The 57,671-nt window shown below is 49.8% G+C and carries 47 protein-coding genes and 1 tRNA gene (2 of these 48 running past the window's edge); 14 read left to right on the forward strand and 34 right to left on the reverse strand.

Going from position 1 to position 57,671, the window contains the following annotated elements; translation table 11 throughout:
- The 3 genes from NZM05_05785 to NZM05_05795 all read left to right on the forward strand — a co-directional run.
- Nucleotides 1-337, forward strand: partial view of a carbohydrate binding family 9 domain-containing protein gene (locus NZM05_05785; GenBank protein MCS7013126.1) — the final stretch only. It extends 1,892 nt beyond the left edge of the window; the window shows 337 of its 2,229 coding nt (coding positions 1,893-2,229); its start codon lies off the left edge, out of view; the stop codon is at nt 335-337.
- A complete protein-coding gene (locus NZM05_05790) occupies nt 330-1,328 on the forward strand; it encodes a Uma2 family endonuclease (protein MCS7013127.1) in 999 nt (332 codons plus the stop codon). Before NZM05_05785 ends, NZM05_05790 begins: the two co-directional genes overlap by 8 nt.
- Before the next feature lie 84 nt (nt 1,329-1,412).
- Nucleotides 1,413-1,544, forward strand: coding sequence for a hypothetical protein (locus NZM05_05795; protein MCS7013128.1), 132 nt, complete (start codon nt 1,413-1,415; stop codon nt 1,542-1,544).
- A 33-nt stretch (nt 1,545-1,577) separates the two neighbouring features.
- Here NZM05_05795 and NZM05_05800 read toward each other — a convergent pair whose 3' ends face one another.
- The 7 genes from NZM05_05800 to mfd all read right to left on the reverse strand — a co-directional run bounded on the left by NZM05_05800 (nt 1,578) and on the right by mfd (nt 15,140).
- On the reverse strand, nt 1,578-1,970 hold the full coding sequence (locus tag NZM05_05800; protein ID MCS7013129.1) for an arsenate reductase ArsC: 393 nt from the start codon (nt 1,968-1,970) through the stop codon (nt 1,578-1,580).
- A gap of 108 nt (nt 1,971-2,078) precedes the next feature.
- Nucleotides 2,079-2,942: an ABC transporter permease gene (locus tag NZM05_05805; protein ID MCS7013130.1), complete on the reverse strand. Its 864-nt coding sequence runs from the start codon at nt 2,940-2,942 to the stop codon at nt 2,079-2,081.
- 38 nt (nt 2,943-2,980) lie between these two features.
- Nucleotides 2,981-4,255 carry a hypothetical protein gene (locus tag NZM05_05810; GenBank protein ID MCS7013131.1) on the reverse strand — a complete coding sequence of 425 codons (1,275 nt, stop codon included), beginning with the start codon at nt 4,253-4,255 and terminating at the stop codon, nt 2,981-2,983.
- Nucleotides 4,256-4,270: 15 nt separating this feature from the next.
- The gene (gene lepB, locus NZM05_05815; protein MCS7013132.1) at nt 4,271-5,188 is read right to left on the reverse strand and encodes a signal peptidase I; all 918 of its coding nucleotides are present in this window, start codon (nt 5,186-5,188) and stop codon (nt 4,271-4,273) included.
- Between the two features lie 27 nt (nt 5,189-5,215).
- Nucleotides 5,216-7,060, reverse strand: coding sequence for a translation elongation factor 4 (lepA, locus tag NZM05_05820; GenBank protein ID MCS7013133.1), 1,845 nt, complete (start codon nt 7,058-7,060; stop codon nt 5,216-5,218).
- Nucleotides 7,061-7,148: 88 nt separating this feature from the next.
- Nucleotides 7,149-11,549, reverse strand: coding sequence for a S8 family serine peptidase (locus tag NZM05_05825; GenBank protein MCS7013134.1), 4,401 nt, complete (start codon nt 11,547-11,549; stop codon nt 7,149-7,151).
- A gap of 288 nt (nt 11,550-11,837) precedes the next feature.
- Complete coding sequence (gene mfd, locus NZM05_05830) at nt 11,838-15,140, reverse strand: transcription-repair coupling factor (GenBank protein ID MCS7013135.1); 3,303 nt, start codon at nt 15,138-15,140, stop codon at nt 11,838-11,840.
- Between the two features lie 78 nt (nt 15,141-15,218).
- Between mfd and NZM05_05835 the strand changes: the two genes are divergently transcribed.
- From NZM05_05835 to NZM05_05850, 4 genes are all read left to right on the forward strand, one after another.
- Complete coding sequence (locus NZM05_05835) at nt 15,219-15,470, forward strand: hypothetical protein (protein MCS7013136.1); 252 nt, start codon at nt 15,219-15,221, stop codon at nt 15,468-15,470.
- Between the two features lie 65 nt (nt 15,471-15,535).
- On the forward strand, nt 15,536-16,093 hold the full coding sequence (locus NZM05_05840) for an NADH-quinone oxidoreductase subunit I (protein ID MCS7013137.1): 558 nt from the start codon (nt 15,536-15,538) through the stop codon (nt 16,091-16,093).
- Between the two features lie 98 nt (nt 16,094-16,191).
- Complete coding sequence (gene sucC / locus NZM05_05845; GenBank protein ID MCS7013138.1) at nt 16,192-17,373, forward strand: ADP-forming succinate--CoA ligase subunit beta; 1,182 nt, start codon at nt 16,192-16,194, stop codon at nt 17,371-17,373.
- A gap of 236 nt (nt 17,374-17,609) precedes the next feature.
- Entirely contained in the window at nt 17,610-17,924 is a 315-nt protein-coding gene (locus NZM05_05850; GenBank protein MCS7013139.1) for a DUF3098 domain-containing protein, read from the forward strand.
- A gap of 68 nt (nt 17,925-17,992) precedes the next feature.
- Here the strand turns inward: NZM05_05850 and ppdK are convergent, their stop codons facing one another.
- Together ppdK and NZM05_05860 are read right to left on the reverse strand one after the other, a co-directional pair.
- Complete coding sequence (gene ppdK, locus NZM05_05855; protein MCS7013140.1) at nt 17,993-20,860, reverse strand: pyruvate, phosphate dikinase; 2,868 nt, start codon at nt 20,858-20,860, stop codon at nt 17,993-17,995.
- A 183-nt stretch (nt 20,861-21,043) separates the two neighbouring features.
- On the reverse strand, nt 21,044-22,567 hold the full coding sequence (locus tag NZM05_05860) for a 6-phosphofructokinase (GenBank protein ID MCS7013141.1): 1,524 nt from the start codon (nt 22,565-22,567) through the stop codon (nt 21,044-21,046).
- 330 nt (nt 22,568-22,897) lie between these two features.
- Here NZM05_05860 and NZM05_05865 point away from each other — a divergent pair, with 330 nt between their 5' ends.
- Together NZM05_05865 and NZM05_05870 are read left to right on the forward strand one after the other, a co-directional pair.
- A complete protein-coding gene (locus tag NZM05_05865) occupies nt 22,898-23,779 on the forward strand; it encodes an OmpA family protein (GenBank protein ID MCS7013142.1) in 882 nt (293 codons plus the stop codon).
- Nucleotides 23,780-23,918: 139 nt separating this feature from the next.
- The gene (locus tag NZM05_05870; GenBank protein MCS7013143.1) at nt 23,919-24,836 is read left to right on the forward strand and encodes an EamA family transporter; all 918 of its coding nucleotides are present in this window, start codon (nt 23,919-23,921) and stop codon (nt 24,834-24,836) included.
- An 86-nt stretch (nt 24,837-24,922) separates the two neighbouring features.
- Here the strand turns inward: NZM05_05870 and folK are convergent, their stop codons facing one another.
- From folK to alaS, 3 genes are all read right to left on the reverse strand, one after another.
- Nucleotides 24,923-25,426, reverse strand: a complete 504-nt coding sequence (folK, locus tag NZM05_05875; protein MCS7013144.1) for a 2-amino-4-hydroxy-6-hydroxymethyldihydropteridine diphosphokinase — start codon at nt 25,424-25,426, stop codon at nt 24,923-24,925.
- Nucleotides 25,426-26,754 carry an AAA family ATPase gene (locus NZM05_05880; protein ID MCS7013145.1) on the reverse strand — a complete coding sequence of 443 codons (1,329 nt, stop codon included), beginning with the start codon at nt 26,752-26,754 and terminating at the stop codon, nt 25,426-25,428. Before NZM05_05880 ends, folK begins: the two co-directional genes overlap by 1 nt.
- Nucleotides 26,755-26,847: 93 nt before the next feature.
- Nucleotides 26,848-29,508 (reverse strand): alanine--tRNA ligase, encoded by a 2,661-nt coding sequence (gene alaS / locus NZM05_05885; GenBank protein MCS7013146.1) that lies wholly within the window; start codon nt 29,506-29,508, stop codon nt 26,848-26,850.
- Between the two features lie 194 nt (nt 29,509-29,702).
- Here alaS and recO point away from each other — a divergent pair, with 194 nt between their 5' ends.
- From recO to NZM05_05905, 4 genes are all read left to right on the forward strand, one after another.
- Nucleotides 29,703-30,491, forward strand: coding sequence for a DNA repair protein RecO (gene recO / locus NZM05_05890; protein ID MCS7013147.1), 789 nt, complete (start codon nt 29,703-29,705; stop codon nt 30,489-30,491).
- A 93-nt stretch (nt 30,492-30,584) separates the two neighbouring features.
- Complete coding sequence (locus NZM05_05895) at nt 30,585-32,102, forward strand: DegQ family serine endoprotease (GenBank protein ID MCS7013148.1); 1,518 nt, start codon at nt 30,585-30,587, stop codon at nt 32,100-32,102.
- Nucleotides 32,103-32,204: 102 nt separating this feature from the next.
- Complete coding sequence (locus NZM05_05900) at nt 32,205-33,716, forward strand: FAD-dependent oxidoreductase (protein MCS7013149.1); 1,512 nt, start codon at nt 32,205-32,207, stop codon at nt 33,714-33,716.
- Nucleotides 33,717-33,741: 25 nt separating this feature from the next.
- Nucleotides 33,742-34,638, forward strand: a complete 897-nt coding sequence (locus NZM05_05905) for a hypothetical protein (GenBank protein ID MCS7013150.1) — start codon at nt 33,742-33,744, stop codon at nt 34,636-34,638.
- A gap of 40 nt (nt 34,639-34,678) precedes the next feature.
- Here NZM05_05905 and NZM05_05910 read toward each other — a convergent pair whose 3' ends face one another.
- From NZM05_05910 to NZM05_05965, 12 genes are all read right to left on the reverse strand, one after another.
- A complete protein-coding gene (locus NZM05_05910; GenBank protein MCS7013151.1) occupies nt 34,679-35,590 on the reverse strand; it encodes an ABC transporter permease in 912 nt (303 codons plus the stop codon).
- A 44-nt stretch (nt 35,591-35,634) separates the two neighbouring features.
- Nucleotides 35,635-36,627: an L-histidine N(alpha)-methyltransferase gene (gene egtD, locus NZM05_05915; protein MCS7013152.1), complete on the reverse strand. Its 993-nt coding sequence runs from the start codon at nt 36,625-36,627 to the stop codon at nt 35,635-35,637.
- A 10-nt stretch (nt 36,628-36,637) separates the two neighbouring features.
- Nucleotides 36,638-37,906, reverse strand: a complete 1,269-nt coding sequence (egtB, locus tag NZM05_05920; protein MCS7013153.1) for an ergothioneine biosynthesis protein EgtB — start codon at nt 37,904-37,906, stop codon at nt 36,638-36,640.
- A 227-nt stretch (nt 37,907-38,133) separates the two neighbouring features.
- Nucleotides 38,134-38,826, reverse strand: coding sequence for a hypothetical protein (locus tag NZM05_05925; GenBank protein ID MCS7013154.1), 693 nt, complete (start codon nt 38,824-38,826; stop codon nt 38,134-38,136).
- 90 nt (nt 38,827-38,916) lie between these two features.
- Nucleotides 38,917-39,444 (reverse strand): hypothetical protein, encoded by a 528-nt coding sequence (locus tag NZM05_05930; GenBank protein MCS7013155.1) that lies wholly within the window; start codon nt 39,442-39,444, stop codon nt 38,917-38,919.
- Nucleotides 39,445-39,592: 148 nt separating this feature from the next.
- Complete coding sequence (locus NZM05_05935) at nt 39,593-39,943, reverse strand: TMEM14 family protein (protein MCS7013156.1); 351 nt, start codon at nt 39,941-39,943, stop codon at nt 39,593-39,595.
- A 59-nt stretch (nt 39,944-40,002) separates the two neighbouring features.
- Nucleotides 40,003-40,629: a helix-turn-helix domain-containing protein gene (locus tag NZM05_05940; protein MCS7013157.1), complete on the reverse strand. Its 627-nt coding sequence runs from the start codon at nt 40,627-40,629 to the stop codon at nt 40,003-40,005.
- Between the two features lie 99 nt (nt 40,630-40,728).
- Nucleotides 40,729-40,801: transfer RNA gene (locus NZM05_05945), tRNA-Phe, on the reverse strand.
- Between the two features lie 75 nt (nt 40,802-40,876).
- Entirely contained in the window at nt 40,877-41,677 is an 801-nt protein-coding gene (locus NZM05_05950) for a glycosyltransferase family protein (protein MCS7013158.1), read from the reverse strand.
- 5 nt (nt 41,678-41,682) lie between these two features.
- Nucleotides 41,683-42,924, reverse strand: a complete 1,242-nt coding sequence (locus NZM05_05955; GenBank protein ID MCS7013159.1) for a site-specific DNA-methyltransferase — start codon at nt 42,922-42,924, stop codon at nt 41,683-41,685.
- Nucleotides 42,925-42,939: 15 nt separating this feature from the next.
- On the reverse strand, nt 42,940-44,001 hold the full coding sequence (locus NZM05_05960; GenBank protein MCS7013160.1) for a hypothetical protein: 1,062 nt from the start codon (nt 43,999-44,001) through the stop codon (nt 42,940-42,942).
- A 12-nt stretch (nt 44,002-44,013) separates the two neighbouring features.
- Nucleotides 44,014-45,087, reverse strand: a complete 1,074-nt coding sequence (locus NZM05_05965; GenBank protein MCS7013161.1) for a flippase-like domain-containing protein — start codon at nt 45,085-45,087, stop codon at nt 44,014-44,016.
- Nucleotides 45,088-45,305: 218 nt separating this feature from the next.
- Between NZM05_05965 and NZM05_05970 the strand changes: the two genes are divergently transcribed.
- Nucleotides 45,306-46,025 (forward strand): SDR family oxidoreductase, encoded by a 720-nt coding sequence (locus NZM05_05970; GenBank protein MCS7013162.1) that lies wholly within the window; start codon nt 45,306-45,308, stop codon nt 46,023-46,025.
- Here the strand turns inward: NZM05_05970 and NZM05_05975 are convergent.
- From NZM05_05975 to NZM05_06020, 10 genes are all read right to left on the reverse strand, one after another.
- On the reverse strand, nt 46,016-47,359 hold the full coding sequence (locus tag NZM05_05975) for a DUF2029 domain-containing protein (protein ID MCS7013163.1): 1,344 nt from the start codon (nt 47,357-47,359) through the stop codon (nt 46,016-46,018). The genes NZM05_05970 and NZM05_05975 overlap by 10 nt on opposite strands.
- Nucleotides 47,356-48,570, reverse strand: a complete 1,215-nt coding sequence (locus tag NZM05_05980; GenBank protein MCS7013164.1) for a trypsin-like peptidase domain-containing protein — start codon at nt 48,568-48,570, stop codon at nt 47,356-47,358. Before NZM05_05980 ends, NZM05_05975 begins: the two co-directional genes overlap by 4 nt.
- A gap of 166 nt (nt 48,571-48,736) precedes the next feature.
- Nucleotides 48,737-49,258 (reverse strand): hypothetical protein, encoded by a 522-nt coding sequence (locus NZM05_05985; protein ID MCS7013165.1) that lies wholly within the window; start codon nt 49,256-49,258, stop codon nt 48,737-48,739.
- 5 nt (nt 49,259-49,263) lie between these two features.
- Complete coding sequence (locus tag NZM05_05990; GenBank protein MCS7013166.1) at nt 49,264-50,043, reverse strand: TSUP family transporter; 780 nt, start codon at nt 50,041-50,043, stop codon at nt 49,264-49,266.
- 2 nt (nt 50,044-50,045) lie between these two features.
- A complete protein-coding gene (locus NZM05_05995) occupies nt 50,046-51,254 on the reverse strand; it encodes a glycosyltransferase family 4 protein (GenBank protein MCS7013167.1) in 1,209 nt (402 codons plus the stop codon).
- Entirely contained in the window at nt 51,254-52,165 is a 912-nt protein-coding gene (locus tag NZM05_06000) for a glycosyltransferase family 2 protein (protein MCS7013168.1), read from the reverse strand. The genes NZM05_05995 and NZM05_06000 overlap by 1 nt, the downstream gene beginning before the upstream one ends.
- A 17-nt stretch (nt 52,166-52,182) precedes the next feature.
- Nucleotides 52,183-53,463: a glycosyltransferase family 4 protein gene (locus NZM05_06005; GenBank protein ID MCS7013169.1), complete on the reverse strand. Its 1,281-nt coding sequence runs from the start codon at nt 53,461-53,463 to the stop codon at nt 52,183-52,185.
- Nucleotides 53,464-53,485: 22 nt separating this feature from the next.
- On the reverse strand, nt 53,486-54,997 hold the full coding sequence (locus tag NZM05_06010; protein ID MCS7013170.1) for an oligosaccharide flippase family protein: 1,512 nt from the start codon (nt 54,995-54,997) through the stop codon (nt 53,486-53,488).
- A 31-nt stretch (nt 54,998-55,028) separates the two neighbouring features.
- Complete coding sequence (locus NZM05_06015) at nt 55,029-56,480, reverse strand: O-antigen ligase family protein (protein ID MCS7013171.1); 1,452 nt, start codon at nt 56,478-56,480, stop codon at nt 55,029-55,031.
- Nucleotides 56,441-57,671 carry the 3' portion of a Wzz/FepE/Etk N-terminal domain-containing protein gene (locus tag NZM05_06020; GenBank protein ID MCS7013172.1) on the reverse strand. The gene runs 44 nt beyond the window's last position, so only the last 1,231 of its 1,275 coding nucleotides appear in the window; its start codon lies off the right edge, out of view — the gene reads right to left on this strand; it ends in the stop codon at nt 56,441-56,443. Before NZM05_06020 ends, NZM05_06015 begins: the two co-directional genes overlap by 40 nt.

The following is a 57,671-nucleotide window of genomic DNA, read 5'->3' on the forward strand; positions in this document are numbered from 1 at the left end:
GTATCGCTGCAACGCACGCTACCGTGCACAACCTTACGGCTTAATTTCGCTAAATCTCGAGCAAAATTTCATTTGGCTACCTGAGCCATTTCGCGGCACAACCCTGACTTTGCTGCAAGCGCGCTTTGACCTTTCACTCACGCGTGAGCTGTTCATGACCGCATTTTTGCAATACAACACGCAGATTCAAAATGTCAATCTCAATGCACGTTTGCAGTGGCGGTTTGCGCCAATGAGCGATGTGTTCTTGGTCTATACCGACAACTATGGCACAGATACATTTGCCGTGCGCAATCGTGGTGTGGTGTTGAAGATTATCTACTGGTTTAATGCATAAACTGCGGAAAATCATCTCAGGGGGACAGACTGGTGTCGACCAAGCAGCTTTGCGCGTAGCACTTGAACTCGGCTTGGAAACTGGTGGCTGGTGTCCGCCCGACCGTGCATGTGAGAGCGGCACAATTCCTGAGCATTTCCCCCTTGTGCCAACACCCGTAGAGCGAAGCCCTAATGCGCCCCATATTCCACGCTCGCTGCGAACCGAATGGAATGTGCGCGATAGCGATGCGACACTTGTGCTTGTACCTGACACGATTCAAAACGACGCAGGAACAAACTGGACGATTGAGTGCGCCAAGCGTTACAGCAAGCCAGTCTGTGCTATCAATCCTTTCTCAAGCGACGCATCAGTCAAAATTTACAACTGGCTCTCGTCACTTGACATTTCGACGCTTAATGTCGCAGGCCCAAGCGAGAAGACTTGCACGGGAATCGGGACAATAGCTGAAAAAATCTTGAGAAAAGCGTTTTTGCTATCTTCAAGCAAACTCAAGCTGGTAAGTGCTATGGAACCGCAAGCGACAGAGAGCCTCTCCGACTACGAACTCGAGCGTGGCAAGCCGATGCCAAACTTCAATCATGGATACATTCAAGCGAATCTCATCGTTGCATTGCGTGCAAGATATGGTCGACAATTTTCTGTTGTTTCCGAAGTTGCAATGCCTGTTGGGGATAGAGATGCTACGCCTGATGTGTTGGTCTTTCCGAAGCGTGTAGTCAATTGGTTTGAGACAAAGTCCGCTCTGTCCGAGCCGCCGATTTTAGCGATTGAAATTCAAAGCCCTTCGCAACCAATGGAAGTAATCCTTGACAAAGCCAAAGCAATGCTAGATCACAGGGTCAAATCGGTTTGGATTGTCCAACCTGCGTTGAAGACAGTCTCAGTTTTCACAAAAGAAGCTGAGCCAAAAACCTTTGTGGAAGGCACTGTCTCTGACAAAGCCAGTGGCATTGAGCTTTCGTTTGAGGAAATTTTTGCAACGGAGTAGAGTTTTCATTTATTCCTGTGTGGCTCATCACCAATAAAACAGGCAAGAAAATGTCGTGCTTCCCTCGAGGTTTTCGAGGCAATTATGGAAAAACTGGAAGAGCTGGAAGACACAAGGCTCTATGATGAAGTCAAGAAATTTAACGAGCTTTCTATTCCGATTGATGATGCACTTGAGATGATGGAAGCAAAGCGCAACGCCAAGATATACAAGTGATGGCTACGGTTTGTTGTGACCTGCCTTTTCCTCTCAGGCGCCGATTCGTTTAAGCATCTCTTTGACTTTTTCCTCAATCAAATTGCGCACCTTTCGGAACTCGTCTGGCTCTAAATGCTTTGGGTCAGGAATTGCCCAATCTTCACGAATTTTGGCACGCACAAATGGACAGTCATCGCCGCAGCCCATTGTGGCGACAAAGTCGTATTCCACATCAGGAATCTCATTAAGCGATTTTGAGGTGTGCGTGGTAAGGTCGTAGCCCAGCTCCTTCATGGCTTCAATTGCTTTTGGATTAACCTTGCCCGATGGATGCGAGCCAGCACTGAAGGCTTCTACCTTGCCACCACCGTGAATCTTCGCAAAGGCTTCTGCCATCTGACTGCGATTGGAGTTTTCCACGCAAACGAATAAGACTTTTTTCATTGTGTTAGGGTTAGTTAGAGATTCAAAGGATTGCAGCCGCACGTCTGTGCAGAGCACAGCGGAAGACACTAAAAATCAAGGCTTCCCGAATTCAAATCCCAGACGCTGCTACTCAATAAACTTCCTTACAGAAAGGAAACTGCCAATTAGCCCTAATCCAGCTCCAACAAGCGTGAGCACAAAAAGAAAGAGAGCATTAGGCGGTTGGAGCGCAGCATAAATGTCTGGCGCGGTGCGTGCCAAAAGCGTCATCATTGCTGTAACCAGTCCAGCTGCTAATACACCGCCTACCAGTCCTTGTAGGACACCTTCCAAAAGAAAGGGCAGGCGAATGAAGTTGAAGGTAGCGCCAACCAGCTGCATTGTGCGAATAATTTCACGCTTGCTATAAATCGCAAGGCGAATTGTGTTGGAAACCAATGCGATGGACGCAAAGGCAATAAGTATGCCCAGTGCAGCAGTGATAAAAAACAGGATGCGGGCATTGCTGTCGACACGGCTAAGAAGCTCGCGATTGTATCGCACATCAAGAACACCAGACTCTTTTGAGACAGCCGCAACAAACTTTTCTAAGCTATCCAATCGAGCATATTCAGGTCTAAGATTCACTTTGATAGATTGTGGCAATGGATTGGTGCCTAATATCTGCTCAATTTTCTCACCAAATTCCTTTTCAAAAATTTTGGCAGCGTCGTCTTTGGAAATGTAAGTTGCCTGTGCAACTGCATGATGCTGACGAATGTGCCCTGTGAGAGCTTTGGCATCACTGGGCGAGAGCGTTTCGCTAAGAAAGAATTCTACTTCTACACGGCTACGGATTTCTTCTAGCACACGCACCGCACTTTGCGTCAGAATAAGGAAAATGCTCAGCAACACCAGCGAAATAGCAATGGTAAAGATGGAAATTGCCGTTGCAAGTTTGGCTCGTTGGAAGCCGGAGAGACTTTCTTTGAGCACATAGCTAAGATTCATCTTGCCTTAGACCGTGTGTTGATACGAAGCCGTCTGGCTCACTCAATTTTGCGCTGCAAGAACCATCGTTCACCAATGTTCAGGGCGGCGCCGAATCGGAAGATGCTTTCTTCAATTAGGCCGTTTGTGGTCGTGCCACGACGCGCATACTGCAAGGAAATATCTAAGCGCGATGACTCAGCACTAAGCGGAATACCTAACCCAGCGGTAAGTCCCCATTCATCAATGCCAGTATTACCAATTTGCCAATTCGTCTGATAGTAGTATGCTCCAATGCGATAGGCGATGCGTGAAAAAAGGTTAGTACGCACTTCCAAACTGGGAATCACCTCTGCGCCAAGTGAGAAACGCACAGCGCGACGCTGCAGCTCCGCGCGTTGCCCGAAATACTCCGCTGCTGACCAGTCCTGAAGCATCACATCTGCGGCAACGATGTAGTTCGGAGTGCCACTGTATGCTAGTCCAATGGTAAGCACACTGGGAAGCGAGACCCACCCACTGACTTCATTCAGTGTGTCGCGCCGCTGCGTTTGTGAATTCCCCAAATTGTTGGTGAGAATGGTTCGGCGTGTGCCTTCAGCAGACGCACGAGAGGTGAACGCAACGCTCAGTGAGAAAAGGTCGCTTTGTGCAAAGATGCCTTGCTTAGAGGTGTAGCCCAAGCCAAATGTCCAAGTTTGCATTGCAAGGCGGTCTTCAAACTCGATTGCGGAGTCGACAAGTTCCAGCACGTCAAAGCGATGTTCAGAGCCTTGTGTCGTAGTGCCAAAAAGAAAATTAAGCGCAGCGCCCACGCGGAAGATGCCAAGCTTTTCACTGCGAAGCGGAGTAAAGCCAACTGCAATCGGCACGCTATTCAAGCCGCCTAAGCCGAAGTAAGAGAAACTGTAGCTCAGCGTGTCCAGACCGATAACAGTTGTGCCACGCTGCGTCTGCCTGTAATTAAGGCGTGAGTAGGGCAGAATGCCAGTGGAGACAACAAACTGCCAGATTGGAATCGCAAGGCTTGCGCCTTCAAAGCCAGCGACAACTTGATAACCTGAGGCACGAGGCGAACTTGCGAAGTAACCAATATATCCAAAATCACCAGCAATGCGGGTTTGGTCAATCGTTGTCAGCATAGCTGGGTTAATTCGGTGGATGTAAAAAAGGTCGGGAATAGCACTGCCTGCAAAGCCCATTCCAGCCGACTGTGCAGTAACCAGTGAGCGGACCTCGCCAATGCCAAAGCGTGAGTAAAGCGAGCCGCCTTGTGCAAGGCACTGGGCTACAGAACTGACAAGCAGGAGAAAAATACCAATGCAAATTCTCACGGGAGTGCGTGTGTGCTAGTGAACTAACCTTCCAATGCGCGACCAGCGTATTGATGCCAATTTATCAAACACGCGAAACAGGCTCAGCTCAGGGTCCCAAGACCAATAGATAATCAAGGCAGAACCAACAATATGCGACTCGGGCACAAAACCCCAGTAGCGGCTATCCAGACTATTGTCGCGATTGTCACCCATCATAAAGTAGTAGTTTTGCTGGACGACATATTCGTTGGTGGGCTTGCCGTCAACATAGACCTGCCGTCCCATCATCGCAGTGGTGTGTCCCTCATACTCCAAAAGGAACTTGTAGGTGTAAAAAGTCTCGGGCATAAGCGTGATTTTATCCCCTTTTTTCGGAATATGCAGCGGACCAAAGTTATCCTTGTTGAAAGAGGAGTAAAGTGGAAAGATATTGATTTCAGCTTGTCCGGGCGGCAAAGGCTGTGGCGAAAGAAACTGTCCTTCCGGCGGCAGCGGGAATTCCTTGCCGTCCACGAACACCTGTCGGTTTTTGATTTCAATCGTCTGTCCCGCAACGGCTACGCAGCGCTTGATGTAATTGACATCTTTATCACGTGGGTATTTGAAAACCACGACATCACCTTGTTCAACTTGCTTAAAGCCCGGTAGGCGATAGTTGGTGAAGGGGACGATGGCACCGTAGATGAACTTATTAACCAAGAGAAAATCACCAGCTAGCAGTGTCTTTTCCATGGAGCCTGTGGGAATGCGGTAGGCTTCAATAACAAAAGAGCGCAAGAGGAAAGCGGCAACGCCAGCAAAAATCAAGGCTTCTATCCACTCGCGCGTTTTGCTTTTTTTCGTTGGCGTGCCTTTGGCAGACTGTCCATTTAGGATTTCACCAGCTTTGCTCTTTTTTTCTTTTTGTGGCTCAGGCTTTTGTGCCTTTGCTTTTGCAGTTGAAGCGCTCATTTTAAGGCATTTGAGAGTTCAAAATCGCTATTCGTCACTGACGCTCAGCACAGCAAGAAAAGCTTCTTGTGGCACTTCTACGCGACCGACTTGCTTCATGCGCTTTTTGCCTTCCTTTTGCTTTTCAAGTAGCTTGCGTTTGCGCGTAATGTCGCCACCGTAACACTTTGCCAGCACGTTTTTGCGCAGCGCGCCAATCGTTTCTCGTGCAATCACACGACTGCCAATAGCAGCTTGAATGGCAACTTCAAACATCTGGCGTGGAATCAGCTCCTTGAGCTTGGCGCAGAGTTTGCGACCCCACTCATATGCCTTCGAGCGATGCACAATCATTGAGAGCGCATCGACCACTTCACCATTGAGCAAAATATCCAGCTTGACCAGATCAGCCTCACGGTAGCCAATCGGCTCGTAATCCATTGAGGCGTAGCCTTTGGAGATAGATTTCAGCTTGTCGTAGAAGTCAAAAATGATTTCAGCAAGCGGGAATTCAAACTTCAGATGAGCGCGCGTGGGGTCTAAATACTGCGTGTCTTTGTGCTCGCCACGCCGTTCCATAGCAAGTTTCATAATGTTGCCAATGTATTCCGTCGCCGTAATAATTTCGGCACGAATGTATGGCTCTTCAATGCGCTCAATTCTGCCAGCATCAGGCATCTTAGCGGGGTTATCGACCACAATGCGCTCGCCATTGGTGGTATAGACAATGTATTCTACATTCGGCACGGTGGTGATGATATTCATTCCATATTCCCGCTCTAAGCGCTCCTGAACAATTTCCATATGGAGCAAGCCCAAAAAACCACAGCGGAAGCCAAAGCCGAGCGCAATGGAGCTTTCAGGCACATAGACAAGCGAGGAATCATTCAGCGAGAGCTTATCTAATGACTCGCGCAGCTCTTCAAAGTCCTCGCTGCTAACGGGATAAATGCCGCTAAAGACCATTGGCTTCACTTCCTTGTAGCCCGCCAGTGGCTCGGTGGCAGGATTGTCAGCGTTCGTTACTGTGTCGCCAACTTTTGTGTCCTTGACATCTTTAATAGAGCAAATCAGGTAGCCGACATTACCTGCTTCCAGAAAGTCTGTAGGCTGACGCTTTAAGCCAAGCACACCGACTTCTTCGGCGTAGTAAGTTTTGCCGTTTGCAAAAAAGCGCACGCGGTCGCCCCTGCGTAGGATACCGTCGACAATGCGAACGTAAGCAATCGCACCACGGTAGGCATCAAAAACAGAGTCAAAAATCAAGGCGCGCAGCGGTTTGTCTACATTTGCCTTGGGGGCAGGAATGCGTGCAATGACAGCTTCTAAAATATCTACGATGCCAATGCCTTCTTTGGCTGAAGCAAGGATAATTTCGTCGTCCTTTGCGCCAATGAGGTCATAGAGCTGTGCCTTGACTCTCGGCAAATCGGCAGAAGGCAGGTCAATCTTGTTGATGACAGGGATAATCTCAAGTCCAGCGTCAATTGCAAGATACAGATTGGCAATGGTTTGGGCTTCGACGCCTTGAACGGCATCCACTACCAGCAAAGCGCCTTCGCAAGCAGCCAGCGAGCGGGAAACCTCGTAGGTGAAGTCTACGTGTCCGGGCGTATCGATAAGGTTCAGAGTGTAGGTTTCACCATTTTTGGCAGTGTAATGCATTTGAATTGCATGGCTCTTAATGGTAATTCCACGCTCGCGTTCAAGCTCCATATCGTCAAGCACCTGATCCATCATCTCGCGCTGTGAAATCGTGCCTGTAATCTCCAGCAGTCTATCTGCCAGCGTGGACTTGCCGTGGTCAATATGCGCAATGATGCAAAAGTTGCGAATCTTCTCTTGCGAGAAGGCTGATTTGGGAAGATATGCGAGCGATTGTGCTGCACTCATTCTCAAACTTTCTTGGGATTGACGCGTTTGGATAACTGCCAATATAGCGAAATCCGTTTCAAATTGTGCTGCCAAAGGGAAGCGACACTTAACGCACCACCGCTAACTTTCCTACCTTTTCAGGCACACCTTCTGCCGTAATACGGTAAAGGTAGATGCCCGAGGAGACCTTTTCACCTTGCTCGGTGTCCAAAAACCACCGTGCGCCACCGGTCTCGCCACTGTGCTCAATGCGTTTAATGACGCGCCCTGTGAGCGTCAGGATTTCAATCGTTGCCTTGCGCGTCAGGTTGGCAAACATCACAAAATCTACACCGGCGCGCTGATGATAGGGATTCGGGTAGGTAAAAACGCTCGATAGGTCATCTTTCACTTCAGAAAACACGACCACATTGCCGCTGGAAGCAGTATCAATTGGAGTGCCATCTGCAGCGCGAAGGCGACGCAATGTAATGGAGACAGGCACGCCCAGCGCGCCAATCCGTCGCCCTTCAAGGCGCAAGCGCAGGCGATTTTCACGATTGTCAACTTCTACGCTGGAAACACGCCCACTCGGTCGCACTTCATAGTTCGAGAGCGATTGTGCTGAGACTGCATCAATTGGTTTGCTCATAGTCAGTTCGACTTGGTCGGGAGCAAGTGCGCGACGCGACAGCACGAAAAACGCACTGGAAGGGACTTGCCGCACATCAAACGAGGCGGTGCGAAACTGTGCATCAAGGCGTGCATTGAAAATATCACGCACATTAGGGCTGACACGCACTTCGTAACGACCAGTGTCCAAAGGTGCGTTGCGAAATGAAAGCACCACTTCTCGAGCGCCACGCGCCAAAATGGCTGATGTGGGGTAAAACGACAAGCCACCTTGCTTTTGAATTTCAAACCACGCAGGGTTGAGCGGTGCATCTTGCAAGGCATCACTGAAGCGAAGGCGCAAATGGTCGTCGGCATCATACTCGGCTGACAGCAATCGTGGCAAGGGCTTCGGCACACTAAGCACATAAACACTGGTATCGCTTTCTCGCACGCCATCAAAGGCGGTTACTGCATAAACATAGAACCGATTGCGCTGCACGGCTCGGTCAATAAAGACATTTTCGGTTACTGTTGCCCGTCGTGAAAGCACAAAGGGATACGAGGGAAATGAGAGATACTCACCGCGGTAAATGCGATATTCTTGTGCCTCAGGGGTTCTATTCCACGAAAGCTGAAGCGCGGTTTCATCAAGCGGCTCGACACTGACACCAACTGGTGAAGGGGGCAAAGTGTTGCCCTGAAATTCATAGCCAAAGGTTTGAAGGTCATCGCTGAAAAAAATCTCATTTCGTCCGTTGCCGTCAATGTCGGCAATGAGCAGTTCTTGTGCGGTCGCTGCGGGAAAAATCCAAAACGGCTCAAAGCGCTGGTGGGAAGCATTCCACTTGAAAACATAAAGATTGGGGTAAGCTAAAATGCAAAGTTCGTCTATGCCATCACGGTCAAGGTCGCCACTTTGAATAGCGCTCTCGAAGAGGGATTTTGCACGGTAGTTAAAAAATCGCTGCGACCAGATTTTCTCGTAACGGTCATTGCCGACGGCTTGCCAGCACTCAGCAAGCCAGACAGGTGCAGCGTAGTCCCGCGTCTGGGTGTCGAAGTTAAGGTCGGCATGCGCCATCACGACAAACTGGCGCTGACCGTTGCCCAAGAAGTTGCCACTAACGATAAAGTTGCTACCGCCCAGATATGGTGTGCGATTGAGCCATGTTTGGGTGTAGATGTTGCCCACGCCGGAGTATTCGTAAATGTAGAAGTTGCCATCAAAGTCGCCCACAAGAATTTCAGGCTTGCCATCGCCGTCGAAGTCTTCCACAATGGATTTAGGCTGCTCGAACTGCGGGCGTGTGCCGTCCTTAGCGCGTCGGACAGGGTTGGGCAAGGTGGCAAGTCGCCGAAAGGTAGAGTCCAGAATGAAGTAAGCTGTATCGTTGCGCACAAGTAAGTGCTGCTCACCTGTGCCTTTGGTGTCGGCAATGCGCGATGCCCAAAAGTTGCGAGAGGTTGTGTCTTGAAAGAGAATGCGGGCAAAAGGTGAGGAGGTCGGAGAGGATTGCGAAAAAATGATGCTGCGTCCGATGGCGTAAGCAACGGTTTCCAAGAGTCCATCACGATTGAGGTCGCCGACATGTTGCGGAATCATGACAGGCGACGCAACAGAATCCAGCAGCTCGAAGCGCTCGCCTGTGAACTCAAAGCGTTTCAGGCGTGAGAAGCGTGCGCCTTGAAGCGGCAAGGCTTCGTTAAGCAAGACTTCGCGCCGACCGTTGCGATTGAAATCTTGCACCAAAGGCAGAAGTGTGCCAGTGGGCAGGCGAAATTCACGCCGCTCCCGAAAGAGCGTTTGACCAAAGGTAGGGGGCTGAAAAATCTCGCCACGGAGCCGGAATCGCTTTCGCTCGCTTTCCGTAGAAAGCCCAGCTACATTGCGCACTTGAAGATACCACTCATACTCCACATCGGGCTGAAGCTCTGTGCGACGCAGCAGCACAAAGTGTCGGCGACGAATGAAGGGCAAACGAAACGGCTGAAAAGGCTCACGAGTGCCATGCCGTTTGAAGAAGAGTGTGGCTTCAGAAAGGTCATCGGTTTCCGCTTCAATCAAGATGCCGTATTGGTCGTTAATGATCACTTCGTCATAGCGCACACCATCGAGGCGAGGTGGCGTGCGGTCTAAGAAGTATTGAATACGGTTTTCAATTGTTCTTCCATTCTGCTCACGCACCAGCAGGCGCACCACATAGACTGAATCAGGCAAAGCGGCAACATTCCAAAAACCAAGCGTGTCTTGCAAGCGCTGGCGTGCGGTGGGTGGCTGAATAGTTTGCCATGCAGCACGGTCGCTAAGTCCTGGACGAAATTGCAGTGCATAGTCTTGAAACTGCGGCGAGAGAGCAGTGCCAATAATCGGGACACGGGACGAAGCAAAGTTGTTAGGAAAAATGCCGCTGTCGTAAGTAGGAGAAAGAATTTTTGCAATCGGAGCGCCAAGGGCTTCAATGGCTCGCAGAAGATTAAGCCGACCGCCGCCGCTGCTATGGTCCCAGCCTTCGTCTTCAATGTCATCAGCCGTAGCGACTAAAATGCCGCGCACTTGTTCAGGTGAAAGAGAAGGATTGCGCGAAAGCACCAGAGCTGCAGCACCAGAGGCGTGCGCAGCCGCAGCGCTGGTGCCGCCAAACGAGGCTGAATAGAAGTTGCGGTAAAAAGGGTAAGTGGTGGGAATTGCTTCGCCGGGTGCAGCAAAGTCCACGCGAAAACCGCGCGTAGAAAAAGGTGTGATTTCGTCAAAGCGGGTCGTCGCTGCCGTAGCAATCACTTCATCGTAGCCAGCAGGATAGCGCTGCTGCTCACCACCAGCATTGCCCGCTGAGGCGCACATGACCACGCCTTTGGAGTAGGCATACTTTACCGCATCACGCAGCACTGGAGAAGCCACCACATCACCAAAGCTCATATTCACTACGCGAATACCGTTATCGGCAGCATAGATGAGCGCGGAGGCAATGTCTTTGTCAGATGCCGCATCGCCACCGTAGCCACCTGCGCCTGTAAAGACGCGCAAGGCAACAAGGCGGCAATTTGGAGCCACGCCAGCAATGCCAATCCGATTGTTTGTAGCGGCTGCAGCAATACCCGCACAAGCCGTGCCGTGAGAGTTATCATCAAATGGGTCAGGGTCGGGAAACTGGAAGTCAGAAGAACCATTAAGCGCATCGTTGTTGAACGGTTGGTCGGTAAAGTCCCAACCAATCACGTCGTCAGGGTAGCCGTTACCATCTTGGTCAATGCCGTCAAAGTCACCTGTAAGGCCGTTTGGGTCTAGCTCAAAAGTTTGCGGATTGCGTCGCTCACGAAAGTCCCACGGCTCAAAAGTTCCATTGCGATTGCGGTCTTCAGCAGGCTTGATAAAGAGCTTGGGTGCAAGGTCAGGGTGTGTGTAATCAATGCCAGTATCAATAATGCCAATGAGAACAGCAGAGTCACCCTTTGTAAGTTGCCACGCTGCTTCAGCTTGAATTTTGGCAAGATTCCATTGCGAACGGTAAGCAGAGTCATTCGGAGTGCGCCAATGGCTTGAAGAATTGGGCAAACTCTGAGGTGAAAATGCAGAAGCTGGTGGAGGTGAGGCATCAGAGTCCAGCGAGAGTAAGCGGACAGGCGTAGCATATTCCACATCAGGGTGACGGGAGAAGTCTCTAAGCAATCGCTCTACATCAAGTGCAGAGACACTGTTTGGCAGACGAAGAACAGCAATGCGGTCAATATCGCGCAGCCGTGAGGCTTGCAGCGTTTTGGTGCGTTTGCCAAGCGTGTTGGGCGTAAGCGAAAGAAGTGTAGCACTAGAAATGTCAAGATTTCCAATGCGCAGCGCCGTAGGCTGGGTGGAAAGGCAAGCGGCTTGAAGCGTGGCAAGAGTTTGCAACGAAAGCGTGGGTTTAAACTTAACCACAATTTCATTCGGTGAAACTCGAGGCGCTCTATGAAGCAATGCATGCCATGCAGCAGGCTGCCACCGCTGAAAACGAAGGGCTTCTGGCTGGGCAAGAACGAACTTGGACGAAGCAAAAGAAAAAAGCAGGAAAAAAATAGACTGAAAGAGCACACGGAGAATGCGTATTAGAGCAAAGTGCATATTGGCTGGTTACTTTGATCGACAAAATATCGGCTCATTTAGCAAGAATCAAGGGCAGAGGTCGTAGCATGATAGCACTGCATCACAATATGCATTTCACTAGCGCTATGCTTTGAGCTCGGTGGCAGCGGCTTGCGCTTCGGGTTGGAACTTTTCCAGCACTTTCAGCACTGTTTCAATTGCTGCCTTTGGGTTATCCTTGTAATCCTTCGGGAAAAGAATTTCCAGCTTGAGGCGCTTTTCATTTTTGAAAGTAGGCGAGTAAGCACTCAGTGCACCGCTGCTTACGGCATCAAGCACAGCGCCAAACACCTTGCCTTCGTAGAAACTCTTGTCATCACCTTCTGGGAATACAAAGACCGCTTTCTTTTCGCTGATTTCAATGCGTGAGAGGGAAAGCGCAGTAGCCGCAAGGCGCAGCCGTGCTACGGCAAGTAAATTCTCGCACTCTTCGGGCATTCTCCCGAAACGGTCTTGCAGCTCAGCTTCAAACTGTGCAAGGTCTTCATTGGTTCTGGCTTTCGAAAGCCGTTCATAGAGCGCAAAGCGTTCTGAGGCAGATTCCACATAGTAACTTGGCAAAAGTGCATTGAAGTAGAAGGTAACTTCCGTAGGCTTGTCAGGCTTTGTGCGCTGCAGCTCTGCTTCTTTGAAGATGTTCTGAAACTCAGTGGATTTCAGTTCGGCAACAGCTTCTTCCAAAATTTTTTGATAGAGGTCAAAGCCCAGTTCATAGATGTAACCCGATTGCTCAGCGCCCAAGAGATTGCCAGCGCCGCGAATGTCCAAATCGCGTAAAGCCACATTGAAGCCAGAGCCAAGCTCAGTGAATTCTTCAATTGTAGCAAGGCGCTGGAGGGCTTCTTGCGAGAGGCTAGAAATAGGAGGCGTCAGTAGGTAGCAATACGCTTTTTTATCGCTGCGTCCAACTCGCCCACGCAGTTGATAGAGGTCTGCCAAGCCAAAGGTGTCAGCGCGATTGATGATAATGGTATTAGCGTTGGAAATATCCAGCCCTGATTCAATAATTGTGGTGCAGACCAAAATGTCAATTTCTCGCTCGAGAAAATCCATCATAATCTCTTCCAGCTCCTTTGAGGGCAATTGAGCGTGTGCGACTCTGATGCGGGCTTTTGGAAACATTCGCCTAAGGAGGTCAAAGATGGAATCAATCGTATTGATGCGATTGTGGAGGAAGAAGACTTGTCCGCCACGCGAAAGCTCTCTGGCAATGCTTTGGCGAATCAGCTCTTCATCAAACTCATGTACAATCGTCTCAATCGGCTGACGATTTTTGGGAGGAGTTGAAATAATCGAGAGGTCGCGTGCGCCCATCATTGAAAATTGCAAAGTGCGTGGAATAGGTGTGGCGGAAAGCGTGAGGGTGTCGACAGTTGGAAAAGCTTCACGCAGTTTTTCTTTGGTGGCAACACCAAAGTGCTGCTCTTCATCAATAATCAATAGGCCCAAATCCTTGAACACCACATCTTTCGACACCAATCGATGCGTGCCAATGACGATGTCGACCACTCCTTTACGCAGGTCTTCCACGATACGCTTTTGCTCAGCTTTGGGAACGAAGCGGCTTAGCACCTCAATGCGCGTGGGGAAATTCTGAAATCGCTGCTTGAAGGTGCGGTAGTGCTGATGCGCCAGAATGGTGGTTGGTGCAAGCACAGCCACTTGCTTACCAGATTCCACTGCTTTGAACGCTGCGCGCATCGCAACTTCAGTTTTGCCAAAACCTGCATCGCCGCAGATAAGTCGATCCATTGGCGCTGGCGACTCCATATCGCGTTTGACGGCTTCGATTGCAGCCAGTTGGTCAGGTGTTTCTTCAAAAATAAATGCAGCCTCAAATTCACGCATCCAAATCGTATCGGGCAAAGCAGCAAAACCTTGGGTCATTTTGCGCTTAGCATATAGCTCAATCAGATTGCGGGCAATGTCTTTGAGGCGTTTCTTGACGCGTTCTTTTTGCTGCTTCCACTTCTCGCTACCAAGCCGTGAGAGCGTAACAGGTTTGCCTTCCGCAGCCGAATACTTTGAAAGCAAGTGCAGGTTTTGCAAGCTTACATATAACTTACCACCTTTGTCATATTCAATGAGCACGCACTCTTGTTCAGAATCGGCGACTTTGATTTTTTCTAAGCCCATAAAAATGCCGATGCCGTGCTCCTCGTGCACGATGTAGTCGCCAACCTTGAGAACGCGTAAATCGCGCAAAGAAATCTGGCGACGGCGTTTGCGGCGGCGTTGCCGATGCCGATGGAGTTTTCCAAAGATGTCGGACTCGGTGTAAAGTGAAAGCTCTGCGCAAGCAAAGCCGTCGTAAAGGTTCAATGGCAGCATGTAAAGCGTGAGGGTGGCTTCCCCTTGAAGCGTTTCATCGGCAGCCAGAAACTCCGCTAAGTCTTCGATTTCTTTCTGAGATGTGAGTGCAAGCACGCTGCTGATTTGGCGCGCTGCGTCTTTTTTCAGGGCCTCAGCAAGCAGGTGGAAGTTTGAGTTGAACTTGGTTTGCGCAGTGGTGCGAAGCTCGAAATCACCCGTAGTAAGCGTGAGCAACCTGAGCTGTGCAAACCCGCTAAGTTGAGTCTCAACTTCTGTGCGGGAGAAGTATTCTGGGTCAGGTGCACCAAAATCGCTGTCGCTGTGGAGGCGTGTAACCACCCAACTATCTGGCGGAAGGTAGGTGAGCAGTGATGTGGCTGCGTCGGACACGCTGGCAAAATTTGACACAATTTCTGCGCTGCCTATCTCAGAACTTGACAGCTGCGTGCTCACCTCAAAGGTGCGAATAGACTCAACTTCATCGCCGAAAAACTCAATGCGAAAAGGCTTCGTGCTGCTATGTGAAAAGACATCAACGATTGAACCACGCACGGCATAGTCACCTTCCTCTTCCACAAAATCTTTGCGCACAAAGCCACTTTGTCGCAGGAAGGTTTGAAGAAAATCATATCCAAGTAAGTCACCTTTTTTGACCAGCAAACGACGCTCTCTGGCTTTATCCTTCGGCAAGACCTTTCGGCAAAGTTCAGCTGGGGTGCTCAAAATCATTTTCTTTTCACCTGAAAGCAATGCAGAGAGCACACTTGAAGTATCGCTCGCAAAGTTCATCACTGCTGTATCGCCCAAGATTGCAGAGAGGTCATTTTCATACATCTCAATGTCATCGTCGCTGGCGACAATGAGCATTGGATAAGGCTGCTCTTCAAAGAGCCGACTAAGCAAAAGCGAAAGCAAAGAGCCATGTCCGCCAGAGAGTGTAGCAAGCCTATTGCGTGCCAAGCGCGCAGCAATGTTCTGAGCAATTTGCTCTAACCCAAGCTTTTGCCAAAGCCACTGGCGCGAAACTTTTTCAATGTGAATGGTCTTGCCGTTGGTAGGTAACGAATTTTGCATCTCCAGAGCGCTGAGTTATATTGGCTACCAATTAGGTCAGTTCATCAAACTAAAAAAGCGAAAGGAAAATTTATAGGTATGAAAAAGTTACTGGCTGCGCTGGCTTTGCTGCTTGCCTTTGCAACGGTTGCCTCGGCTCAAGATGCCAAAGAAGCTCAAAAGAAAAGTGAGTGTGGCACGGCGACAGTTCAGATGACGCAAGATGCTAAGAAAGCCAAAGGGTCTTGTCCCAGTGCAGAATCGTGCTGCCCTGCGATGAAAGAAGCAAAAGTGACGGAAAAGCAAGCCAAGTCTGAGAAAGCAAAAGCATCTCGCAAGAAAACGGTGTGATGGGAGCGGAGAGAGGAAAGGTCTCTTTCTGCGTTGTGGTTTCAAACTGTTAGCCTTCAGGAGTTATGCAAACCAAGAACCCGCCCATTAAGCGCACAAAGCTCTCGCTGCTTGAGCGGCTTTACTTGCCTGAGATTCTCAAAGGAATGGCCTACACCTTCAGGCAGATGTTTCGCCCGAAGATGACGATGTCGTATCCAGAGGTCAAGTGGAAACCGCCAGCTGTATTTCGTGGTCGCCCTGTTTTAGTAGAGCGGGAGGATAAAACAGGTGAGCGCTGCGTAGCATGCGGGCTTTGCGCGCGTGTCTGTCCGCCCCTTGCGATTTCTATGCAAGCCAGCGAGACCGACCTGCCACAAGAGCGACGACCGATTACCTTCGAAATCAATATGCTGCGCTGCATCTACTGCGGCTATTGCGAGGAAGTCTGTCCAGAAGAGGCCATCGTAATGAGTGATGAGTATGACATTACCTACCACTCGCGTGAGAGCGCAATTTTGACCAAAGAGCAACTGCTGGTGCCGATGGAAAGGGTCAAAGCTCGATTAGAGTTTCTTAGGCAGTATAAAAACGCAGTGCGACGTGCTGAAGACCAAGTAGTCGGCGAAGAAGTGCAAAAATAAGCGTCTTAGTCGCTGCGCTGGCACGTTTGCATGCGCCGAAATGAGTGGTGACTGCAAACCGCCAGAGCCTTACTCTAAAATCTTCAAAAAACCCAACAATGAATATTCACGAGCATCAAGCCAAAGACATTTTGCGGCGCTACAATGTGCCAGTCCCCAAAGGCATGGTTGCCTTTACTGCAGAGGAAGCCAGAGCTGCTGCTGCACAGCTTTTGGCAGAGCAGGGTGGAGGGGTCGTGGTGGTTAAAGCGCAGATTCACGCAGGTGGGCGTGGCAAAGCAGGCGGCGTGAAAGTAGTGCGCAGCGCCGAAGAGGCATTTGAGATAGCGCAAAAAATGCTGGGAATGAAGCTCGTTACGCATCAAACGGGCCCAGCTGGCAAAGAGGTGCGTCGGCTGCTCATTGAACAAGGAGTCAACATCGCACGCGAACTTTATCTCGGCATCACGCTCGATCGCGCCGTGTCGAAAAATGTGTTGATGGTCTCTACCGAAGGGGGAATGGAAATCGAAGCGGTGGCGGAGCAGTCGCCTGAAAAAATCTTCAAGCAACATCTTCACCCGATGTTGGGTATCCAGCCCTATCAAGCCCGTGAAGCAGCTTTGTTCTTAGGCTTAGAGGGGGAGCAATTCAAAAACGCAGTGCAGTTCATTCTGGCACTGTGCCATGCTTACCAGCAAATTGATGCGTCGCTAGCAGAAATTAACCCGCTGGTTGTAACCAAAGAAGGTGCAGTGTTGGCGCTCGATGCCAAAATCAATTTGGACGACAATGCCCTTTTCCGCCACAAGGAATTTCTCGAGCTACGCGACATCACCGAAGAAGACCCACTCGAAGTCGAAGCCTCTGCCTCAAACTTGAATTATGTCAAGCTGGACGGCAACGTAGGCTGTATGGTCAACGGGGCAGGACTGGCGATGGCAACAATGGATATTATTCAACTGGCAGGCGGCAAGCCAGCAAATTTCCTCGATGTAGGGGGCACAGCTAGCGCAAAAACTGTCGAAGCAGGCTTCAAAATTATTCTGTCAGACCCAAACGTGCGTGCAATTTTAGTTAACATCTTCGGCGGCATCGTACGCTGCGACCGCGTGGCCGCAGGCATTATTGAAGCAGCAAAAAATCTCTCCATCAAGTATCCAGTGGTGGTGCGCTTGGAAGGCACGAATGCAGAGCTGGCTAAGGCAATGCTGAACGAATCAGGCTTAAACTTGATTCCAGCTGATGGCTTTAAGAACGCAGCGGAAAAAGTGCGTGCTGCGTTGCAGTCAGTGAGCTAAGGAAAGCCTGCCACTTGCGCTTGCCTTTGCCAAAGCCCCGCAGAGCTATCCAGAATGTGGGAGGCTTGCAAAAAGCAGCAAGTGTGTTACCCGCTTGAAAGGCATAAAAACGCAGTTGAAGTTAGAAGCCCCTCCAAAAAACGCAGCCCTATGAGCGCCAAGTGTTTTGTTCTTTCAAAAAAATTGTGTAGTCTCCGCCACGCTTATTTCAACAACGCTTCACAACACATCTCAAAATGTCCAAGACACTGACCGCTGCCGAAAAAAAACGCGACAAAGAGAGAAAGACAGGTCGCACTGCAGGCAAAAAGGCAACGCTCTCGCTCTCAATGCCGCTGCGCAAAGAAAATTACCTCTACATTGCAATTGGCGTCGCTGTAATCATCTTCAGCTATGTGCTGATGGCGATTGACAATAGCGTCGATGGCTTCATTTCGCTCACGCTTTGCCCGATTCTGCTGATTGCAGCGTATGCGTGGATTGTCTTTGCGATTCTCTATCAGCAAAAGTCTGAGGCGGAAGAGACTGTTGAAGCGCCGAATACCAATTAAGTGGCAAGGCGTCTCTGCTCACCGAGTAAGCGGAGACGCCACCGACAAGTTGATGTGCAAAGCAAAGGTTACTTCCTTAGTGCAGCGCGTGCAGCAGCCAGCCGTGCAATCGGAATGCGGAACGGGCTGCAGGAGACATAATCAAAGCCTAAGCGATGGCAGAACTCAACGGAACTCGGCTCACCGCCATGCTCACCACAAATACCAACTTTTAGCTTAGGCTTGGCACGGCGACCTTCTTCGGTTGCGATTTGCATCAGCCGCCCAACGCCAATTTGGTCAATCGCTTCAAAGGGGTCTCTGGGGTAAATTTCTTTTTCCACATACATCGGAAGGAAACGTCCTGAATCATCCCGGCTAACCCCCAGAGTCATTTGCGTAAGGTCGTTAGTGCCAAAGCTGAAGAAATCCGCCGTTTCAGCAATTTGTGCAGCTGTCAGTGCTGCACGGGGCACTTCAATCATTGTGCCAACAAGGTATTCAATCTTGACGCCCTTTTCGGCAAAAACTTTCTGAGCGACATCGTGGATAATTTGAGCTTGCATCTGCAGCTCTTTGGCATCGCCCACCAGCGGAATCATAATCTCGGGGAAGACTTTGATGCCGTCTTTGTGTGCATTGCAAGCAGCTTCCAGAATAGCGCGTGCTTGCATTTCTGTAATTTCAGGATAAATGATACCCAAGCGGCAACCGCGAAAGCCCAGCATAGGGTTCATTTCCATCAGTGATTGAATGCGCTGACGCACTTCTTCGTAAGGCAGATGCAATTTCTCAGCCAGCTCGCGTTGCTCGGCTTCAGTGTGCGGCAAAAATTCGTGCAGGGGCGGGTCAAGTAGGCGAATGGTCGTGGGATGTCCGTCCATCACCTTGAAAATGCCATAGAAGTCGACACGCTGATAGGGCATAATGTTTTTAAGAGCGGCACGGCGTTCTTCGGGCGTATTAGCTAAAATCATTCGGCGCACTTCGGTGATGCGGTCACCGCCGAAGAACATATGCTCTGTGCGGCAAAGTCCAATACCCTCTGCGCCAAAGGCAATAGCATGGCGGGCTTGGTCGGGCTGGTCTGCATTGGCACGAATGCGCAGCTTGCGATACTTATCTGCCCACTGCATCAGGCGTTCGTACATCTGGTAAATGGCTGAGTCCTCAGGCTTCAAAGTTTTGCTGAAGAGCACCTGCAAGACTTCAGAGGGCTTGGTTTCAACTTCACCTTCAATGACTTCACCTGTAGAGCCATCAATGGAGATATAGTCGCCTTCTTTGATGAGGAAATCTTTGCCCTTGACCTTCATTCGGGCTTGCTCATAATTGATTTCTAAGTCTTCGCAACCAGCAACACAGACCTTGCCCATTTGCCGAGCAACCAGTGCGGCGTGTGAAGTCATACCGCCACGTGCTGTTAAAATGCCTTCGGCAGCATTCATTCCGCGAATATCTTCAGGGGAAGTTTCAATACGCACCAAAATAACGCGCTCACCGCGCGCTTTGGCAGCTTCAGCATCTGCCGCATTGAAATACACTCTGCCGCAAGCAGCGCCGGGACCTGCATTTAAGCCCTTTGCCATCAAGCGATGTTTCTCAATGGCTTCACGTTTTTGCTTCGGGTCAAAAATCGGGCGCAGAAGTTGGTTAAGCTGCTCAGGCTCAATGCGCAAAAGGGCTTCCTTTTCGCTGATGAGCCGCTCATCTTTCATATCTAATGCAATTTTGATAGCCGCAAGTCCTGTGCGTTTTCCAACTCGGCACTGCAGCATATAGAGCTTGCCTTGCTCAATCGTAAATTCAATATCCATCATATCCTTGTAGTGTCGCTCGAGGATTTTGCGGATTTTTTCAAGCTGCGCATACACATCGGGATTTTGGCGCTGCAGTTCCGAAATTTTGAGCGGCGTGCGAATACCTGCGACAACATCTTCACCTTGTGCGTTCATCAGGTATTCCCCGTAGAAGACATTTTCACCAGTGGCAGGGTCGCGTGTGAACGCAACACCTGTGCCAGAAGTATCACCCATATTGCCAAACACCATTGCTTGCACATTGCACGCAGTGCCCCACCAAGAAGGAATGTTGTTGAGCTTGCGATAGACAATTGCACGCTCATTGTTCCAGCTCTCAAAGACCGCACCGATAGCGCCTCGCAGTTGCTCGAAGGGGTCACTGGGAAACTCTTTCCTAGTGCGCTCCTTGATGAGACGCTTAAACTGCTGCACCAGCTCCTTGAGGTCTTGGGCACTAAGTTCAATATCCTGCGAAACGCCCCGCTCACGCTTTTTCTGCTCAATGATGGCTTCAAAGGGGTCAATCTCTTTCTTGTCTTGTGGTTTCAAGCCAAGCACGACATCACCATACATCTGCACAAAGCGGCGGTAGCAATCAAATGCAAAACGTGGATTGCCGGTGAGCTTTGCAAGACCTTCAACGGTCTCATCGTTTAAGCCTAAGTTCAAAATCGTGTCCATCATGCCAGGCATAGAGGCGCGGGCACCTGAGCGCACCGAGACCAAGAGCGGATTTTTGGCATCACCAAACTTTTTACCCGTGAGCTTCTCTAACTTTGCCAAAGCGGCAGGTAGCTCTTTCTCAAAAAGACCTTTGGGGTAAGTGCGACCGTTGTCGTAGTAGTATGTGCAAACTTCAGTGGTAATAGTAAAGCCGGGCGGCACAGGCAAGCCGATGTTCGTCATTTCAGCAAGGTTAGCGCCTTTCCCGCCTAATAAATCCTTCATTGCCGCATCACCTTCAGCTTTGCCGCCACCAAAGAAGTAGATATACTTTTTGGATTTGCTTTTGGATTTGCTGGACTGAGTCGGTGTGGTATGGCGTGATGCGGTGGTGGCTTTTCCATTCTTTTGTTGCTGTCCATTCGCTACAGCTTTCAGAGATGACTGAGAAGCAGAAACTGCTTTGGCAGTGGATTTGGCTTTCGCTGGCATACTTACAAAGCTAATGTGTTGAGAAAATGCTAACGGGAGCGAAGCAAGTTACGCAAATTGCTTCGACTCGGCAAGCATTTCTCACAAAGGGCTAGCAAAGAAAGTATGCGAATCGCTGGGCACACGCTGAGCCGTTGCGTCAAGCTGCGCTCACGGAAAGAGCGGCGCGCCGCAACGAAGCGCTCAGCCTCTCGAGTTAGCTTCAAGACTATGCACACCACCGATGCGGTTAGCTAGTGCGGCAAGGTCGGAGTCGACAGAGTTTTCAGTACGAATTTCCGAGAAAGGAATAGCATACTCCTTATCGGCTAAGACGGCAGGCATCATTTGCGTTTCACCAGCGCGGATAAGTTCAGCAAGTTTGCGTGCCATTCGCTGTGCCAGTGTGATGTCCATATTGTTGGGCTTTGCCCCGCGAATATCACGTGAAAATGCCTCGCAGACGATTCGCTGCTCGGTTTTGAGACCAGCCGCCAGAAGTTCGTCGCGGAAGTATTCAGCCGCATTTTGTTTGATACCTTTTGCTTTGCGCTCTTCAGCCTTGTAGCCTTCGGCGACAACAATCACGGTCGACTGGCGAGGGCCGATAAGTTCAGCCAACTTCTTCATATCAAAATTAGACTGTGGCAAGACCGCTAAATGTGCACCAGCACCTAAGCAAGAGTGAAGCGCATGGTAGCCGCCTGCAGCGCCCATCATTTCAATGATGTAGCAGCGATGGTGGGTGCGGGCATCAGCCATATAGCAGCGAATTTTCTCGGCGCCGACTTCGACACCAGTATGCTGCCCAATGCATTCCGTGCCCGATACATCGCTATCAATCGTAACAGGAATAAAGAAGACCTGCACCGTCGGAGGAAGCTGTTTGGCTAAGGCATAAGTGCCAGCAAAAGTGCCATTGCCACCAATGCCGACCAAGACTTTAACTTTGCGCCGTAAGATTTCTTCCACTGCTTTGGCTTGAATTTCAGGTTTCTTGAAGTCGCTGTAGCGCTCAGTGCGAAAGTCAGCACCACGAGCTTCGCGCAAAGGGGGTGAAAAGATGACGCCCGGAATGCGCTCTAACTCGTGATAGAGTTTCGGGCTATAGACCAGCCGCCGATAGTCCTCCGTGCGTCCCTTGACAAGTGAGATAAAGCCTTCTTTTGCCACAAACACGCGCCGCTTGTCATGCTCCAAATACTCCGTGATAAAAGCCGTAACGGGATTATAGCCCGGTGCACAGCCACCATCTTGCACCAAGAGCACATCTAACTCGCGATACATAGCTTCTTCCTCGCTCATAGGGTTGGTGAGCATTCTGGCAAATTCCATACAAATCTTGCCGTAGATGCGAGGACTCAAGCAGTCAGGATTTTCCAAGCGTCGGCGGTCAATGACTAAAACGGTCGAGGGTTCAACCGCAAATGCAGAGCCACTTCTGGGCATATCATTCACCATTGCCGAACGGCCGCAAACCTCACCTGCTTCGAAGAAACGAATAACGTGTCCCAACTTTTCAAACGAGAGCTTGCCAGATTCAATGATGTAAGCTTCGGAGCCATGGTCGCCCTGCGAAAAGACGCACTCACCGGCTTCAAAGTGCTGACGCCAGAGCAGATGAGCAACCGCACGCAGCTCATCAGTAGTAAGCCGCTCAAAAGGCGAGACTTTTCCCAAGAACTCAATGACGTCATCAGGAGAGTAATTTTGAAGGACTTTGGGCATAGTGCGACAGCATTTGAGTTGGAAAAACTTCGCGGCAGCACAAAGATACGGATATTTTCGATAATGCGATTCGTCGCTAAGCAGCCTTAACGCCAGAGTAGTTCAATGTGGCACCACTTCTACTGCAGCTGCTTACAAGATGTGCGATAAAGGTCGGTGGAGTGGAATAGCCTAATCGCTGCCTATTTGCGGTCGCGTGCATAGATTGTGCAATCGCAAGGTAGAAACGGAGCTGTGATGCAGCGCACGAGGGTGCGACAACGGCTTTCCTGAGAGTTGCGCAGAAGGTATTTTTGCACGCATTTCTGTAACGAAACCTTCTCATCATCTATGAAACAACGTTCATTGTTGCCCGCTGCGTGGCTAATTCTGCTGACCTTGCTAAGTGCTTGCGGTGTCTCAAAAGAAACGGTGGATGCCTTAGAGCGCGATAAAAAGCGAATGGAAGATTCGCTTACGACTGCTATCAAGTCCCTCCAAGCTGAAAATGAAGCACTGCGGCGCGACACAGCCACTCTACATACTCAGCTGGCTGAAGCAAAGCAGCGCGAAAAGAAGTTGCAAGAAGAAGCACAGAGAAATCTGGCTGACCTCGAAAAGCGGGCTACTGCACTAGAAAAGCAGCTTGCTCTACGCGATGCCAAACTCTCTCGCCTGCAAGAAGCGCTGCGCGCTGCACTCCTTAGCTTCAAGGATAGTGGCTTAGATGTTTATGTCAAGGGTGACAATGTCTATGTCTCGCTGTCCAACAAACTGCTCTTTCCGCTCGGTAGCACAGCTATCGACGAAAAAGGTAAAAAAGCCTTGGACAAGCTTGCTGCAGTGCTAAATGAAAATCCAGACATCAACATTCAGGTCGAGGGACACACTGACACCACGCCGATTACAAAGCTGGAAAACGTCAAAGATAACTGGGACCTTAGCGTGCTGCGCGCTACGGAGGTCGTGCGATATCTGACGCAGGAAGGCAAAGTAAATCCAAAGCGCATCGTGGCAGCAGGTCGTGGTGAGTATTACCCAGTGGATGCACGCAATACACCAGAAGCAAAAGCGAAAAATCGCCGCATTGAGATTGTGCTGACGCCTGACCTCTCCGAGCTAATACAGCTGGCGAAGGCAAGCGACGGCGCAGCCATAACAAAAGGCAAAGCTGCAAAAGCCGCAAAAGGCAGCAAGAAAGCAAAAGCCAAAGGCAAAAAGAAAGGTAAATAGGTGGCAAGGAACAAGTTGCACATTATTCCCGAAGAGCTAAGCGTGTTACACCGTCTGCGCGTGCATAGCGCAGTAGAGAGGGGCACCAATTGAACGCCACTTAGGTGCACGAATGTTTATGGAGTAACTTTGCTGTGCTATGCGGTCCTTGACGCGCACCGAGCCGAATCCCGTTCTTCTCGTTTTAGCCTTTCTGGCGGTCTACTTCATTTGGGGTTCGACCTACCTTGCAATTCGCTTTGCGATTGAGACCATTCCACCCTTCTTGATGGGAGGGATTCGTTTTCTGACAGCAGGTTTGCTCCTCTACGGAGTGCTGCGTATTCGGCAAGAACCTGCACCGACGTGGGCACAGTGGCGGAGTGCAGCGATTCTGGGCACACTAATGCTGTTCATTGGCAATGGCTGTGTGGTCTGGGCAGAGCAGCATATTTCCTCAAGCCTTGCAGCATTGCTGATTACGACAGAACCAATTTGGATTGTATTACTGCAGTGGCTTGCGATGGGTGGAGAGATGCCGAATCCCAGTATTTGGCTTGGGGTCTTAATGGGCACAGTTGGTGTGATGTTGCTCGTAGGAGAAGGGCTATTTTCCCAAGCTCTGCAGGTAGATTATGCAGGCATTGTTGCTGTAGTGGCGGCTACGCTGGCGTGGGCAATCGGGTCGCTTTACATCACGCGAGCGGAAATGCCCGATTCGCCTTTGCAAGCAACCTCAATGCAAATGCTGGTAGGCGGTGCACTGCAGCTCACATTAGGCACACTGCGCGGCGAATGGGCATTATTCTCACCTGAGAAAATCAGTGCGATGTCGTGGCTCTCGCTGGGCTACCTTGTTGTGTTCGGCTCAATTGTGGCATACACCGCATACAACTGGCTGGCGCGCGTAGCCCCACCAAGCCGCGTGGCAACATATGCCTACATCAATCCAGTAATTGCCGTGTTTTTAGGGTGGCTCATTGGGCGCGAAACGCTGACTGGGCAAATGCTCGTAGCAGCTGCGCTGATGATTTTAGCGGTGTTTGTGATTACAACCCACACACACCGCTCTCACTAAAGTTCCGCATTCATCTCTCCGCGTTCAATTTGTACAAGCTGTGGCCCAGTGTGGTGCTGCAATCATATCGCCAAATACACCCAAGTTCAGCAGCAAAGCAGTGTGTAATCAGTTGGCACAATGTCGGAAGAATCAAGGGTCTCGGAAAGCAGCGCTGAAATGGGTTTCTTAGCAAGCGGGTGAATCGGGTTAGCAAGCTCCAAGAGCGGCACAAGTGCAAACTTTCGGAAGGGGAGCGCAGGATGTGGAATCGTAAGCGTAGGTTCATCTATAACTAAATCGTCATAGAGTAAAATATCAAGGTCAATAAGGCGTGCTGACCAGCGTTCATAGTGCTCGGGGCGACCTAAGCGGCGCTCAATTGATTTCAGTTGCTGCAGCAAAGCAAGTGGTTCTAAGGCTGTCTGAATAGAGGCAACGGCGTTTAGAAAAGGGGGCTGGTGAGGCATGCCCCAAGGTGGCGTCTCATAGATGCGTGAGACACCAAGCACCGTAGTGTGTGGCACTGCGTTCAGCGCCGATGCCGCTGCACGTAGCTGGCTGAGCCGCTCACCTAAGTTTGCACCTAAGCCAATAAATGCAACAGGCATTAGCGTTTTACAAACTCAATCTGGCGGTCTTTAAGTACCACTTCAACCGTATCGCCTTCGGAAATTTCGCCCTTCAGGATGCGTTCTGCCAGTGCATTAGTGATGTACTTTTGCATCACGCGCTTTAGAGGACGAGCACCAAAGCTCGGGTCATAGCCTAATTGCCCAAGCCAATCTTTTGCCTCAGGAGAGAGTTTTAAAGTGATGTTTTGCTTCTTGGCGGTCTCGGCAATGCGCTGGAACTGGATGTCAACAATTGCTGCAATTTCATCGCGCGTGAGGGGCGCAAAAACAATCACTTCGTCAATTCGGTTAAGGAACTCAGGGCGCATTTTCTTGCGCAAAAGCTCAAATAGCTCGACGCGCAAGCGAGAAAGGATTTCCTCGCGATTGCTGTCGTTGAGCAGTTGCATCTGGTCTTGAATAAGGTGCGCCCCCAAGTTGCTGGTCATAATGATGATGGTGTTTTTGAAATTGACCACATGCCCTTTATTGTCCGTGAGCCGCCCATCGTCTAAGACTTGGAGCAAAATGTTAAAGACATCAGGGTGCGCTTTTTCAATCTCGTCCAGAAGGATAACCGAGAACGGGCGGCGACGCACAGCCTCCGTGAGCTGACCGCCTTCTTCATAGCCGACATAGCCGGGCGGCGCACCAATCAGCCGACTGACGCTATGCGCTTCCATATACTCCGACATATCAATGCGAATGAGCGCATTTTCGTCGTTGAAGAGGTATTCTGCAAGGCTGCGTGCCAGCTCAGTTTTGCCCACGCCCGTAGTGCCAAGAAAAATAAACGAGCCAATCGGACGGCGTTCATCGCTGAGTCCAGCACGGGCGCGTCGCACGGCTTCGCTAATTGCACGAATCGCATCGTTCTGACCCACTACGCGCTTATGCAGCTCTTCTTCCATCCGCAAGAGTTTCTGGCGCTCTGACTGCAACATTTTTGCCACAGGAATGCCCGTCCACTTCGAGACCACCTCTGCAATTTCCTCTGCACCAATTTCTTCCTTCATCATCGCACCGTTGCGCTGCATCTCTTCCATTTTTCGTTTAGCCTCATCGAGCTGCTTTTGCAGCGTAACAATTCTGCCATACCGAATTTCAGCGACCTTGCCAAAATCGCCCTGTCGCTCATACTCTTCGGCTTGCACCTTTGCTTGCTCAATCTCTTCCTTTAGCTGGCGAATGCGCATAATGACTTCTTTCTCAGCCTGCCACTTGGCTTGAATGCGAGCTTGTTCCTCACGCAAATTCGCAAGTTCCTTTTCAATCTCAGCAAGCCGCTGCTCGACTTCATGTTGCAATGCTTCTTTAACTGCCATAGCAAGAAAGTTTAGGTTTGAAAAACAAGTGTGCAACGCAAAGATACCGACTATTTTACAAAGAGAGCATTCGTTGCACGGAATCTACGAGCACTAATTCAATTGTGCAGCAATTAAATCTTTGAACTTTGCCATGGCGTCGGGCAGTTTGGCTGGGTTTTTACCGCCAGCTGTAGCAAGCTGCGGTCGTCCGCCACCGCCGCCTTCCACGATTTTGGCTACATCTCCAATGAGCTTGCCAGCGTGCAACTTCTTTTGCTGCACAAGGTCATCGGAGACCACTGCAACCAGCGAGACTTTGCCGTCAATCACTGTGCCTAAGAGGGCTGCGCCTCGCTTCAATTTCTGACGCGCCATTTCCGCAATGCCTTGCAATTCATCAACACTTTGCACCCAATCAATCTGGCGGGTAACGACATCGACGTCGGAGATTTGTTCAGACGCCTCGAGAATGTCATTGAGCTTAAACTGTGCTGTCTCCAAACGCAATTTTTCAATCTGCTTCTCAAGGGTGCGTTTTTCTTCTAAGAGCTTGCGCACGCGCTCAATCGCTTCGCTCTCAGAGGGTGCATTAAGCAGTTGCTTCAAGGTGTGGAGTTGAGCAAACTCGGTGCGAAACAGTTCCTCAGCTGCTTTGCCTGTTACGGCTTCAATGCGGCGCACACCAGAAGCAATAGACGACTCACTAACGATTTTGAAAATCCCAATTTGACCAATGTTGTCCAGATGTGTGCCGCCGCAAAATTCAATAGAAAAGTCAGGGATTTCAAGCACACGCACGCGCTCACCGTACTTGTCACCGAAAAACGCCAGAGCGCCCATTCGCTTGGCTTCGTCAAATGGAATGTCTACGTGCTTAATTGTGGCTTTGGCTGTGCGGATTTGTTCATTGACCAAGCGTTCAATCGCAGCCAGTTGTTCATCGCTTACTTTTTCAAAGTGGCTAAAGTCAAAACGAAGGCGCTCAGGCGTAACCAGCGAGCCTTTTTGCTGCACATGTTCGCCTAAAACCTTGCGCAGCGCAGCATGCAGAAGGTGAGTGGCAGTGTGATTAACCATGGTCGCAAAGCGCCGCTCAGCATCAACCTCTGCACTTAGCTCTTCAGGCAAGTTTGTCAGGTCGAACTCACTGGGAAGAATGGTCTGGCCCGTGAGCTTGTCTCGAATCTCGCCGATGATATGCACAATTTTTTCACCCTCTTTTTGCGTATCGCGCACGGTGAAGCAGTATTGCGGCGAATCCAAGATGCCTTGGTCGCCAACCTGCCCACCTGCTTCAGCATAAAAAGGCGTCTGGTCTAAAACAAGGTGTAGTGCATCATGGGTTTTGCGAGCCAGTCGAACTTTTGAGATGGTTCGGAGCGTCGTATAGCCCTTAAAGAGCGAATCTTCGCCAGCTGACAGCTCTACCCATACTAAGCTACCTGCTTCAGCAGACTGAACTTTCTTTTTGCGGTCTTGACGGGCACGCTCTTTTTGTGCCTGCATAGCCATCTCAAAGCCTGCTTCATCAACGCGAAGACCAATTTCTGCAGCCATCAAGCGTGTAAGGTCAAGTGGGAAGCCGTAGGTATCGTAGAGCTTGAAAGCATCTTCACCTGAGATAACTTTCGTGCCTTCTGCTTTTTTAGCCATCTCGCTAAAGATTTCCATTCCTCGGTCAAGCGTAGCAAGAAAGCCTTCTTCTTCGGCGCGCAAAATTTGCTGAATAGCTGCTTGACGCTCTGCCAGCTCTGGAAAGACATCTCCCATTGTATGCACCAGCGTGGGCACAAGCTTATGAAGAACTGGCTCAGTTTGACCAAGTTTTCTGGCATAGCGCACTGCGCGGCGCAAAATACGGCGCAGCACATAGCCACGTCCTTCGTTGGAAGGCGTTGCCCCGTCGGCAATTGCGAAGGAGAGAGTGCGAATGTGGTCAGCGAGCACGCGCATGGCAATGTCGGTCTCACTATCCAGCTTCGCCGTGTAAGTGTAGCCAGTCAGGTCTGAGATTTTTTGCAAAAGCGGCGCAAAAATATCGGAGTCGTAGTTTGAAGTCTTGCCTTGAAGCACAGCCACGATGCGCTCAAAGCCCATTCCCGTGTCAATGTGCTTAGCAGGTAGGGGCTCGAGTTCGCCTTGACTGGTGCGGTTAAACTGAATGAACACCAAGTTCCAAATTTCAATAACCTGCGGTGAGCCAGCATTAACCAGTTTGCCGCCACTCTTATCGGGCGTCAGGTCAATATGAATTTCGGAGCAAGGACCGCACGGACCCGTTTCGCCCATTTCCCAGAAATTATCCTTCTTGCCGTGCCGCTGAATGTGTGAAGGGTCAATGTCTGTAACATGTCGCCACAGCTCAAAGGCTTCATCGTCGTCGTGAAAGACGGTGGCGTAGAGGCGGTCTTTTGGCAATCCCCAAACTTTGGTGAGCAATTCCCACGCCCACTCAATAGCCTCTTTTTTGTAGTAATCGCCAAACGACCAATTGCCAAGCATCTCGAAGAAAGTGTGGTGGTAAGTGTCTTTGCCCACATCTTCTAAGTCGTTATGCTTGCCAGAGGCACGAATGCACTTTTGTGTATTGGCTGCACGCTTATAGGGACGCGTGCCAGTGCCCAAAAAGACGTCTTTAAACTGGTTCATTCCTGCATTGGTAAAAAGTAGCGTTGGATCATCGGCAGGAATGACAGGTGCAGAGCGCACGATTTCGTGCTGCTTAGATTTGAAAAAATCCAGAAACGATTGCCTTATTTCTCGTGATGTCATACTATTTGCAAGTTGAAAGTGTGAATATACGGACAAACCGCTATTTCGTTAGCAGCCGAATTGAAAGGTGTCCTAAGTGATGCTAACAAGTTTTCAGCTACCAAGAAGGGTAGAGTAGAAAGCAGGTGTTTGGCGGTGTAGCAATCCACAAACCTGCTGCGTAACTTGCGTGTGGAGCAAAACACGGAGGTCAGATGTCCATCATCAAAAAATGCGAAGCGATTGTGCTACGCTCGACGAACTATCAAGACACGTCTAAGATTCTCACGCTCTACACAAAAGAATTTGGCAAACTCTCGGCGATTGCAAAGGGCTGCCGCAGTCCGCAGAGCAAGTATGCATCTGCTTTCGAGCTTGGCTCACATATTTCGCTAGTGCTCTACAAGAAATCCACCCGAGAGGTGCAAAATATCTCTGATGCAAGTGTAAAGACCCCATTTCTGCGCATTCCCTCTTCGCTGGAGCGAGTGGGCGTGATGATGGAGATTTTAGAGCTGGTGCGACTCACCACTGAAGAAGAAGATGCACAGCCCAAAATTTTTAACCTGCTCTTGGAAAGCTTGCGGGCAGTGGATTCGCTGCAGAAAAATGTGCGCACTGTGCTTTTCTACTTTCAGGCGCACCTTATTGCACTCTTAGGCTTTCAACCACGCTTTGGTGTATGCGTGATTTCATCGAAAAATCTCTTCTCAGCACTCCAAAGTGCTTCAGATAAGCAGCTATGGCTTTTGCCGGAATACGGAGGTGTGGCGCTACGCGTAGAAGCCGAGCGTTTGGGACTAAGTGGCAAACCCATTTCAGTGCAAGCTCTGCGCTGGATTCAACGGCTCTTGGAATCACAACTGCGAGAGGTAGAAAATTTGCATCTTCAGCCTGCGCTGTACAGTGAGGTCTCTGATGTCTTTGATGCTTATTTTCGCTACCACATTGAAGATTTGCCACCGCTGCGCAGTCGGGAAGTTTTTAATGCTTTAATGCGTTAGTAAATTAAACTTTCGGAAAATCACATTCGTAGAGAAAAGCGCTCTTTAGAAATCAACTAACCACTCTAACATCACAAGCTGCAGGAGAGGTCTATGAATCGGAACACACTCTTGACCGCTATCGGACTCATTTTTATTGGTATTGTGATTGGGGTGCTGGGCATTACAGGCTTGCAGATGACCGACAATATCGCAGCACAGCAGCAGAGCAAAAGCCTTGCGCTAGGTAACCCGACCTACACGCCGAGAGAATCTATGCAAGCGATGCGCGCGGTCAATCAAGCCTTTATTGATGTGGCAAGCGTTGCAAAGCCGGCCGTGGTCAGCATTTATGTGGAAGCGATTGCCAAGTCAGATGAAAAATCCGAAGAGGGTGGCGAGACAATGCCAGACGATATGTTTCACTTCTTCTTTCGCCAGCAACCGCGCGGACTGTTCCCGATGCGTGGTTCAGGCTCGGGTGTGATTATCTCCTCCGACGGCTATATCCTCACCAATCACCACGTGGTGAATGCAGCCTCTAATTCGGGCACGATTCGCGTCGTGTTAGATGATAAGCGTGAGTTTCGTGCGAAGTTTGTAGGCAGCGACCCCCTTACCGACATTGCTCTCGTAAAAATTGATGCAAAGGATTTACCCGTTATGCCATTTGGCGATTCTGACGAGGTAAAAATCGGTGAATGGGTGATTGCAATTGGTAATCCTTTCCAGCTATCCTCGACGGTTACAGCAGGCATTGTAAGCGCAATCGGACGTGGCAACCTGCGCGTAATTGAAGGTAGCTACAGCGTAGAGAGCTTCATTCAAACCGATGCGGCAATCAATCCCGGCAATTCAGGTGGAGCACTGGTCAACATTGAGGGCAAGCTGATTGGTATCAATACCGCGATTGCAACGCGCAATGGTGGCTACCAAGGCTATGGGTTTGCTGTGCCAATTAACCTTGCGCGGGCTGTTGCTGAAGACCTTATCAAGTATGGCAAAGTCCTGCGCGGCTACATTGGCGTGCAAATTCAAAGCATTGATGCGACCACGGCTAAAGCTCTGAAGTTGCCAAAGCCAGAAGGGGCATGGGTGCAGTCGCTTGTGCCAGACGGAGCAGCAAAGTCAGCGGGTATTCAGGAAGGTGATGTCATCATTGCGATTGATGGCAAACCAGTGCGTGAGACCAACGACTTGCAAGCATATGTGGCACGTAAGCACCCCGGCGACCGTGTCGTCGTCAAAGTCTGGCGCGATGGCAAGGAGATTGACATTCCAGTCGTGCTCAAAGCGCGTGATGAAAAATCGGAGTTAGCCGCACGCAACCCTGAACCAGAGCCTGCAAAGCAGCTTGGACTGGAAGTCAAAGACCTCACAGACGCTGACAAAAAGCGCTATGAAGTTGACTACGGCGTGCGTGTCTCGTCTGTGGATTTGTTTGGACAAGCACATGAGCGCGGCATTCAAAAAGATGATGTGATTTTGGAGGTCAATCGACGGAAAATCAATTCAGCAAAGGAATTCAAAGAAGCGCTGGCTAACGTCAAAGAAGGTGAGGCGGTTTTATTGCGCATTCGCCGCCGCGATAAATCCACGGCTTTTGTCGCAGTAGAGATGGGTAAAAAGTAAGCCTGCCCCCTGCATCTTCTCAAGAAGAGCATACCAGCACGGTGTGCTCTTCTGAGAAATGAAAAGAACTGTGTCAAAAAAACCAACGCTTCTCATCTTTGAATGTCGCTCTCCGCTGATGTAATTATTGTTGGAGCAGGTATTGGTGGGCTGACCGTTGCAGCGCTCCTGCAACACGCTGGGCTTCAAACACTCACATTTGAGCAACACACCACTGCAGGGGGCAGTGCCTCGCTCTTTCGCAAAAAGGGCTATACCTTCGATGCAGGGGCGTCAATGTTCTATGGCTTCGGTTCAAATGAGGAAAGTGGCACGCTGAATTTGCACACGCGCATTTTTAATCGCTTAGGCATTTCGCTCAAGACCATTCCCGACCCCGTTCAAATTCACTACCACTTGCCTAATGGTTTTGAAGTAGCGACGCACTACGACCGTGAACGATTCCTATCTGAGCTAATTGCGCGTTTTCCACACGAAGCCAAAGGCATTCGCGCCTTTTACGATGAGCTGGAGAAAGTCTTTCAGATCATTAGCACCTTTCCAGCAGGTTCACTGGAAGACCCTTTGCACCTTTTGCGCCTTGCGGCGAGGTATCCCAGAAAAGTGTTGCGGTTGGCATACTATACGACGCAATCCATGGGGAGTGTGGCACGGCGCTATCTGAGAAATGAAGAGCTGCTGCGCTTCATTGACATTGAATGTGAGTCGTGGGCACTGCAAGATGCCAGTGCAACACCTTTTGTCAATGCAGGCATTTGCCTTGCTGACCGTCATCATGGCGGGATTCGCTACCCTGTAGGTAGCTCCGGTGCAATTGCCAAAGCACTGGTCGAGGGAATTCGTAAGTTTGGCGGCGAAGTGCGCTTCGCTACGCCCGTAGAGGAAATTCTGCTGAAAGAGGGTAGGGCAATTGGCGTGCGACTTCAAAATGGTGAGATACATTATGCAGCAGCCGTGGTCAGTAACGCTACAATTTGGGACACCTTCGGAAACTTGGTTAAAGACCCACGCTACCGTGTTGATGAATCCAAGTTTGAAATTTCCCCCAGTTGGTTTCAACTGCACTTGGGCGTTGATGCACGCATTTTCCCAGAGGGCTTCCACGTGCATCACATCATCGTAGAGGATTGGCAGAAATATCGCGAGCTGGGCGGCACGATTCGGCTCTCAGCGCCGTCGCTGCTGGACAAAACTTGCGCTCCTGAAGGCAAGCACGTGCTGCATGCGTTTGTAACCAGCCAAGCTAATAGTTGGCGGAAACGATATCCGAAAGATGAGCAGTATGAAGCCGAGAAAGCACGACAAGCCGAACAGTTGATTCGGCGCATTGAGCGCATTTTGCCTGGTCTTTCAAGCGCAATTGAGCTGCAGTATGTGGCAACGCCGCTGACACACAAGCGCTACTTGCGTCGGCATTTGGGGTCATATGGTCCTCTGCTCAAAAAAGGGCAAATCGTTCTGCAACGCCCGCAAAATTCAACGCCAGTGAAAAATCTCTATGCGGTCGGTGATAGCTGCTTTCCCGGACAAGGAGTAATTGCAGTAACCTATTCAGGTGTGGCGTGCGCACACCTGATATGCAAAAAATTCGGTAAAAAGTTTGAGTATCTTTAGAAGAGCGCTCTTGACCCATTCAAAATTGGCTGCCAGACGCAACAAGCTGCCTCGTTACATCACTTCAGTGCTGCGCATCGTCGCATCGGTCATATTGGCTGCATTGCTGGTCTCACTCGCCCAAGCCCAACCGTATTCACTGGTCAATACCCCTGTGCGGCAAGTAACACTGGAAACCAGCTACGGTTTTGCAACCAGTAGCTTGCCAGAATTTGAGCGCCCGATTGCCACCACATTGCACATAGAAGCAATGGTTGGCGTCAAGCGCTACCTTTTTTCGCCGCATAGCGACATGCTGGTCGATTACGCACACCCGCACTTTTTTCTCAGCTACTACATTGTGCTGCCCACCTCACCTGAGTCAGGCGTAGGCAGTGGCGTGGCAACGCTCAATCTCTTTCGAGGTGGGTTTGGCATTCGTGATGGCATTGGCTATCGCTTAGAACAAATTGCCGTTACGCCAAGCATTAGTAGCGCGATGCTCCTTGCACAGCCGCGTTTTTCACGATTGCCAGCAGACCCTGATAGCGCAGCCGCAGCAAACCGGTTTAGTAGCAATTGGCTCTTCGGCACAGCAACAGCAGCAGGAATTGATTTGCAAGTGGGAACATTCTTTGCGCTAAACTGCTACTACGACTGGACACTTGTTTTCCCGCGTTTTGTGCCGCTGCAATTCTTAGGCAGCCACCTTTTGCAATGGGGCTTGCAAATTGGCGCAGGCTACTTCATCGATGCGGTGTTTGGCAAGTTCCCAGCGCTCTTGCCAGTGGCGCATTTTCTGATCAAAAATGCAATTAACTATGTGCTCTACGCATTGCGCACAAGAGCCATGCATTTCCCATTCCACAGCGAGCCGCCACTGAGCGTGCAGACTTTCAAGCTCGGCATTTCTTTCTTTATCGGTCCAAAAATTTTAGACTGAGCAGTTGACACCGCCAAAGCACTGCTTGGAGAAAAGCTAACTACAAATCTTGCTGCTCAAACACAAGGTAAGTGAAGGTAAGCAAGGCAAGCATATAGCTGAAACCGAGCACAAACGCCGTAAAGTTGTCGTAAGCAGGTAGCAATTGCTCCATTTGCTCGAGCGCTTGACGAGCTTGCTCTGCGCGTGAGGGCATATCACGCACAATTAAATCTACCTCATCTCTCAGCTTTTGAACCTGTGCAGTCGTTTGTTCCAATCTCTGAGCATCATATCGCAGTGGGTTGAGTAGGTCGTCAAACACTCTTGTAGGCAGATACTTCACTATGGTTTTCAGCGAGTCAAAAAAGCTAAACACAACGCTGGCGATGTTTTCAATAATGATGGTGTAGAGAAGCGTAGAAGCCAGTGCAGCGCCAGCACTACGCGTAAGAAAAGAAAAAAGAAATGCAATCGTGCCATAGCCTAAAAGAACAACAAAGTATGCGGCAATCAAGTCTACATCTTGCCAGCGAATCAGTGGTTCACTTATGCCTTGTTTTGCCGAACCAATTGCACCGAACACAAGCACGCTCACGAAAAAAATCAGCACATAAAGCAGGGCAGTAAAAACAATCAGCCAGAGCTTGGAAAGAAAGAAAGCTTCTTTAGAAAGCCCATCAATCACATTTTGCCGTGCGGTGCGGTAGGTAAATTCACTGGCAGCAAGTAGTGTGATGGTAACTGGCACATAGATAGTGCTAAACCACTTGAACAGCCCAATCATACCTGACCAGCCTTCTGGTAAGCGAAGAAAGACTTCTCGGTTGTTAAAAGTGATAGCTTGCGGCACGAAGACGAGAAAACTCAGAATAAGAATCGCAAAGAGCGTGTAAATGCCAGCGGTAATCCAAAATGCAGCGCGGCGCGTGGTCTTCAAAAATTCAATTTCTATCAGTGGCAGAACCTTCATAGAAGTAGCGTTAAGTTTGCTGAATCTTCGGCTAACTTCAAAGCTCAGCTTGCTTGCCAAAGCGAATCGACAAACTGGCGCTTGTGGTCATAGAAATTTTCCACAATGTGAAAGCCTGACTTTTCTGCCAGCGCTTGAATATCCGATTCAGAGTATTTGAATGAGTATTCGGTATGAATTGGCTCGAAGGCACTGAAATAAATCATCGTCTTTGCAGCCTCAATCCAGATGCGCTGCGCTTCTTTGCTGATAAGGTAGCTTTCCATTGCGCCAAGCACAGGGTTATAGGTTGCATAGTGCTGGAACTTTGAAAGGTCGAACGTGGCGCCCAATTCACGATTAATGCGGCGTAACAGGTTTAAGTTAAAGTCACGTGTAACGCCTGCTGAGTCGCTATAGGCGTGCAAGAGAGTTTGAATATCTTTCTTCAGGTCAAAGCCAATCAAGGCAAAATCGCCATAACGCAGCGCTTTTCTGAGGCAAGAGAGAAAGGCGAGACTTTCGGCTTGGGTAAAGTTGCCGATGTTTGAGCCTAAAAAGAGCGCCATCACAACTCGGTGAGGCTCTCTTTCTAAGCGTGCAAGTCCGTGAAAGTAGTCGTCTATGATGCTGCGCACGGTGAGGCTAGGAAAACGACGCATGAACATTTGTGAGAGCGTTTGAATAGCGTGGGCTGAAATATCAATCGGTGCATAAACCAAGTCCAGATGCCGATGCAGTAGACACTCGAGGAGCAATTTGGTTTTAGTGCCATCACCAGCCCCTAACTCCACGAGAAGAAGCGAGCGATGACCGATATGCGTGGCAATTCGTTCACGGTGTGTTTCCAAAATTTCAATCTCAGCACGCGTAAGGTAATACTCAGGCAGCGCCATAATTTTTTGAAAAATCTGGCTGCCTTCATCATCATAGAAGTATTTACTGGGTAAGCGCTTGGGCGTAGCTTGAAGTCCTGCGATGACATCGCGAAGGAAGTCAGCTTGTGCTGAGGCATCATAGTGAATAGATTGTGCAGTCTGTGCGTATGGTGATTGCATAGTTAAGATTTTAGAGTTTGTCAGCTAAACGCACTCCAGAAAACTGCCACCGTTTATCAGGTTGAAAGAAGTTTCGGTAGGTGAGTCGGATATGACTTTGAGGTGTGGCACAAGAGCCACCACGCAGCACCATTTGACCGCTCATAAACTTGCCGTTGTATTCACCAATCGCACCCGCAGCTTTTTGATAGTTAGGATACGGCAGATAGGCGCTGGCTGTCCACTCCCACACATCACCAAACATCTGCTGGAGTGTTCCGTCTGTCTCTGCAGCAGGTATCGGCATCAGCAATCCACTTTCGAGAAAATTCCCTTGCTCTGGGTTTGCTTGAGCAAGTGTAGCTGCAACTTCCCACTCAAACTCAGTAGGCAAGCGTTTGCCTTTCCAACTGGCGAAAGCATCGGCTTCATAGTAGCTGATGTGCGAGACAGGTGCTTCTTTGCGAAGGGGCACTAGCCCGCTTAGCGTAAATTCAAACCACTCGCCGTCGATCTTTTCCCAGTAGAGTGGTGCTTGCCATCGCTCACGCTGCACCGTGTCCCAGCCATCTGAAAGCCAATGCCTAAAATCACGGTAACCGCCACTCTCGACAAATTCCAAAAATTCACCGTTGGTAACGGGACGAGTCATAAGACGTGTGTCGCCAAGATAGACTTTGTGGTGTGGCAGTTCATTGTCGAAGCAAAAACCCATGCCGTTGTAACCAACGCAATAGATACCGGCAGGCACTTCTACATATTGCTCAGAGGACGGTGCAGCAGTCTGCCTTGCCGTAGCGGGCGCAAGCGCTTGATAAGCAGGACGCAACGGATTAGTGAAAAGAATATACTTGATGTCCGTTACGAGCAGTTCTTGATGCTGCTGCTCATGGTGAATGCCAAGCTCAATAATGCTGGAAACTTCGGGCCACTTTTCATCACTGAGATGCATAATGAGTTCGTGCACCTTCTCAGTAACTATGGTGCGATAGGTGTAGACCTCTTTCACGGTAGGGCGTGACAGATGCCCGCGTTCATTGCGAGCGGTGCGTGCACCAATGGCGTTGTAGTAAGAGTTAAAAAGAAAGCTGTAGAGCGGATGAAAGGACTGATATGCAGTGGCGTAGGGTTGTAGCACAAACGTTTCAAAAAACCATGTGGTATGCCCTAAGTGCCACTTTGGTGGACTGACATCTACGATGGGCTGCACGACATAATCTTCAATTTCAAGAGGGGCGCAAAGCCTTTCTGTTTCACGGCGAACCGATAAGAAGCGTTCAGCCAGCTCTGTTCTATGCATTGTTTGCTTGTGATGATTGAATCTCTACGCTTAAAATTCTCCTTTTGCTTATTCCGTTTTTTCGGCGCTAAGAAGTTGTTATCTGCCAAATAGTGCAGAGAGGGAGTCAAGCGGCGCAGCATTTGGATAGCGACGAAGCAAATGCCAAACATGGCGCATTGTTTGTGGCAAGAAAAAAGTAGGGTTCACTTTGCACTGGAGGTTGTTAGTCGCTTCGGCGTCAGAACTTAGGAGGGTAGTTTTAGTGCGATGCCAAAACGCAGCGAAAACGCAAAAAAGCTCAATGTAACGGGCTTTTTTTCTCGGTCACTGTCGAGATACTCTAAGCGTTCTGAGCCGTTTTGCGCGACACCTGTCAAACCGCCACGCAGGGAAGCATTAAAGGTTGCCAGCACGGACGCGCTTAGAGGGAGGCCGAAAGTAAACTCGGAGAAAAGCGCAAGTCCAGTCGTGCGATAAAGCGAGGGTTGTGAGAGCGTATTGTTAATCGTGCCGAGAAGCAAGCCAGTGCCAACGGTCAGTTTTACCAGTGCGCGGCTCTGCAGAGGCGCAAGTGGCACAATAGATAGGCAAACTGATGGGATAAGCATCGTGCCAGTCAGGCGCAGTTGTTGAACGGCACTGGTCGCGTCTGCTGCATCTTCAAAGAAAACGTAGGTTACATCAACGCCGCCATAAAAAGGATCGGCAAGACGAAAAAGGGCAGACATGCCTGCATCAAGGCTGGTGCGCACATCAGGGCTGCGTATCAAGCGGACGGTTTCACTCCAGCGTGAAAAGTCAGGTGGAATCATACCGCCGACACCAGCTTTCGCATCGAAGATCAGCCAAGGCAGAGAGGTAGAAGGCGACAGCGAAGATTGAGCTGAGGCAACCAAGGAAAGTGCAAGCCAACACAGAACGGTGTATCGGGTTTTCATCCGAGGAGCAAAATCAAAGCTAAAAATAAAAATCGCCGTCGGTTTCAGGCGAGCCTTGACCAACGGCGATTTTGCGCCATGAAGAGAAAACTACCACCCCAAAAACGGATCTCTCAGAAAGCCCACGTTCCCAAAGCCCCAAGGATTACCCCAGAAAAAGTAACCTTGAGGAACTTGTTGGATACTGAAGCTAAGCGTAAGGTCTTTGGTAGGCTGATAGACGGCTTGAAGGTTTTTCAGATATACGCCTTGAAATGGATTCTGACCGCCCAAAAATTGGTTCTGCACAGGTGAAGTGCCAAAAGGCTGGTGAATGACGCCAATATCAGCACGAAGCGCCAGTGGAAAATCAAAGCGATAAATCATCGTATTGACATACTCGCCAACCGTAGTTCCAAAAAGTGAGTTATAGGTGAGCGAGTAGGAGTGGTGCATCTGAAAATGGTTTTCATCAAAGGCGGGACCAAGCAAATTCGAAAAGAGGCTTTCGGAGGGTCGCTGAAAAACTGCAGCAGCGCCATCACTAACCGTTTGGCGCGGCACATCCTTGACAAACTGAGCCTGTGTCGATACAGACAGTGTCAAAACCAGTATGACTGCAAAAAGCATTTTCTTCATGGTTCGAGCTGAATGTTTGCGTTTCTTAGGTATTTACGAAACTCTTTAGGAATTCGCAAATCCAAAGAGCCAGAGCGCTACAACTGCGTGGAGCAGTGCCAATCTGCCTTGAATTGAGCGGGAGCAGAGTAATGCGGTGCGCAATGCCTTAGGAAGCGGCATTCGTGTTCTGCTTCAATCCGACGAAGAAATACACCACAAACAGCACGGAGAGTATCACGAGCGAAAAACGCACCCAGTATTCACCGAGAGTGGCTTCGCCTGAACTGAGCTTGGCAAAAGCGCTTGGCAAGCGCATGCCCAAGCCAAGAAGGATAGCAGCGGCTGAGGCGAAACAGAGCCATTTTGCCCAGTCTTGTGTTTGGTAGAGGTATCCACCCAGAATTGCTAGTACTCCAGCGCCTGTGCCGATAAAACTGGTTGGGCTGCCTGACTGGAGGTAGCCGATAATGCCGAGCACGATGAGCAAGATGCCGTAGATAAGAATAACCGTATTCATATTTTTTTTGGATTAGGTTGAGAAGTGAAGTAAAACTTGCTGTGAGCAGAGCCGTGCATTTACACCAGCGTAGAGCGTGTTTTTCGACGAGGTGATTTGCCATTCGGAGCAGGCAACTTGTGTGGGTGATGTTCGGGCGAGACAGGATAGAAGGTTGCAGTCAGAGCATATACGACGTCCCCTGTGTCACTATTTGCTGCCTCACAAGCTTGCAGCCAATCTTGAAACTGCTGCTCCAGCTTTTCAATTTGCTGGCGAGAGGCGCGCACATACTGGCGCGCAAAAAAGTGCCGCCCGCTATTTGGTTTAATGAGCTTTTGAGCCAGACTTTCTTTAAGTTCGGTGAGTGTCGCTTGCAGGGCTGAAGAGAAAGTAAGTTCTGAGGTGTCATCGTCGTCAAGGCGCACTTCAAACAGCACGGGCGAGAGCGTAAAGTGCTTTGCAACAGCTTGGAAGTATTTTTCCAGCGTGCCACGATTTTTCTTGGTTTTGACAAGCTTAATGAGACCAGCGGCTTCCAATGTCTCAACGTGGTGATAGAGCTTATTGACATTCTCGCCAAGTAGCTCTGCCACTTGCTTGGTGGTCATAGTATGCTCACATAGCACATTGAGAATGCGAATGCGCAGGGGGTCAGCAATAGCACGAACTTGCTCCAGCTTGCGGAGCATGTAGATGTCGGTCATACTTCCTGACAGTTTGAAGACTCGAGTCGCCTACAAATCTACGCTTCTTGCGACAAATTCCAATCAAAGAAGAAAAGCCGCAAGAGGCGGCTGCTGATGTGGTCAGAGAGGGAATCGAACCCCCGACACGAGGATTTTCAGTCCTCTGCTCTACCAACTGAGCTATCTGACCAATTTCTGTCAGGCTAATTGCAAATATAATGCATTGCAGGAAATTTCCTAAAAGGAGTGTAGCACAGAGTGGCATTCAAATTTGCTTCGTATCACGGGCAGAGACAGTTTTCAAGTCGTGCAAATGATGCCGATACCAATTGACGCCTGCATATTTTTCATTTAGGCGTAAAAGCTCAGGCCTTGCAGCCAGCAAGTTCAAAATATCGTCGAGCGAAAAAACTGGTCGCTCAGGTGTCCAGAGTGCATCATAGACGGCTTTAATGAAGTCATAATCTTCTGGATAGTCAATTGTGAAGCGGTGTGTTTTAGAGTAGTCCAAGCCTGTTTCCCAGACGACATTCATCAAGCGGAAGCGTTCAGGCTGGTCCCAGATGAAAGGCGTAGTGTGCTCACGCTCATAATCTTTTTTAGCTTCTCGCCAAGCAATTTCCAAGATAGGGAAGGGCATTACTTCCACATCGTTGCCGTCAGGATATGTGGGGGGGTGAAGGTTACTGACGTAGTCCACATCGTTACGGTGCCAGAGAAAGGTGCGAAGCACACGGTCAATCACCGCAGGGTCAATGAGAGGGCAATCCGAGGGGATTTTCACCACTGCGTCGGCTTTTTCTTGGCGAGCGGCTTGGTAGTGCCGGTCAAGTAGGTCGGTGGGGTGACCTGAAAAGCACTTGATGCCAAGGGTGCGACAAAGCTGACGCACGGGGTCATCACTGGGGGCAGTAGTGGTTGCAACGATAAGTTCAAAGGGAGTTTGAGCGGCTTGAATGCGTTCCAACTGGCGTTGCAACAAAGGCTTGCCAGCAAGCGGCAAAAGAATTTTATTCGGTAAGCGGCTCGAGCCTGTGCGCGCCTGCACCACAACCAGAAGGGTCATTGTTGCTAAACAGTAATGGTGAAAAGTTCTTTTGAGTATTGGCTGCTATAAAGCTTGCTTTCGTCCTCAAATAGGCTTAAAGTTTTTGGTATTTGTGGAAATGCCTTATGTGAGAGACAGCCTTTTACAAGCACAACGCAACGGTTAGTGTTTGTGCCTTTCTCATTGTTGGACACACCAAAGCAATTGGCGAGCTTGGTAAAGCGTTGCTTGTTGACAAGCACAGCATATATTGAAAACCCAACATCTTCTCCAAGCTCCGCAACAATTTCATCTAAGTTCAGAACTCGCTGCTTATAGACGACTTCGCCAACCTCAACGACTACAACGCCATTCGGCTTAACTACGCGATAGAGCTCTCGGAGTGTGTCGCGAATAAAGACCTTCCACTCCTCCAAATTACGGGTTTGCACCAAACTCTCTTTGAACGCTGAGGCCTCAATGCCGTAGAACCATGCTTTTAGCCAATTGTCTTTCAGATAATCCACCTTGTCCAAAAAAGGCGGTGAAGTGACGACAAGGTCAACTGTCTCTGATTCAATCCAAGGCATCTGACGGCTGTCGCCTGTATGAATTCGGTTTAGCAGCGATTCAGGAAATCGCTCTTGAAAGCGTGCGGCGCCCTGCAGCGAGAGCTCAGCTTTACGCAAAATGCGCGACTTGACCTCACGATACGGCGGGGTTTGCCGACGTTTCTCGTTGATTTTGCGCTGTGCGTCGGGTGAGACTGCAATCTGTGGAAAAGAATAGACAGAGAAAAATCCGTCAGAATGTCCATGCAGACGAGAGACCGCAATCAACTCAATGAAGCGATTGACATCATCGTAATGCTGCTGAATCTCACGCCTCAAATTCAGTAGTTCTTTCAGCGTATCAGGGTGGTAGAATACGAGTAAGTCGAGATGTTCGTCGAGAGTAACAGGACAAGAAAGGTCAAAGGTGCGTAACCGACGTTCTATGTCTGCAAGCGAGACAGGATGGGTTTTAGCGTAGGTGATTTTTTCCGAAATCGGATTGATGTCGTTGTGGAATGCAATACGGCGGCAGAGGTTAGCTTGCAGGGCAGTTGTGCCACGTCCGCCAAATGGGTCAAGCACAATTTCGCCCTGCTTTGAAAATTGCCGAATAAAGAAGTCAGGTAGCTCTGCTTTGAATGAGGCGCGATAGGAAAGAATGTAGTGCAGAGGAAATGTTTGTCGCTGCTTACTAGTCCAGAACTCGCCTTCCACATACAGCACAGGACGCATCACGGAGGAGATTCGTTATGAAATCCCTTTTGAGAATGTAAAGAGGCTCATCATCAGTTGTGGCACATACTCGGCATTCACCCAGCGCTTGGGCTGCACTTTCTTATAGGGCCTGCTATCTTCCAGTAGCTCTCGGCAGACATTAGCGATATTTTGCGCTGATGTGCCACCGTTCTGAATCGGCATCAGCCGCCGCAGTTCATTAATATCAAACTCGGAATAGACCTCTTTGCCTAGTGCGAGCCCAACATAGACGGTCGAGGAAAAGCGTGTAATCAGCACATCACAGTTGGCAATCATCTCTTCGGCGCTGCCAGAAGTGTAGACCAATGCGCCTGGGGCATATTTTTGAATTTCACGCGTGGCACGCTCATGGTTTTCATTCGGGTGTAGCTTGAAAATGAGCTGCCGACCATTGGCAATACGCACTGCGTTCTCAATAAACTTGCGCCGATTTTCATACTTCAGCGTCTCGCGAGAGTCACTGGTGCAGACCAGCACGAAGTTTTTGTAAGGGAAATTATTCTGGTAGAACTTCTTGCAGTTATCGAAGTTGGGAATGCCTGTTACACGAATTTTCTCGGGCTTCACCCCTTTTCGGATAAAAAGGTCGCGGTAGCCTTCGGAGGCGACACAGAAGTAGTCATATGCATCGCTTAGACCTGTAGTCGAAGTGCTGGCAATCCAGCGTGGCAAGAAGGGAAAGAGCTTGACAAGGTGGTAGAAGAAATTTTCAGGGTCAGTCATTCCTTCCTGCACAAGCACAATTTTTTTGTGCTGGATATTTTTCTGAATGAGGAGATCGGAGGAAGTCACCACAAGGTCGTAGTCATTTTTCTTGCCTTGATAGTCAATTTGCAAGCCGTGTGCATTGAGGTAGTTCATGCAGCGTGCCACGTGCTTGAAGCCAGCAGGCGTGGGCTCAGCCAGCTTCATCTGGCGCAGGACTTCATGGAAGCCGTCGCAGTAGTAGGGCGTAAACCAGCAATCATATTCAGGAAGACACTCAGCAATTTGATGCATCTGCGTGGTTTGGTTGTGGGAGCCACCGATAAAAAGGATTTTTTTTCTTGCCATTTCAACTTTGGTTTAAGGTTTATTTAAGGTTTCAGTGGCCTGAGCAAAGACTTCCTTCGGTTTTAAGTCAGAGAAAGCCAGCAAAATATACCCGACCAAAATCCAGAAAACCTCCTTGCTGCGTTTAATTAAGACAAAAGCAGCACCGAGCGTGGCACTTTCTGCAACGCCAAAGCCTTCCAGAAAGGCAACATAGCCGTAGTCCTGAATACCAATACCAGCTGGCAAAAATACAATAATTGACCTAAGAAATGAGAGCGCTGACTCCAGCGCTAAAATCTCTACAAAGCCAAGCTCAATGCCAAGCAGTTTCATAATGAGAAAAGTTTCCACCGTCTCAAAGAACCAAGCCACCACAAAAAGCAAAACAGAACCTGTAACACTTCGAAGCGAGAGCTGACGAAACTTGGAGAACTGATGGTCAATGTCCAGAATTTTGGCTTCCTGCTCAATCAGCCACTTGCGCATTGATTTGAAAGGCACACGAAGCAGTGCACGGTGCAGTTTTTCAGCTAAGCTACCATAGAGGAGAATTGCCACAGCAGTGCCAAAGAGCGAAAGCACCGTTATTGATGCGCCCAAAATCACAAAAGGCAAGCCGGGCATACCGATAATGGTTTCTGAGCCTTGCGAAAGCGCATCGTAGCCCAGTGCGACACTTACAACCACATAAATCGCATGCCCGACGCTCAGGAAGCTATTGCGCATCATACCCGTTGCAATCCCCTCTGAGATCGGCACGCCGCAGCGACGGTAAAGAATCAAAGGCTTGAGCGACTCTGCAAGCGCTGTGCCGCCCGGCAAGCTCATAAGCAACGCTTCAGACATCAGTTTCACGCTAAGAAGTTTGGAGAAAGAAACTTCACGTCCGATGTGAGGAAAAGTGCTGCGCCAGCCGAGTGTGTCAAAAATGCTGGTGATAAAGTAAGGCACAAGCACCAGTAAAAGATACCAGCTGCTGTGTGCAATGAGCGCGCTAACTCTGCCATAGTCTGCATTGCTGACCAGCCGAATAAACAACGAAATGCCGAACAGTAACGCGACGAACTTGAGCAGAAAGAGTCCGTATCGCTTCAAAAAGGGCATTCTGTTTAGGCTAAGTTGTCATGCCGCTGGTCTTGCGGCGCACAAAGATACGCCACGCTGTGCAATAGACAACTGCAATCGCATAACCGATGTGACTAAAAGGTTAAGTGTTTCGTGAGCTGTGCTTTCCATACTGGAAAGGGGCGTATCAGAGCGTGTGAAACGAAGCAGCTTGCAAATGCCGTTTAACGGGCAGTTTTCAATCAAACCTATCCTGTATGAAACTTGAAGGAAAAGTAGCTTTGATTACAGGGGCGAGTCGCGGAATTGGGCGAGCGGCAGCGATTCGCTTTGCCCGGGAAGGCGCAAAACTTGTTCTGGCTAGCCGTACTCAATCAGAGCTGGAAACGCTCGCCAAAGAAGTCTTTGATCTCTACGACACAGACGCACTGGTTGTGCCATGCGATGTTACAAAATCTGCCGAGGTGAAAGCTCTTGTAGAGCGCGCAGTCGCAACATTCGGCAGAATTGATATCCTACTTAACAGCGCAGGCGTAGGATACCTCAAACCTATCACAGAACTCACGGTAGAAGAATTTGATGAGATGGTCGATGTCAATCTTAAAGGCACATTCTATGCATCGAAATTCGTAAGTGAGGTAATGGTGAAGCAAAAGTCGGGACATATTATCAACCTGCCGGGCATTTTAGGCAAAGCGGTGATGCGAATGTCGTCAGGCTACTCGGCATCGAAGTATGGTGTAACGGGGCTTGCCAAAGCAATGACGCAAGACCTGATGCGCGACGGCGTAAAGATTTCACTGCTGCACTTCGGCGGTGTCAATACCAGCTTCTGGGACAAAATCACAATGCGGGTGCAGCGCGAAAAAATGCTCACTGTTGACCAAGCCGCCGATATGGTATTGCTTTGTGCCACACAGCCTGACCAACTGGTGCTTGGAGAACTGGTGTTGCAACCCGAAAGTCATCAGCTCTGAGCAAGGCAGGGCTGGCTCTCAGCAAGAGGAGCACAGGCGGGCAAAAGCGCTGCCAAGCGAAAAAGTGCAGCTGCCGTGAGTGCAAGAATGACCAGAAAGCTACCATAAGCCAGAAAGAACTTTGACCAATACCAGCCGATAAGGTCGGGGCTGGTAAGGAGTGTGATAGCAAATGCTGCACTCACAAGCCCTAAGAACCATCTATCTCTGACTTTCCACTCTACGATTGCCGTTGCAATGTAGAGCCACGCAGGCAACAAAGCAACAAGGTGGTATTGATGCGATTGTGGCAAAAAAGCTGGCACAGTGGTGCACGCCAGTGCCACACCACCCCAGTCGTAAGGAATACCACCTTTCTGGCGATAGCAAGCGGCGTAGAGCACAATCAGTAGCAAAACAAGCCCAATGAGTGAGGCTTTGAGCACGCTAAGCCAGAGCTTAGGTAACTCAGCGATTGTAATAGAGTATAGGACACCATCTTGCTCAAAAGCAGCCGTATTGGTAAAAAGCCGAATCATCTGCGCAGAAAGAGAAATGTTGTCCGCTTGGAGAGCAATACCAGTGGGGTCAATGTGCTTAAAGGGCAGCTCAGTGGCAGTAGGTGCGTTTTTCAAAACGCGATGCACAATGAAGTATGAAAAAAGCTCCACATTGCGCTCTACTCCAAGAAACAGCGAGGGTAGAGCAATCCAGATAATGCCGCCGAAGGTAAGCAAACCAAGAAGTTTCCAGTCGCGCTTTGCAAGGTACCAAACACCCAGTGGCAGCGTGAGTAGCTTAAAGCAGATGCTAATGCCTAGCGTCATGCCGCCTAAAACTTCTTTTCCTTTTCGAACCAGCCAAAGCCCAAGCATCGTAGCGCTCATCACAATCAAGTTGACTTGCCCGCTTGAGATTTCATAGAGAAGATAGCGTGAGCCTAACAGAATGGTGAGCGATGCAATAGCCCACTGAGTGGAAAGAGGAAGGGAACGAAACCGTTTGCCTGTCATCGCTTCGTAGCCAAGCAAGATGGAGATGCCAATGAGCAGTGTGTTCAGTGTGGCAAGCCAGAGTACATTGACCCAAATCGGGAGCGAGATAAACGGAATGAACACAATGCCAGACATCGGTGGGTAGACAAACATATAGCCATCTTCGGGGTCAATGTATGGATGCTCGCCCTTGTAGATGGATTCAGCAATATTGACAAAGATGTTAATGTCGCCCTTGAGGCGTGTGTGAGACTGTATTTGCTTGTTGGAGCAGACGACGATAACGACCAGCGCTACAGCCCAAGCCAGTGTGCGCCAGAGCCACAGATAGCGTTCAAATGAAAAACGCGCAGCTGTCATTGCTTCTCGAGTTTGACCGCAATCTCCAGCATTTTCCTATCTCTAATGACCTTGAGCTTCAAGATGTCGCCAGCACGAAGTTCACGCACGGCAAACATCAGCTCCTGCTCATTGCGCACCTTTTGACCATCGGCTTCCACGATAATATCGCCAACCTTCACGCCGGCACGGTCAGCTGTGGAACCTTTCTCCACATTAACCACCACTACACCTTGACCTTGCTCAACGCCGAAATATCTTGCCAGTTGCGGCGTGAGGGCTTGCACCGAAATACCTGTCTTGAACGAGCGCTCAATTCTGCCCTTTGCTTTCAGCTCCTCGACGATTTTCTTAACGCGATTGATGGGGATAGCAAAGCCAATTCCGATTGAGCCAGCGCCACCACCTGTGTAGATGAAGGTGTTGACGCCGATGACTTCTGCATTCGCATTTAGGAGTGGGCCGCCGCTGTTGCCACTGTTGATAGCTGCATCGGTCTGAATCATATCGCGGTAGGAGCGACCTTGCACATCAGGGAAATTCAGTCCAGTGGAGCTAACGACACCAACGGTTACGATAGGCTTATTGCTAATTTCAAAAAGTCCGAATGGATTGCCCATTGCAATTGTCCACTCACCTACAATGACATCATCAGAGTCTCCAAGCTTCAATGCAGGGAATGGACCGCCGTCGTCGACTTTGAGCAGTGCAATGTCGGTGAGGTCATCGGCTCCCACCAGACGTGCATGATGCTGCTTGCCATCAATGGTGGTAACGACAATTTTTGCGGCGTTGCCTGCCACGTGAGAATTAGTAACAATGTAGCCGTCGGAGGAAATAAAAAATCCAGAGCCTAAACTTTTCACCTCTTGCCGCAAGATTTGATTGCGGCGACGCATAAAAGGGCCGAAGAAAGGGTCATCTTCAAAGAAGAAACTGAAAGGGTCGCGCACTTGATACTCCCGCACCTCTGTAACGTTGATGCCTACCACTGAAGGACTGGCAACGGCAACGGCATGCGTGATCGCATTGTGGCGAGAGCGCGTAATGTCGTCAGCCTGAGTCTGTGCATAAAGCGAACTTGGGCTGGCAAAGTGCTCAATGCGGTCTTTTTCCGATGCTCTAACTTCGGTGCGTGCTTCATCTGGCTTTCGCTCAAGCACGCAAGCTGCCATAGCAGTCAGTCCCGAAACAAGCAAAAGTGGCAACAGATGTTTGATGTGGTGTGTCATAGTTGCAGAGATTTTGCGCCGTGAAATACGCAGGCACTTAGCAAGAGGTTTCTAACTGTATGGGCAAAGTCCCACTCTAAGCGAAGATCTACTCTACCTGTTCCACCTGCAAGGAAGGAAAGCAGAAGCAAAGTAGGCGGAATGAGGCTTTGCTGACTAGCGCGCATCAATACGAGGCAATGGATTCTTTGGCTTTGCTGAATGCAGAAAGACCCATAAATGACAACCCAAAGAGAAGATTGACGCTAACAAGCGTTGTGTAAAGTTTATGCAAGCGATTAAATTCATCTCGGAGGGGCTGCTTGGCAGGGTCAAAGTTGTCGAAGTCTTTAATTTCTACAAGGCGCAGGTGCTCCATTTGCTCCGTAAGAAACTTGCCGTAGCCGATAAGCAGCACAATCATCACGCCTAATAGCACGGTTTTGATAATTCGCACTGTATTACGGCTTTCAGCTTGCGAGAGAAAATAGATAGCTGCAACGCTCATCAAAACAGCACCAGCAGCTTCGAGAAGATTAAGGCGTGCAAGAATTTTGCCATTCAGATGCCCCGCTAAGTTAATGCTTCCTGCTTCGCGGAACACTGTGCCTGCAACCGCAAAGGCAAACATGACAATCGCACCAACCCACAGTGCGTTGCCAAGCGATTCCAGAAAGGTGAAAAGACCGTTTAGCACAGGCTTGTTCATCTTGGTTATGGTGTTGATTGCAGTGTATCGTAGCCAAATTTAGCAATGATGACAAAAATCACGAGCAGAAAAAGTGTGCGAATAAAGGCGCTACCGCGTAGCATAGCGAGCCTTGTGCCCAACAGTGCCCCTAAGATGTTTGAGACCCCCATCGGCAAGCCAATCAGATACAGCACGTGGCCGTGCAGACCAAAGTAAAGCACGGCTGCAAGGTTGGTGGAGAAATTCACCACTTTTGCCGTCGCTGAGGCGTGTAGGAAATCAAAGCCAAAAATGCTGATGAAAAGAAAAATGAGAAAACTGCCTGTGCCGGGACCGAAGAACCCGTCATAGAATCCCAGCACGAGGCCGACAAGAGCCGCATAGAACAGCTCCTTTTGAGGAGAGAGCTTGGGACGATGCGCATCGCCAAAGTTTTTATGAGCAAGGGTGTAAAAGGCAACCGTAAGCAGAAGCAGCAAGATGACAGGACGCAACGTTTCCTTACGAAACAAACTCACAGTGCTGGCACCCAAAGCAGAGAAAAAGAACGCAGGAACTGCAGCAGCCAGCGCGACACGCCAATTGAGCAACAAGCTGCGTGCGTAACGCACAGTAGCAATGCTGGTGCCACAGATGGAAGAGAGTTTATTTGTGCCAAGAATCGGTGGCACATCAGTTTCAGGGGGCAAGACGATGAAGAGAGCAGGCAATTGCACTAGTCCGCCCCCGCCCACAATTGCATCAATAAAGCCAGCTATAAAGGCTGCGGCACACGCCCAGAGAAGCTCAGGTGAAAATTCCATAGTCAAGTAAGTTGGGGCACTTGCTTGGCAGAGAGATACTCGAGATACATTTTTTCAACGGCATCGGTCATAAACGCAGTGGTAAATTCAGGGAAAGCGCGCTGGTGAGCATTTTCACCAAGCTGGCGGCGCAGTTCAGGTGCTTTGGCGAGCAAGATGATTTTTTCAGCCAGCAAACGAATGCTCTCACGGGTGATAGGTGAGGCTGGAATGAGAAAGCCATTTTGACCGTCGACAATCATCTCAGCTGCACCGTCCAAGTTGAAACACACAATTGGCTTGGCACTTGCCATGGCTTCTTGAATGACACGTGCCAAGCCTTCGTGTAGTGAAGTGTGCACAATCACATCACTGATACGAACTAACGCTGCAACCTCTGCGGGAGGTACAACGCCTGTAAAACGCACTGCGGTGTCTAACTGACGCTGCCTCACCAGCTGTCGCAACTGAGGTTCGTAGTCGCCACCCCCAACCAAAAGAAACTTGGCGCTAGGTACGGCTTCTAAGATGTGTGGCGCAGCTTCTATCAAAAATTGATGCCCTTTGAGTTTGGTGAGACGAGAAATTTTAGCAACCACAAAATCCGTGCTCTGAAAGCCAAATCGTGCCGCATACTTCGCCCTTAGCGCCTCCACGTTGTCGCATGGCTGAAAAAACGATTCATGCAGACCGCTACGAATAACACGATATTGTTCAGGCTGACCGATACGCTGCTGCAAGTGTCGCTCAATCATTGTTTGTGAGACACTGGCAAAGGCAGTCGTAAAGCGTGCGGCAAAACGCTCTAAGCCAATAAAAAGCCTCCGCAAAACTGGAGGCTGATGGGCGTGAAATGAAAGCAGATGCAAAGTGTGAAAGACCAGCGGCACCCCTGCAAGCCGTGCAGCAAGTCGCCCCAAAATACCAGCTTTGGCAGTGTGCGTGTGCACAATGTCAAACCTGCCCTGCTGAATGAAACGGTAAAGGTCTAAGAATGCACGCAAGTCGCGCAAAGGGCTGATTTCCTTAACAAGGTCAGGAAAGAGCGTTACAGGCACGCCCGACGCAGCAGCTTCGCTAAGCAAACTGCCTTCAGCAGGCACATGGTAACCTGTGGCAATTTCCACTTCGTAGCCTTTTTCCTGTAAGCCTTTCGCCAAAGCTAGCGTGCCTTCCGTTGCGCCACCAATGCTAAAGACCGTGATGATGTGTAAGATTTTCGGTTTTCGCATCAGTAGCGGTTCAACGCAATAACGGTTTTGAGAATCATATTGTCCAGCCAAGAAGCGCGCCGCACGTCGCCTGTAAAAAGATAGGCGAGACGAGAGGTAAGGCGCTGCTTGGAGCGTAAAAAGCGTGCTAAGATGCGACGCTCTTTTTCAGCAAGGGCAGTGCCAAAGCAGCGCTCAAACTCTGTAGCTTGCTCAGTGAGCCGAAAAATACGGCTGTTGCCACGAATGAAACTTTGCCAGTGCCGATGGAGCTTATCCCAAGTGGTCGCAGTGGCGCCGATTGTATTTCGAGCGTGCTGTCGGTATTTCAGGGTAGGGGTCTCATCATAGAGAAGTTTGCCGAAAGCAGAAAGCACAAGGTAAATCCACCAATCGTGCATAATCGTGCGCACTGGCAAAGCAGAAAGCAACAGTGTGCGAGCTGCACGGTTCAAGACCATTGTGCACCCTGTGGCTTGGTTTTGCACCAATGCATTTGCAAATCCAATACGCACCGCACGCGGCGAGAGTGCAAGGGGACGCAAGTTGGCATCGACAATTTCAAAGCGGGAGAAATAAAGGAGCGGCTGTGTGTCGTCTTCTTGCTGCAGTCGCTCAACAGCGCGCTGCAATTTATCGATGTGCCAGACATCATCTTGGTCGCATAGTGCAAAGTAGTCAGCCCGCTCGTCAGCATTAGCTAAAAGCCAGAAGTAACTTTTTGCAGCTCCTAAGTTTTCACCAAAGAAAAGTTGCATTGCCTTGTGCTGTGCGGCATACTGCTCAAGCAGCGCACGCGTGCCATCGCTGGAGCCATCGTCGCGCACCCACAGACAAAAAGCTGGATAACTTTGGCGCAAAATGCTATCCAGTTGCTCGGCTAAATATGCCTCGCCATTGTAGGTGGAAAGCAAGATGCATACTTGTTTCATCTCCAAAGTGCCAAAGGCTATCCGTTTTTGCATGAACGGTAAGACGCCAAAGTTAGCCGCTCATAGTCGTCTATCAAAGTTTGCGCAACCTGTTCAATGCGAAAATGCGCTTCCACAAATGCACGGGCTTCGAGCGAAAGGGTCTGGCGCAAGTAAGAATCGCTCAGCAGCGAAAGAATGTGCTGACTGAATGCATCTGCATCGCTGGCAAGTAGCACAGCTTTTCCGTCTGGTGCGCCAATACCTTCGTTTGCAATGGGTGTGGCAACTGTGGGCACGCCGTGTGCAAGTGCCTCAAGAAGTTTCACAATAACGCCGCCGCCTACAAAAAGTGGCACCAGTGCTGCAGTGGCTTCAGCATAAAATGCACTCAGGTCAGGCTGGTAGCCATGGAACTGCATTGAAACGCCTTCACTCCAACGAAGCACGGACGACGGAGCACCTTTGCCAACAATATGCAAGGTCGCAGTAGGCACTTTCTGCCACACTTTTGGCATCACCTCGAAGCGCAAAAATTTGACCGCTTCAAGATTTTCAGGGCGATGCATCGCACCGACGAAGAGCAACTGTTGTCCAGAGCGCTGCATGGGCACAGGGCACGGCAAAACATCAAGACCAGCGCGCCGCACACCGACGCAAAGACGGGTGTCTAATTGCCGAAGCAGCGCAGCATCAAATTCTGAGAGGGCATAAATTTTCTTCAAATGCCGATATGCCGCCAGCTCTGCCCGACGCAGTGCATAATACTTTGCCCAGCAAGCCAAACGATGAAAACCGTTTGCTCGCTCAGCATAACGCTGAGCAGGTTTGAACTCTACATCGTGCGCTGCACCAACCGTAGTGCCAAATCCAGTAAGCCTTCTGGCAAAAAGCCGACAAAAGTGCCCATACTCCACCTGAATAATGTCGGGCTGCAGCGATTGCAAGATAGGCACAAGGGCCTGCCAGAATCGGGCTTGGTCAGGCTTTTGGCGCGCATAGATACCAAAGACACTTGCCCCATACTGCACAAGTGAACCGAGCAGCAACTGGATAGACGACCAAAAACTGGGCGTCTTTTCCCTCACTGGCAGCGGCGGCGCAACTTGGTCAGACGACTCAACTTTCTCTACTGCAAGCACTACTTCGACCCACTTTGAAAGTTGTGCAAGTGCCTGCTCTTCGCTTGGCTCATACATTGCAGCTAAGTAGATGTTGCACTGTGCACTGAGCGCCCTAAGCAGTGTGTAGAGCAATGTTGCGCCACCACTTGGCGCATTTGGATATGGAAGGTATGGCGTGATGACCAAAATGTTCATTGTGCATTGCTCTTTTCGAGTGTTACTTCTGCACTGCGCGAAAGAGAGCCGAGGTATCAATCAATTTGAGGCGAAGCCCAAGAAGCACTTGCCCAACTGCAAAAAGTAGACCGCTGAGCATAAGAAACACAAGTTCGCGTGTGCGCAAAGGCAGCGCAAAATGCTCCAGAGTAAGGAGCGTTTCAACAACAAAATGCGCCATAGCTGCCCAAAGTGCAGTCCAGATTGTCATCGGCAAAAGTGTTCTTAGAAGCATGGCTCTGAAGGAGGCTTGCAGAGCAGTGTAACATTGCTGCATCATTAAGAGGCTCAAAAGACTGACCACAAGAAGCGTGGCAAGCCCCATTGCAGACTCACCTATTACATAAAGCAAAGTTAGGTTGCATAGAAGATGCAAAATCATCGTTGCGAGATTAAGGCGCGTCTCTATCTGCAAGTCTGAGCGTGCTCTGAGCATCAACATTGGAACGCTGGCGATAGCATTCAGGGTAAAGCCTATCAAAAGCCACTGTGCAATGCGTGCAGGGTGGCTGATGTCGGGCGCATTAAGCCAAAAGCGTAGTATGTGTTCAATGTTGAAGAAAAGAAAGCCTGAAAATGAGAGCGTAGCAAATGCCAGATACTTTGTTGCGTCGTCGGTCAGTCTATTGAAGCCAGTGGTATCACCTGCTGTGTGAAGTGAGACGGCAGCAGAAAACAATGCAGGCAAGCCCAACGTAGGCAGCTCACGCGCCAGTGTGGAAAGTTGCATGGCCACGCGAAAGGTGCCCGCTGCACTGGTGCCTAAAAGGCTCGAGACCAGTGGCACCTCCAGCCGCGTAATAAGCCAGAGCGAAGCCGTGTATAGATGCAAGCGCACCCCACATTGAAAAAGCTCACGCAATAACGCCTTATTGAAGAACGAAAGTGTCACGTGCGGAAAATACCAACGCAAAACCATCGCTCCGCTGCCACACATTATTACCATTGCCACAAGATGCCCCCACGCTAAGGCATCTAAGCCAAAGCCAAGCAAGAGCAGAATTGCAGCAAAGGCATTGCTAAGGAAAAGCCCAAGCGACAAGATGCCAACACTTAGCTCAAAGGCTTGCGCACCTTCAAAGACGCTGATAATTGCAATCGTTAGGGCATAAAAAGCAAAGGCAATGAAAGTGGTAAGGTAAAGCGTGTGCACCGCAGAGGTATTTGGCTCAGGGATGCGAAGCAATGTGCAGAAGGGTTCTCGCAAAAAAAGCGCAAGGAGGAACACAGCACCCGATAGAGCAAGATAGAAGTAGAAGACAGTCGAAAAAAGCGCCGAAACTCTTGAATAGGCTTGCTGAGTATGTGCTTCTGCAATGAACTTGACAAGTGCGCCGCCCACACCGAAATCCAGCAAAAGCAAGTAAAACATTAGCGATTGAAAGACCGACCAAGTGCCAAAAGCTTCCAGACCAAGTGAATGAATGAAAAGGGGCGTAAGAATTAGGTTAAGGCCGACAGTAAGAAACTTTGGCAGCGTAAGATAAAGCGCATTCGTAAGAACTTTCCGCATTCGGACTAAGCTCTGAGCAGTATGGGAAAAGTTACCGTTGAGTTGCCGTGTTAGGTAAGATTTGGCGCTCGAGATAGGCAAGGCTAGCAAACATCAGCGCATTGAAAAAGTTTGTGTTGATGTAAGTCATCACAGGCGTAACAAGCCCAATGGTCATAAATCCGACCAGTGAGCCAATCAGAGCAAGAAGAATCGTCTTGGCTTGAGGCGAAATAGCCAAGCGATAAAGTCGGTAGGCTTGCACCAGTGCCCCAAGCCAAAGAACCAGCAGAGCAAAAAGTCCAATCAAGCCACCCTTGTGCAAGACATGAGCATAATTGTTGTGGATAAACCACCAGTCCACCATGCCTTCATCAACATTTGCATCGCCGAAGCGGTAGACGGTAAGCGTCCCACCTGCTCCAACCCCGAAAAGTGGATGGCGTGGAAATTCATCAAGCACGGCTAAAATTTCCAAAATGCGCTCAACGCTGCTCACGTCCAAATCACCCACTACAGCTTCGCCACGACTGGTAGTAAGCACGATGATTTTGCCAAGCGATAAACCTAAGGCAAGCATTAGACCGAGCGCCAAAAGACCCATTGCCCCAAGCCAAAGCATTGCTTTCATAGAGCGACGCAGACCCATTGCTACCGCAATGGCGACACACCCCAGCAGAAAGCCCAAGTAGAGCCCGCGCGTAAAAGTGATGAGAATCCCTGCCAGCAAGATTAGTAGCACCAAAATCAGCGCACTCCGCGCCGTGCGCATACCTTCGGTAAAAAGTGCAGCAATGACAATCAATGCAGCAGGCACAAGCAAAAATGAAATGCCCGAGTTGTATCGTGAAAAGTCGCGGCGCACTGCATCATCAAGAAAGCTGATTGCGGCAAAAAGGGTTGCAACCACAACAAACGCTTTCAGCAACGATTCCATGCTTGTGCCACACTTGCGGCTGGCATAGAAGAGATAGACCCAAAAGAGTGAGAGGTAAAGGAAATTGCGTCCGTCATCGAAAATGTAGTATGGTCGATTGCCATGAAGCACGCCATGGATAAGTGAAGCAATGCTGATGAGACTGTATAGCAGAAAAAGCTTTTGCATGGTTGTCCAGCGCATAAGCTGCGCTAAGCGAGCTTCCATCAACCAATCACGCAGCATAATGGCAAAGATGAGAAGCAAGATGCCATCCTGCAGGTGCACGCCACCCGCTGCGATTGGCTTGCTAAAGTGCCGCTCCATCGGTGGAATGATGGGGCTAATGAGGAAAAAAAGCAAAAGCAGCAGCCAGTAAAGCCACTGAAAGCGTAGCACATTGAAGAAGCCTAACACGACTATGCTAAACAGACCAACAAGCAAAAGGTACTGGCGTAGATAAAGCGCAAACGCTGCAGCAACCACAGTGCTAATTAAGATGGCATAGAGCATGCGCACTTTTGCAGGCGAGGGTGGGGCGGAGGTAGTCAGCGCAGGCGAAACATCTTGACGAGCGCTTGAAGCCATGGTGCATTTGAGGATTTCGCAAGTTCATACTGTAAAAGCACCAGCGAAATCGAAAGCAAAAGTCCGCCTAAAAACCCGCCAATGATAATGAGGGCACGTTTGGGACGCGCTTTCCACTCTGGCACATAGCCACGGTCGAGCACAAGAAGCGTTGGCGTATCGCGCACTTCTTGGAGCTTGGCTTGCTCATACTGCGGCAAAAGAAACTCCACGATTTTGGTTTGCAGCATCACTTCTCGGTAAAGCCGAAGATATTCCATACCCAAATCAGGCATTTTCGCCAGTGGAATAATTAGGTCAGATTGCAAACCGCCGATTTCAAACTTTTTGGCTTGGCGACGCAATTCCTGCGCTTTGTCGCGTGCCTGCAACACCTCAGGGTGGAAGTCACCTAAACTTTTGCGCAAGACATTATACTCGACTTCGCTCTGCACCGCTAAGGCTTCCACTTGCGCAGAGGCTTCCAAGCTTGCTTTCACTTGCTCACGCACTTCGCCCACGCGGTAGGTTTTCTGAAATTCATTCAGCCGCTCTTCAGCCTGTTTTAAGGCTTCTCGGGCTTCAGCATACCGCTTTTCAATAAACTGACGCTGGTAGCGTGCATTTTCCGTTGCCAATTCTCGGTTAATAGAGTCAATCATTGCAATGACAAAATTTACCATTTCTGCGGCTTTCACTGAGTCGCCTTTGTAGTAAGCCGTAATCGTAACCGTGTTGTTGCGGTTGTTCTTGAAAATGAGATTGTCGTCCAGTTCCTCGAGCGTTTTCTTGATAGGCTCTTTGGTGTCGGGGTCGTCATATTCATATTGGCGCACAAGGTCAAACTTTTGAATGACCGCCATTCGCAAGCGTCGGCTATCGAAAATGGCTTCGTAGCGGTCAATGTCATCGCCAAGCTTTTTGCCGAGAACACTCTCGGCTGCACCGCTCAGACCACTGCCTAAACCGCTCGCTCCGCCTAAAAGGCGTGTCAGTCCTAAAAGGTCACTGGGTGGGGGCACAAGAATCGTGGCAGATGATTTATACCACTCTGGCAAAATGAAACTGACGACTGTAGCAACCAGTGTCGAGAAAAGTGTGCCGAAAACGATATAGCGCCGCCATGGATAAAGCGCATTCAGATACTCTACCAGTCGTGGCGTTGGTTCATATCCATTCTGCAAGTCGGGGCTATGCCGGGTTACCTCGCCC

It is taken from the genome of Chloroherpetonaceae bacterium, assembly GCA_025056565.1.
GTDB lineage: Bacteria > Bacteroidota > Chlorobiia > Chlorobiales > Thermochlorobacteraceae > Thermochlorobacter.

Excerpts from the sequence above, each read along its gene's own strand:
- alaS (MCS7013146.1), bottom strand. The coding sequence starts at position 29,508 with ATGACATCACGAGAAATAAGGCAATCGTTTCTGGATTTTTTCAAATCT.
- ppdK (MCS7013140.1), bottom strand. The coding sequence starts at position 20,860 with ATGCCAGCGAAAGCCAAATCCACTGCCAAAGCAGTTTCTGCTTCTCAG.
- NZM05_05975 (MCS7013163.1), bottom strand. The coding sequence starts at position 47,359 with ATGACAGCTGCGCGTTTTTCATTTGAACGCTATCTGTGGCTCTGGCGC.
- NZM05_05900 (MCS7013149.1), top strand. The coding sequence starts at position 32,205 with ATGTCGCTCTCCGCTGATGTAATTATTGTTGGAGCAGGTATTGGTGGG.
- NZM05_05910 (MCS7013151.1), bottom strand. The coding sequence starts at position 35,590 with ATGAAGGTTCTGCCACTGATAGAAATTGAATTTTTGAAGACCACGCGC.
- NZM05_06010 (MCS7013170.1), bottom strand. The coding sequence starts at position 54,997 with ATGCGGAAAGTTCTTACGAATGCGCTTTATCTTACGCTGCCAAAGTTT.
- lepB (MCS7013132.1), bottom strand. The coding sequence starts at position 5,188 with ATGAGCGCTTCAACTGCAAAAGCAAAGGCACAAAAGCCTGAGCCACAA.
- folK (MCS7013144.1), bottom strand. The coding sequence starts at position 25,426 with ATGCCTGTTGCATTTATTGGCTTAGGTGCAAACTTAGGTGAGCGGCTC.
- lepA (MCS7013133.1), bottom strand. The coding sequence starts at position 7,060 with ATGAGTGCAGCACAATCGCTCGCATATCTTCCCAAATCAGCCTTCTCG.
- NZM05_05895 (MCS7013148.1), top strand. The coding sequence starts at position 30,585 with ATGAATCGGAACACACTCTTGACCGCTATCGGACTCATTTTTATTGGT.
- NZM05_05980 (MCS7013164.1), bottom strand. The coding sequence starts at position 48,570 with ATGACACACCACATCAAACATCTGTTGCCACTTTTGCTTGTTTCGGGA.
- NZM05_05880 (MCS7013145.1), bottom strand. The coding sequence starts at position 26,754 with ATGGCAGTTAAAGAAGCATTGCAACATGAAGTCGAGCAGCGGCTTGCT.
- NZM05_05805 (MCS7013130.1), bottom strand. The coding sequence starts at position 2,942 with ATGAATCTTAGCTATGTGCTCAAAGAAAGTCTCTCCGGCTTCCAACGA.
- NZM05_05795 (MCS7013128.1), top strand. The coding sequence starts at position 1,413 with ATGGAAAAACTGGAAGAGCTGGAAGACACAAGGCTCTATGATGAAGTC.
- NZM05_06005 (MCS7013169.1), bottom strand. The coding sequence starts at position 53,463 with ATGAACATTTTGGTCATCACGCCATACCTTCCATATCCAAATGCGCCA.
- NZM05_05865 (MCS7013142.1), top strand. The coding sequence starts at position 22,898 with ATGAAACAACGTTCATTGTTGCCCGCTGCGTGGCTAATTCTGCTGACC.
- NZM05_05860 (MCS7013141.1), bottom strand. The coding sequence starts at position 22,567 with ATGCCCAAAGTCCTTCAAAATTACTCTCCTGATGACGTCATTGAGTTC.
- NZM05_05935 (MCS7013156.1), bottom strand. The coding sequence starts at position 39,943 with ATGAATACGGTTATTCTTATCTACGGCATCTTGCTCATCGTGCTCGGC.
- NZM05_06015 (MCS7013171.1), bottom strand. The coding sequence starts at position 56,480 with ATGGCTTCAAGCGCTCGTCAAGATGTTTCGCCTGCGCTGACTACCTCC.
- NZM05_05870 (MCS7013143.1), top strand. The coding sequence starts at position 23,919 with ATGCGGTCCTTGACGCGCACCGAGCCGAATCCCGTTCTTCTCGTTTTA.
- NZM05_05850 (MCS7013139.1), top strand. The coding sequence starts at position 17,610 with ATGTCCAAGACACTGACCGCTGCCGAAAAAAAACGCGACAAAGAGAGA.
- NZM05_05790 (MCS7013127.1), top strand. The coding sequence starts at position 330 with ATGCATAAACTGCGGAAAATCATCTCAGGGGGACAGACTGGTGTCGAC.
- NZM05_05960 (MCS7013160.1), bottom strand. The coding sequence starts at position 44,001 with ATGGCAAGAAAAAAAATCCTTTTTATCGGTGGCTCCCACAACCAAACC.
- NZM05_05940 (MCS7013157.1), bottom strand. The coding sequence starts at position 40,629 with ATGACCGACATCTACATGCTCCGCAAGCTGGAGCAAGTTCGTGCTATT.
- NZM05_06000 (MCS7013168.1), bottom strand. The coding sequence starts at position 52,165 with ATGAAACAAGTATGCATCTTGCTTTCCACCTACAATGGCGAGGCATAT.
- sucC (MCS7013138.1), top strand. The coding sequence starts at position 16,192 with ATGAATATTCACGAGCATCAAGCCAAAGACATTTTGCGGCGCTACAAT.
- NZM05_05955 (MCS7013159.1), bottom strand. The coding sequence starts at position 42,924 with ATGCGTCCTGTGCTGTATGTGGAAGGCGAGTTCTGGACTAGTAAGCAG.
- NZM05_05995 (MCS7013167.1), bottom strand. The coding sequence starts at position 51,254 with ATGCGAAAACCGAAAATCTTACACATCATCACGGTCTTTAGCATTGGT.
- NZM05_05835 (MCS7013136.1), top strand. The coding sequence starts at position 15,219 with ATGAAAAAGTTACTGGCTGCGCTGGCTTTGCTGCTTGCCTTTGCAACG.
- NZM05_05970 (MCS7013162.1), top strand. The coding sequence starts at position 45,306 with ATGAAACTTGAAGGAAAAGTAGCTTTGATTACAGGGGCGAGTCGCGGA.
- egtB (MCS7013153.1), bottom strand. The coding sequence starts at position 37,906 with ATGCATAGAACAGAGCTGGCTGAACGCTTCTTATCGGTTCGCCGTGAA.
- NZM05_05840 (MCS7013137.1), top strand. The coding sequence starts at position 15,536 with ATGCAAACCAAGAACCCGCCCATTAAGCGCACAAAGCTCTCGCTGCTT.
- NZM05_05925 (MCS7013154.1), bottom strand. The coding sequence starts at position 38,826 with ATGAAAACCCGATACACCGTTCTGTGTTGGCTTGCACTTTCCTTGGTT.
- NZM05_05965 (MCS7013161.1), bottom strand. The coding sequence starts at position 45,087 with ATGCCCTTTTTGAAGCGATACGGACTCTTTCTGCTCAAGTTCGTCGCG.
- NZM05_05990 (MCS7013166.1), bottom strand. The coding sequence starts at position 50,043 with ATGGAATTTTCACCTGAGCTTCTCTGGGCGTGTGCCGCAGCCTTTATA.
- NZM05_05800 (MCS7013129.1), bottom strand. The coding sequence starts at position 1,970 with ATGAAAAAAGTCTTATTCGTTTGCGTGGAAAACTCCAATCGCAGTCAG.
- mfd (MCS7013135.1), bottom strand. The coding sequence starts at position 15,140 with ATGCAAAATTCGTTACCTACCAACGGCAAGACCATTCACATTGAAAAA.
- NZM05_05930 (MCS7013155.1), bottom strand. The coding sequence starts at position 39,444 with ATGAAGAAAATGCTTTTTGCAGTCATACTGGTTTTGACACTGTCTGTA.
- egtD (MCS7013152.1), bottom strand. The coding sequence starts at position 36,627 with ATGCAATCACCATACGCACAGACTGCACAATCTATTCACTATGATGCC.
- recO (MCS7013147.1), top strand. The coding sequence starts at position 29,703 with ATGTCCATCATCAAAAAATGCGAAGCGATTGTGCTACGCTCGACGAAC.
- NZM05_05985 (MCS7013165.1), bottom strand. The coding sequence starts at position 49,258 with ATGAACAAGCCTGTGCTAAACGGTCTTTTCACCTTTCTGGAATCGCTT.
- NZM05_05950 (MCS7013158.1), bottom strand. The coding sequence starts at position 41,677 with ATGACCCTTCTGGTTGTGGTGCAGGCGCGCACAGGCTCGAGCCGCTTA.